Source organism: Paenibacillus guangzhouensis, from assembly GCF_009363075.1.
Classification (GTDB): domain Bacteria; phylum Bacillota; class Bacilli; order Paenibacillales; family Paenibacillaceae; genus Paenibacillus_K; species Paenibacillus_K guangzhouensis.
In genome coordinates, this window is record NZ_CP045293.1 from 1,153,426 (window position 1) to 1,211,096 (window position 57,671).

Annotated in this window: 56 protein-coding genes (3 of these 56 cut by a window edge); 55 read left to right on the top strand and 1 reads right to left on the bottom strand. The window is 46.0% G+C overall.

Going from position 1 to position 57,671, the window contains the following annotated elements; all coding sequences use genetic code 11:
* A protein-coding gene (locus tag GCU39_RS05085) for a L7Ae/L30e/S12e/Gadd45 family ribosomal protein (protein ID WP_152397094.1) crosses the window boundary here: on the top strand, positions 1 to 4 show its 3' portion. The gene continues 320 nt to the left of window position 1, outside the view; 4 of the gene's 324 nt are visible here — the last part of the coding sequence; its start codon lies off the left edge, out of view; its stop codon occupies positions 2 to 4.
* Positions 1 to 2,660, top strand: partial view of a translation initiation factor IF-2 gene (gene infB, locus GCU39_RS05090; protein ID WP_152392511.1) — the 3' portion only. The gene continues 4 nt to the left of window position 1, outside the view; the window shows 2,660 of its 2,664 coding nt (coding positions 5-2,664); the start codon falls outside the window, past its left edge; its stop codon occupies positions 2,658 to 2,660. Before GCU39_RS05085 ends, infB begins: the two co-directional genes overlap by 8 nt.
* Positions 2,661 to 2,675: 15 nt before the next feature.
* On the top strand, positions 2,676 to 3,023 hold the full coding sequence (rbfA, locus tag GCU39_RS05095; RefSeq protein WP_152392512.1) for a 30S ribosome-binding factor RbfA: 348 nt from the start codon (positions 2,676 to 2,678) through the stop codon (positions 3,021 to 3,023).
* A gap of 6 nt (positions 3,024 to 3,029) precedes the next feature.
* Positions 3,030 to 4,022 (top strand): DHH family phosphoesterase, encoded by a 993-nt coding sequence (locus tag GCU39_RS05100; RefSeq protein WP_152392513.1) that lies wholly within the window; start codon positions 3,030 to 3,032, stop codon positions 4,020 to 4,022.
* A complete protein-coding gene (gene truB / locus GCU39_RS05105) occupies positions 4,019 to 4,933 on the top strand; it encodes a tRNA pseudouridine(55) synthase TruB (RefSeq protein ID WP_152392514.1) in 915 nt (304 codons plus the stop codon). The genes GCU39_RS05100 and truB overlap by 4 nt, the downstream gene beginning before the upstream one ends.
* 53 nt (positions 4,934 to 4,986) lie before the next feature.
* Complete coding sequence (locus GCU39_RS05110; RefSeq protein ID WP_193726770.1) at positions 4,987 to 5,931, top strand: bifunctional riboflavin kinase/FAD synthetase; 945 nt, start codon at positions 4,987 to 4,989, stop codon at positions 5,929 to 5,931.
* A 140-nt stretch (positions 5,932 to 6,071) separates the two neighbouring features.
* On the top strand, positions 6,072 to 6,341 hold the full coding sequence (gene rpsO, locus GCU39_RS05115) for a 30S ribosomal protein S15 (protein ID WP_152392515.1): 270 nt from the start codon (positions 6,072 to 6,074) through the stop codon (positions 6,339 to 6,341).
* 137 nt (positions 6,342 to 6,478) lie between these two features.
* Positions 6,479 to 8,584: a polyribonucleotide nucleotidyltransferase gene (pnp, locus tag GCU39_RS05120; protein WP_152392516.1), complete on the top strand. Its 2,106-nt coding sequence runs from the start codon at positions 6,479 to 6,481 to the stop codon at positions 8,582 to 8,584.
* Between the two features lie 122 nt (positions 8,585 to 8,706).
* Positions 8,707 to 9,693 carry a polysaccharide deacetylase family protein gene (locus tag GCU39_RS05125; protein ID WP_152392517.1) on the top strand — a complete coding sequence of 329 codons (987 nt, stop codon included), beginning with the start codon at positions 8,707 to 8,709 and terminating at the stop codon, positions 9,691 to 9,693.
* 276 nt (positions 9,694 to 9,969) lie between these two features.
* Positions 9,970 to 11,220 (top strand): M16 family metallopeptidase, encoded by a 1,251-nt coding sequence (locus tag GCU39_RS05130; RefSeq protein WP_152392518.1) that lies wholly within the window; start codon positions 9,970 to 9,972, stop codon positions 11,218 to 11,220.
* Between the two features lie 32 nt (positions 11,221 to 11,252).
* Complete coding sequence (gene dut, locus GCU39_RS05135; protein ID WP_193726771.1) at positions 11,253 to 11,702, top strand: dUTP diphosphatase; 450 nt, start codon at positions 11,253 to 11,255, stop codon at positions 11,700 to 11,702.
* A gap of 186 nt (positions 11,703 to 11,888) precedes the next feature.
* A complete protein-coding gene (dpsA, locus tag GCU39_RS05140) occupies positions 11,889 to 12,788 on the top strand; it encodes a dipicolinate synthase subunit DpsA (protein WP_152392519.1) in 900 nt (299 codons plus the stop codon).
* Positions 12,785 to 13,381 carry a dipicolinate synthase subunit B gene (locus tag GCU39_RS05145; RefSeq protein ID WP_152392520.1) on the top strand — a complete coding sequence of 199 codons (597 nt, stop codon included), beginning with the start codon at positions 12,785 to 12,787 and terminating at the stop codon, positions 13,379 to 13,381. Before dpsA ends, GCU39_RS05145 begins: the two co-directional genes overlap by 4 nt.
* Positions 13,382 to 13,446: 65 nt before the next feature.
* The gene (locus GCU39_RS05150; RefSeq protein WP_152392521.1) at positions 13,447 to 14,484 is read left to right on the top strand and encodes an aspartate-semialdehyde dehydrogenase; all 1,038 of its coding nucleotides are present in this window, start codon (positions 13,447 to 13,449) and stop codon (positions 14,482 to 14,484) included.
* Between the two features lie 51 nt (positions 14,485 to 14,535).
* Positions 14,536 to 15,753 (top strand): aspartate kinase, encoded by a 1,218-nt coding sequence (gene dapG, locus GCU39_RS05155; RefSeq protein ID WP_152392522.1) that lies wholly within the window; start codon positions 14,536 to 14,538, stop codon positions 15,751 to 15,753.
* 89 nt (positions 15,754 to 15,842) lie between these two features.
* Positions 15,843 to 16,709, top strand: coding sequence for a 4-hydroxy-tetrahydrodipicolinate synthase (dapA, locus tag GCU39_RS05160; RefSeq protein WP_152392523.1), 867 nt, complete (start codon positions 15,843 to 15,845; stop codon positions 16,707 to 16,709).
* Between the two features lie 316 nt (positions 16,710 to 17,025).
* Positions 17,026 to 18,702, top strand: coding sequence for a ribonuclease J (locus GCU39_RS05165; RefSeq protein ID WP_152392524.1), 1,677 nt, complete (start codon positions 17,026 to 17,028; stop codon positions 18,700 to 18,702).
* A gap of 158 nt (positions 18,703 to 18,860) precedes the next feature.
* Positions 18,861 to 19,631 carry a ClpP family protease gene (locus GCU39_RS05170; RefSeq protein WP_152392525.1) on the top strand — a complete coding sequence of 257 codons (771 nt, stop codon included), beginning with the start codon at positions 18,861 to 18,863 and terminating at the stop codon, positions 19,629 to 19,631.
* 65 nt (positions 19,632 to 19,696) lie between these two features.
* Positions 19,697 to 19,876 carry a YlzJ-like family protein gene (locus GCU39_RS05175; RefSeq protein ID WP_321575642.1) on the top strand — a complete coding sequence of 60 codons (180 nt, stop codon included), beginning with the start codon at positions 19,697 to 19,699 and terminating at the stop codon, positions 19,874 to 19,876.
* A gap of 58 nt (positions 19,877 to 19,934) precedes the next feature.
* On the top strand, positions 19,935 to 22,646 hold the full coding sequence (locus GCU39_RS05180; protein ID WP_152392527.1) for an FtsK/SpoIIIE family DNA translocase: 2,712 nt from the start codon (positions 19,935 to 19,937) through the stop codon (positions 22,644 to 22,646).
* 89 nt (positions 22,647 to 22,735) lie between these two features.
* The gene (sleB, locus tag GCU39_RS05185; RefSeq protein ID WP_152392528.1) at positions 22,736 to 23,491 is read left to right on the top strand and encodes a spore cortex-lytic enzyme; all 756 of its coding nucleotides are present in this window, start codon (positions 22,736 to 22,738) and stop codon (positions 23,489 to 23,491) included.
* Between the two features lie 121 nt (positions 23,492 to 23,612).
* Positions 23,613 to 24,893: an EF-P 5-aminopentanol modification-associated protein YfmF gene (gene yfmF / locus GCU39_RS05190; RefSeq protein ID WP_193726772.1), complete on the top strand. Its 1,281-nt coding sequence runs from the start codon at positions 23,613 to 23,615 to the stop codon at positions 24,891 to 24,893.
* A gap of 3 nt (positions 24,894 to 24,896) precedes the next feature.
* Entirely contained in the window at positions 24,897 to 26,186 is a 1,290-nt protein-coding gene (gene yfmH / locus GCU39_RS05195) for an EF-P 5-aminopentanol modification-associated protein YfmH (RefSeq protein WP_152392530.1), read from the top strand.
* A gap of 40 nt (positions 26,187 to 26,226) precedes the next feature.
* Entirely contained in the window at positions 26,227 to 26,973 is a 747-nt protein-coding gene (ymfI, locus tag GCU39_RS05200) for an elongation factor P 5-aminopentanone reductase (protein WP_152392531.1), read from the top strand.
* 70 nt (positions 26,974 to 27,043) lie between these two features.
* Positions 27,044 to 27,292: a DUF3243 domain-containing protein gene (locus GCU39_RS05205; RefSeq protein ID WP_152392532.1), complete on the top strand. Its 249-nt coding sequence runs from the start codon at positions 27,044 to 27,046 to the stop codon at positions 27,290 to 27,292.
* 209 nt (positions 27,293 to 27,501) lie between these two features.
* The gene (locus GCU39_RS05210) at positions 27,502 to 28,266 is read left to right on the top strand and encodes a DUF3388 domain-containing protein (RefSeq protein WP_152392533.1); all 765 of its coding nucleotides are present in this window, start codon (positions 27,502 to 27,504) and stop codon (positions 28,264 to 28,266) included.
* A gap of 65 nt (positions 28,267 to 28,331) precedes the next feature.
* Positions 28,332 to 29,252 (top strand): helix-turn-helix domain-containing protein, encoded by a 921-nt coding sequence (locus GCU39_RS05215; protein ID WP_152392534.1) that lies wholly within the window; start codon positions 28,332 to 28,334, stop codon positions 29,250 to 29,252.
* A gap of 31 nt (positions 29,253 to 29,283) precedes the next feature.
* Entirely contained in the window at positions 29,284 to 29,775 is a 492-nt protein-coding gene (locus tag GCU39_RS05220) for a YajQ family cyclic di-GMP-binding protein (protein WP_152392535.1), read from the top strand.
* 136 nt (positions 29,776 to 29,911) lie between these two features.
* Positions 29,912 to 31,240: a 30S ribosomal protein S12 methylthiotransferase RimO gene (gene rimO / locus GCU39_RS05225; RefSeq protein ID WP_152392536.1), complete on the top strand. Its 1,329-nt coding sequence runs from the start codon at positions 29,912 to 29,914 to the stop codon at positions 31,238 to 31,240.
* Entirely contained in the window at positions 31,237 to 31,827 is a 591-nt protein-coding gene (gene pgsA / locus GCU39_RS05230) for a CDP-diacylglycerol--glycerol-3-phosphate 3-phosphatidyltransferase (RefSeq protein ID WP_152392537.1), read from the top strand. The genes rimO and pgsA overlap by 4 nt, the downstream gene beginning before the upstream one ends.
* A gap of 66 nt (positions 31,828 to 31,893) precedes the next feature.
* Entirely contained in the window at positions 31,894 to 33,141 is a 1,248-nt protein-coding gene (locus GCU39_RS05235) for a competence/damage-inducible protein A (RefSeq protein ID WP_152392538.1), read from the top strand.
* A gap of 248 nt (positions 33,142 to 33,389) precedes the next feature.
* Positions 33,390 to 34,439 (top strand): recombinase RecA, encoded by a 1,050-nt coding sequence (recA, locus tag GCU39_RS05240; protein ID WP_152392539.1) that lies wholly within the window; start codon positions 33,390 to 33,392, stop codon positions 34,437 to 34,439.
* A gap of 75 nt (positions 34,440 to 34,514) precedes the next feature.
* Entirely contained in the window at positions 34,515 to 35,264 is a 750-nt protein-coding gene (locus GCU39_RS05245; RefSeq protein WP_152392540.1) for a regulatory protein RecX, read from the top strand.
* A 365-nt stretch (positions 35,265 to 35,629) separates the two neighbouring features.
* Positions 35,630 to 37,171 (top strand): ribonuclease Y, encoded by a 1,542-nt coding sequence (rny, locus tag GCU39_RS05250; RefSeq protein WP_152392541.1) that lies wholly within the window; start codon positions 35,630 to 35,632, stop codon positions 37,169 to 37,171.
* Positions 37,172 to 37,250: 79 nt separating this feature from the next.
* Positions 37,251 to 38,042, top strand: coding sequence for a TIGR00282 family metallophosphoesterase (locus GCU39_RS05255; protein ID WP_152392542.1), 792 nt, complete (start codon positions 37,251 to 37,253; stop codon positions 38,040 to 38,042).
* A 117-nt stretch (positions 38,043 to 38,159) separates the two neighbouring features.
* Entirely contained in the window at positions 38,160 to 38,420 is a 261-nt protein-coding gene (locus tag GCU39_RS05260) for a stage V sporulation protein S (protein WP_006286829.1), read from the top strand.
* 108 nt (positions 38,421 to 38,528) lie between these two features.
* Complete coding sequence (locus tag GCU39_RS05265; protein ID WP_152392543.1) at positions 38,529 to 39,473, top strand: dipeptidase; 945 nt, start codon at positions 38,529 to 38,531, stop codon at positions 39,471 to 39,473.
* Positions 39,474 to 39,681: 208 nt separating this feature from the next.
* Complete coding sequence (locus GCU39_RS05270) at positions 39,682 to 41,415, top strand: 2-oxoacid:acceptor oxidoreductase subunit alpha (RefSeq protein ID WP_152392544.1); 1,734 nt, start codon at positions 39,682 to 39,684, stop codon at positions 41,413 to 41,415.
* A gap of 2 nt (positions 41,416 to 41,417) precedes the next feature.
* Complete coding sequence (locus GCU39_RS05275) at positions 41,418 to 42,284, top strand: 2-oxoacid:ferredoxin oxidoreductase subunit beta (RefSeq protein WP_152392545.1); 867 nt, start codon at positions 41,418 to 41,420, stop codon at positions 42,282 to 42,284.
* A 121-nt stretch (positions 42,285 to 42,405) separates the two neighbouring features.
* A complete protein-coding gene (gene pduL, locus GCU39_RS05280) occupies positions 42,406 to 42,978 on the top strand; it encodes a phosphate propanoyltransferase (RefSeq protein ID WP_152392546.1) in 573 nt (190 codons plus the stop codon).
* 138 nt (positions 42,979 to 43,116) lie between these two features.
* On the top strand, positions 43,117 to 43,728 hold the full coding sequence (locus GCU39_RS05285; RefSeq protein WP_227793447.1) for an undecaprenyl-diphosphatase: 612 nt from the start codon (positions 43,117 to 43,119) through the stop codon (positions 43,726 to 43,728).
* A gap of 27 nt (positions 43,729 to 43,755) precedes the next feature.
* The gene (locus GCU39_RS05290) at positions 43,756 to 44,433 is read left to right on the top strand and encodes a response regulator transcription factor (protein WP_152392547.1); all 678 of its coding nucleotides are present in this window, start codon (positions 43,756 to 43,758) and stop codon (positions 44,431 to 44,433) included.
* On the top strand, positions 44,430 to 45,833 hold the full coding sequence (locus tag GCU39_RS05295; protein ID WP_152392548.1) for a HAMP domain-containing sensor histidine kinase: 1,404 nt from the start codon (positions 44,430 to 44,432) through the stop codon (positions 45,831 to 45,833). Before GCU39_RS05290 ends, GCU39_RS05295 begins: the two co-directional genes overlap by 4 nt.
* A gap of 156 nt (positions 45,834 to 45,989) precedes the next feature.
* Positions 45,990 to 47,546: a tRNA (N6-isopentenyl adenosine(37)-C2)-methylthiotransferase MiaB gene (gene miaB, locus GCU39_RS05300; RefSeq protein ID WP_152392549.1), complete on the top strand. Its 1,557-nt coding sequence runs from the start codon at positions 45,990 to 45,992 to the stop codon at positions 47,544 to 47,546.
* Positions 47,547 to 47,592: 46 nt separating this feature from the next.
* Positions 47,593 to 48,051: a YlbF/YmcA family competence regulator gene (locus GCU39_RS05305; protein ID WP_152392550.1), complete on the top strand. Its 459-nt coding sequence runs from the start codon at positions 47,593 to 47,595 to the stop codon at positions 48,049 to 48,051.
* Between the two features lie 67 nt (positions 48,052 to 48,118).
* Here the strand turns inward: GCU39_RS05305 and GCU39_RS05310 are convergent, their stop codons facing one another.
* A complete protein-coding gene (locus tag GCU39_RS05310; RefSeq protein ID WP_152392551.1) occupies positions 48,119 to 49,093 on the bottom strand; it encodes a quinone oxidoreductase family protein in 975 nt (324 codons plus the stop codon).
* Positions 49,094 to 49,290: 197 nt separating this feature from the next.
* Here GCU39_RS05310 and GCU39_RS05315 point away from each other — a divergent pair, with 197 nt between their 5' ends.
* The 10 genes from GCU39_RS05315 to GCU39_RS05360 form a co-directional block, all read left to right on the top strand.
* The gene (locus GCU39_RS05315; protein WP_152392552.1) at positions 49,291 to 50,349 is read left to right on the top strand and encodes an ATP-binding cassette domain-containing protein; all 1,059 of its coding nucleotides are present in this window, start codon (positions 49,291 to 49,293) and stop codon (positions 50,347 to 50,349) included.
* An 11-nt stretch (positions 50,350 to 50,360) separates the two neighbouring features.
* Positions 50,361 to 52,079 (top strand): putative 2-aminoethylphosphonate ABC transporter permease subunit, encoded by a 1,719-nt coding sequence (locus GCU39_RS05320; protein ID WP_152392553.1) that lies wholly within the window; start codon positions 50,361 to 50,363, stop codon positions 52,077 to 52,079.
* Between the two features lie 162 nt (positions 52,080 to 52,241).
* Positions 52,242 to 52,679: an NfeD family protein gene (locus GCU39_RS05325; protein WP_152392554.1), complete on the top strand. Its 438-nt coding sequence runs from the start codon at positions 52,242 to 52,244 to the stop codon at positions 52,677 to 52,679.
* A 1-nt stretch (position 52,680) separates the two neighbouring features.
* A complete protein-coding gene (locus GCU39_RS05330; protein ID WP_152392555.1) occupies positions 52,681 to 53,613 on the top strand; it encodes an SPFH domain-containing protein in 933 nt (310 codons plus the stop codon).
* A gap of 144 nt (positions 53,614 to 53,757) precedes the next feature.
* A complete protein-coding gene (locus tag GCU39_RS05335; protein ID WP_152392556.1) occupies positions 53,758 to 54,528 on the top strand; it encodes an NUDIX domain-containing protein in 771 nt (256 codons plus the stop codon).
* Positions 54,529 to 54,549: 21 nt separating this feature from the next.
* Positions 54,550 to 55,083, top strand: a complete 534-nt coding sequence (locus GCU39_RS05340; RefSeq protein ID WP_152392557.1) for a cysteine hydrolase family protein — start codon at positions 54,550 to 54,552, stop codon at positions 55,081 to 55,083.
* A 30-nt stretch (positions 55,084 to 55,113) separates the two neighbouring features.
* The gene (locus GCU39_RS05345) at positions 55,114 to 56,565 is read left to right on the top strand and encodes a nicotinate phosphoribosyltransferase (RefSeq protein WP_152392558.1); all 1,452 of its coding nucleotides are present in this window, start codon (positions 55,114 to 55,116) and stop codon (positions 56,563 to 56,565) included.
* 179 nt (positions 56,566 to 56,744) lie between these two features.
* Complete coding sequence (locus tag GCU39_RS05350; RefSeq protein WP_152392559.1) at positions 56,745 to 56,924, top strand: hypothetical protein; 180 nt, start codon at positions 56,745 to 56,747, stop codon at positions 56,922 to 56,924.
* 38 nt (positions 56,925 to 56,962) lie between these two features.
* Positions 56,963 to 57,400 carry a hypothetical protein gene (locus tag GCU39_RS05355; RefSeq protein WP_193726773.1) on the top strand — a complete coding sequence of 146 codons (438 nt, stop codon included), beginning with the start codon at positions 56,963 to 56,965 and terminating at the stop codon, positions 57,398 to 57,400.
* Positions 57,397 to 57,671: the 5' portion of a GNAT family N-acetyltransferase gene (locus GCU39_RS05360; RefSeq protein ID WP_152392561.1), read on the top strand. The gene runs 232 nt beyond the window's last position; the window shows 275 of its 507 coding nt (coding positions 1-275); it begins with the start codon at positions 57,397 to 57,399; its stop codon lies beyond the right edge, outside the window. Before GCU39_RS05355 ends, GCU39_RS05360 begins: the two co-directional genes overlap by 4 nt.

Here is a 57,671-nt window from a genome sequence, read left to right on the forward strand (position 1 = left end):
GTAAACAAGACAACAAAGATAATAAAGATAAGCTAAGAGTATATGAGTATGCGAAGTCTTTAAATATGAGCAGTAAAGAAATTATTACGATCATGAAACGGCTCGATATCCCTGTGAATAACCATATGAGCGTGATGGAGAATGATACCGTCAGTCGTGTGGAACAATTCTTCCGGGATATTAAGGCGAATGCAGCAGCGAAGCGTTCGGGCTCTGACAAAGGTCAAGTGAGTAGCCCATCGAACCCTCCTGCTGCTGTGCAACAAGGGAATGGTTCAACTTCACAGACGTCTAAACCAAGCGAGATGGCTACTATCTCTGCGAAGCCAAGTCATGTGAAGCCCCAAGGTCAGCGGGAAGGTGGTAATACCGTTACCCAATCCAAGCCAGCTGGTCAACAGCAGCCGAACCGTCATGGTCAATCAACAAATCCATCGCGTGATGGACGTGATCAGCATAAACCTCGCCAACCTGAGAAGCAGGGGAATCATCAAATGAATAACAATTCAAAAAATCAGGATCAGCGCAGGACAATGGGGAACCCTAACGGAACAAGCAATGGAAAAGCAAATTCCGGGCAACGACCAGGCCAAGGTAGACCATTCCAAGGAAATACAAGTAATAATTCACAAGCTACGAGACCACAAAATCATGGGAATCAGGCACAAGCTCCCAATAAATTCAATGGAAACTCTGGCAAACAAGTGGATGAGGGAGAGGAATTCGTGTCAGTAACTAAACCAGCATCAGCACCAAAGAAAACGAAGCCAAATCAAAAGCGCTTCGATGATAACAAAGTCAGCAATTTCAAAGGAAATCAAGGCGGTGGCTATAACAACCGTGGCGGAAGAAATCAACGCGGTAGAGGCCAACAGCCTGTTCAAGAAAAACGTGAGAAAATCGATAACACGCCGAAGAAAATCATTGTACGCGGCAATATGACGGTTGGGGAAACCGCTAAATTGCTTCATAAGGATGCTTCTGAGGTGATCAAGAAATTAATTTTCTTGGGTGTTATGGCTACCATTAACCAGGAGCTTGACCTGGATACAATCCAATTGCTTGCCTCAGAGTTTAAGGTCGAAGTGGAGATCAAGATCCCAGTTGAAGAAGACCGTTTTGAAGATGTAGAAGAAGTCGATGATGAGGCGGATTTGAAAACTCGTCCTCCAGTTGTTACGATCATGGGTCACGTTGACCACGGTAAAACAACGTTGCTTGATGCGATTCGTTCGACGAACGTAACAAGTGGAGAAGCAGGCGGAATCACGCAGCATATCGGTGCATACCAAGTTGAAACCAACGGTAAGAAAATTACGTTCCTGGATACACCGGGTCACGAAGCGTTTACAACGATGCGTGCGCGTGGTGCTGAAGTAACGGATATTACAATTATCGTAGTTGCAGCGGATGACGGTGTGATGCCGCAGACGGTTGAAGCGATCAACCATGCGAAGGCAGCAAATGTTCCAATTATCGTTGCTGTAAACAAAATTGATAAGCCAAACGCAAATCCGGATAAAGTGAAGCAAGAGCTTACAGAATATGAATTGGTTCCAGAAGAGTGGGGCGGCGATACGATCTTTGTTAACTTGTCTGCGAAACAACGTATTAACTTGGATGGCTTGCTTGAGATGATTCTTCTTGTTGCGGAAGTCAACGAGTACAAAGCGAACCCAGACAAGCGTGCTCGCGGTACAGTTATTGAAGCTGAGCTTGACAAAGGCCGCGGTCCAGTCGCACGTATCCTTGTGCAACATGGTACACTTCGCGTTGGGGATGCCTTCGTTGCAGGGAACTGCTTCGGTCGTGTCCGTGCAATGGTCAACGACAAAGGTCGTCGTCTGAAAGAAGCGGGTCCTTCGACGCCTGTTGAGATTACAGGTCTTACGGAAGTTCCGCTAGCAGGCGATCCGTTCATGGGCTTCGAAGATGAGCGTAAGGCACGTGCTATCGCCGATCGTCGTGCAATCACGCAACGTCAGTCTGAGCTTAATGCGAATACACGTGTTACGCTAGATGATCTGTTCAAGCACATCAAAGACGGCGAGATCAAAGACCTGAACGTCATTATCAAAGGGGACGTGCAAGGTTCTGTTGAAGCATTGAAAGGCTCCTTGGCGAAAATCGAAGTTGAAGGCGTACGCGTTAAGATCATCCACAGCGGTGTTGGTGCGCTTACAGAATCCGATATCATCCTAGCAGCTGCTTCGAATGCAATCGTGATCGGATTTAACGTTCGTCCAGACAACCAAGCGAAGCTTACTGCGGAGCAAGAGAAAGTCGATGTTCGTCTGCACCGTGTTATTTATAGCGTGATCGAAGAAATCGAACAAGCGATGAAAGGGATGCTTGATCCTGAATATCGTGAGAACGTTATTGGTCATGCGGAAGTGCGTAACATTTTCAAAATCAACAAAATGTCGATCGCGGGTTGTATGGTTACATCCGGTAAAATTAGTCGTTCGGCAGAAGTTCGCGTCATTCGCGAAGGTATTGTAATATTTGAAGGCAAAATCGATTCCTTGAAACGCTTCAAAGACGATGCCAAAGAAGTAGCGCAAGGCTACGAGTGCGGTATTACCATTGAGCGCTTCAATGACATTAAAGAGGGAGATATTATCGAAGCCTTTGTCATGGAAACGGTAGAGCGTAAGTAGAGAGGTGATACACCCATGGCTAAAATTCGTGTAGGACGTGTTGGCGAGCAACTGAAAAAGGAGCTCAGCCAGCTCATCCAATCTGAACTGAAAGACCCTCGGATCGGTTTCGTAACCGTGACAGGGGTTGAAGTAACTAATGATTTGTCGCAAGCTCGCGTGTTCTTGAGCGTACTCGGGGATGAAGAGCAGAAGAATAATACATTAAAGGCGCTTGCAAAAGCAAACGGATTTCTACGGTCCGAATTAGGTAAAAGAATCCGCCTTCGTCATACCCCGGAGCTTCTCTTTAAATTCGACTCATCCATTGAATACGGAAGTCGGATTGAGAAGATTCTCGGTGAAATCCAAGATGGGGAATGAGGAATAATGTTGACTGTTAACGATACGTTATATGCGGAACAATTAGTGGCCGCATATAACTTCATTCATCAGCATGACGATTTCCTGGTAGTATCACACGTCCAACCGGACGGTGATGCTGCCAGTTCAACCGTCGCAATCGGTTGGTTATTGTCACAGCTAGGCAAGAAATTCACGATGATCAATGAAGGAGCTATTCCTGGCCGACTTGGCTTTTTATGGTCCTCGAATGAAATACATAATTATACACTTGAACCGTTAAACCGTACTTTTAGCACGGTTATTTGTGTAGATTGCGCTGATTTCTCAAGAACAGGTAAAGTGCAGCAACTCTTCACAGAAGACAGAGTGCTCCTCAATATTGATCATCATCCGACGAATGATCACTTCGGCACGGTCAATTTGATCAAGGTCGACGCTGCAGCAACGGCGGAGATTCTGTTCGATCTGATGAATCAATTTGCGATCACATGGCATGTTGACATCGCGACGGCACTCTATACCGGGATTCTTACCGATACAGGCGGTTTCCGTTATGCGAATACGACGCCTCGTGTTATGGAGATTATTTCTCAGCTGCTTACCTATGGTGTGAACGGGCATTGGCTTGCTGATCATTTGCTGGAAAAGATGTCTATGGCACAAATGCTTCTTTTAACGAAAGCATTGTCAAGATTGACCTTCACGGAAGATAATCGCGTTGGCTATATTTACGTAACGCCAGAAGATATGGCAGAGACAGGTGCGGTCAATGAAGATCTCGAAGGATTAGTGAATTATCCGCGCAACATTGAAGGTGTGGATGTAGGGATTCTATTCAAGCAAGTAAGCGATACAGCAGTCAAAATTAGCCTGCGTTCGAACGAGAACGTGAATGTAGCCAACATCGCGCAGTCTTTTGGCGGCGGCGGTCATGTTCGTGCTTCTGGCTGCAGAGTTGAAGGAACATTGCAAGATGTGATAAATCAAGTTGTAGAACGAGTGAGGCAGCAATTATGATTGAACTTGATGGAATTTTACCTGTATTGAAGCCGGCAGGCTGGACGTCACATGATGTCGTTGCCAAGGTGCGTGGTCTGATTCGTATGAAGCGAATTGGCCACACGGGCACCTTAGATCCTGCGGTAACCGGCGTATTGCCGCTTTGCCTAGGACGAGCTACGCGACTCGTGGAGTATTTGCAAGAACTTCCTAAGGAGTACGAAGCTGTTCTTCGTCTAGGCATTGCGACAGACACTGAAGATTTGACAGGAGAAGTTATAGAACGTATGGATCCGGTTCACGTAACAGAGGAACAAGTCCGGGAAGTTATTCAATCGTTCGTTGGCACCATTGAACAAGTTCCTCCGATGTATTCAGCAGTAAAAGTAGATGGGAAACGGCTATACGAGCTTGCGCGAGAAGGTAAAGTAGTCGAGCGTAAATCGAGAGAAGTCACGATCTATAAGATCGAGGTACTACAGCTGCAGCTTCAAGGACCAGAGCCGGAAATTCATTTTCGTGTCCTTTGCTCCAAAGGGACCTATATTCGAACACTCTGTGTTGATATAGGGAGAGCATTAGGCGTACCAGCGACAATGGCTTCGCTTGTTCGTACCATGTCTGCGAATATGACGAGAGAACATGGTCTGACACTCGAACAAATAGCGGAATACAAACAACAGGGGACTTTGCAAGAGCATCTCATTCCTATGGATGTATCGGTGTCGCATCTACCCGCCCACACGATTGCTCCCGACAAAGCGCACCAAGCGGTTCAAGGCCAGAAAATATCAGGCAGGGCAGTATCCCCAGCCGTGGATCAGTCCGGATGTATTCGGTTATACTCGCCAGAAGGACAATTTTATGGTATCTTCGAGAGAAAGCCGGAAGAGACGTTCATAAGACCAGTCAAAGTCTTCTTACCGTAAAATGCTTACTTTGCAGCTAATTCTGATAAATAGAATTGCAGGTGTTGATTAACGTGAAAAAAATTACAATATCTTATCCGCTCACACCGGATCAAATGGAACAATTCCGTAAACCGCAAGCGATGGCATTAGGTTATTTTGATGGCGTGCATCTTGGACATCAACAAGTGATTGGCGGAGCTGTTGCCTATGCAAGAGCGCAGGGGATTCCAGCTTCAGTCATGACCTTTCATCCGAAACCGCGCGAAGTGCTTCGCAAAGAAAAACATAGCAACTATATTACGCCGCTTAGCGAGAAGCTTGAAGTCATGGCTCGCTTAGGTGTAGACCAACTATTTGTCGTGCGTTTTGACGAAGCCTTCTCACATATTTCACCCGCAACATTTGTGGAAGAGTTCCTACTAGCGCTTGAAGTCCAACATGCTGTCGTTGGGTTTGATTATGCATTTGGCTATAAAGGCGAGGGGAATCCAGAGATGCTGCGGGTGCTTGGCCAAGGCAAGATGACGGTCGATGTCATTCAGCCATGGCTGCTGTCTGGATTGAAGGTGAGCAGTACACTCATTCGCAAACACTTAAGCGAAGGTAAAGTAGAAGAAGCCAATACGCTGCTTGGACGACCGTATACGGTTCATGGAACGGTTATTGCAGGTGAGGGACGAGGCAATACGATTGGCTATCCTACGGCTAATATCGACCCGACCGATGCGTACTTGATTCCGTGTAATGGCGTATATGCTGTTCAGGTCTCTCTGGGGGAGAAGAAGTATGGCGGTGTCATGAACGTTGGTGTCAAGCCAACCTTCCACAAAGACGGAATGAAGCAGACGCTTGAAGCGCATTTGTTCGATTTCAATGAGGATATTTATGGGGAACAGGTTCGGATTGAATTTATCGAATATATTCGCCCAGAGCAGCGCTTCAGCTCGGTTCAAGAGTTGATCGCGCAGATCCATCGTGACGCGGATACAGCAAGAGCGATTCTAGCTTCAAAGTAGACATTTACATTTCGATATGGAATGTGCTATACTGAGTAACGTTGTTGTCTTCATGGACAACATCATTAACCTTAGCTTGGTTATACGTCTCACCATCGTTGACGAGGCTAATGGCGATTATATTGAAGGAGGTGAATAGGATGGCATTAACTCAAGAGCGTAAAACGCAACTTATTGAGGAACACAAAAAACATGCAACTGATACAGGTAGCCCTGAGGTGCAAGTTGCTGTCCTAACTGAGAACATTAAGAACTTGACTGACCACTTGCGTACGCATAAGAAAGATCACCACTCACGTCGCGGTCTTTTGAAAATGGTAGGTCAACGCCGTAAGCTTCTTGCTTACTTGAAGAACAAAGATGTTCAACGTTACAGTGCTTTGATCGAAAAGCTAGGACTTCGTCGCTAATATACGACAAACTGCAGCCTGGTTGTTCACCGCATGCGCTTCGATGCCGTGCGGGAGCAACCGGGTTGCTTTTTATAAAAGCAGGAAATAATAATACATATGAAGAAAATTAAAGAAGAGCGATGAGGAGGGATTTCATGGAAAAGCGTATTGAAATGCAACTTGGCGGCAGAACGTTGATCTTAGAGACGGGTGTTCTTGCCAAACAAGCGAACGCAGCGGTTAAAGTCCAATATGGAGACACCGTTGTATTATGTACAGTTACTGCTTCGTCCGAACCGAAAGATTTGGACTTTTTCCCGTTGACGGTCAATTATGAAGAACGTCTGTATGCCGTTGGTAAAATTCCTGGTGGATTTATTAAACGTGAAGGTAGACCAAGCGAGAAGGCTATTCTTGCGAGCCGTCTAACAGACCGTCCGATTCGTCCGTTATTCCCGGATGGATTCCGTAACGATGTTCAGATCGTTAACCTAGTGATGAGCGTAGACCAAGATTGTTCGCCTGAAATTGCAGCGATGATCGGTACTTCGGCTTCCCTAAGTATCTCGGACGTGCCTTTCAACGGACCGATTGGCGGCGTTGTCGTTGGACGTATTGACGGTCAATTTGTGATCAATCCAACGGTTGCGCAGGAAGAGAAGAGCGATTTGTACCTTGTTGTAGCAGGTACGAAGGACGCAATCATGATGGTTGAAGCAGAAGCGAACGAAGTTCCTGAAGAAGTGATGCTCGAAGCGATTATGTTCGGACATGACGCGATCAGGGAAATCGTAGCCGTTATTGAACAATTTACAGAGCAAGCAGGCAAGCCGAAGATGGAAGTGAAGCTTCATGCGGTGAATACATCCGTGAATGAAGAGGTTCGTGCGTTCGCGCAAGCGCGCCTTGTTGAGGCTGTTAAGATTGCTGAGAAGCACGCGCGTCAAGATGCGATCGATTCCATTAGCGCGGAAGCTATTGCTCATTTCGAACAACAATATATTGAACAGGACGAGCTTCTAGATGATGTGAAAGAAATTTTGCATGACATCGTAAAAGAAGAAGTTCGCCGATTGATTACACATGATAAAGTAAGACCAGATGGCCGGAAACTTGATGAAATTCGTCCGATTTCCTGCGATATTAACTTGTTGCCTCGTACGCACGGTTCTGGTCTATTTACGCGTGGACAAACACAGGCATTAAGCATTTGTACATTAGGTGCGCTTGGCGATGTTCAGATTTTGGACGGCATCGGTCTTGAAGAAACGAAACGTTTCATGCATCATTACAATTTCCCGCCGTTCAGCGTAGGGGAAGCAAGACCGCTTCGTCCTCCAGGTCGTCGTGAGATTGGACATGGAGCACTTGGCGAGCGCGCATTAATGAAGGTTATCCCTTCGGAAGTCGATTTCCCATACACGATCCGTTTAGTATCTGAGGTACTTGAGTCGAATGGTTCAACGTCCCAAGCGAGTATCTGTGCAAGTACACTTGCAATGATGGATGCTGGTGTACCAATCAAGGCTCCGGTTGCAGGTATTGCTATGGGTCTTATTAAAGACGGGGAGCATGTATCTATCCTGTCCGATATTCAAGGGATGGAAGATCACCTCGGGGATATGGACTTCAAAGTTGCGGGTACTGCAGAAGGCGTAACGGCAATCCAAATGGATATCAAGATCGATGGTATTGATCGTCAGATTCTGGCGAATGCATTGACACAAGCCAAAGAAGGGCGCATGCACATTCTATCCAAGATGTTAGAAGTGATTAATCAGCCGAAGGAAAGCTTATCGCCATATGCACCGAAGATCTTGACGATGCAGATCAACCCGGATAAAATTCGTGATGTTATTGGTGCTGGCGGTAAGATCATCAATAAAATTATCGAAGAGACAGGGGTAAAAATCGATATCGAGCAAGATGGCCGCGTATTTATCGCATCTTCCAACCAAGAGATGAATGAGAAAGCACGCTCCATTATTGAAGGTATCGTAAGAGAAGTGGTTGTTGGTGAAATTTACCTTGGTACGGTGAAACGTGTTGAGAAATTTGGCGCATTCGTTGAAATTCTACCAGGTAAAGAAGGACTTGTTCATATCTCACAACTATCTACTGAGCGTGTAGCGAAAGTGGAGGATGTTGTTGCTGTTGGCGATTCGATCACGGTGAAAGTGACTGAAATCGATCAGCAAGGTCGTGTGAACTTGTCACGCAAAGCCGTTTTGGTTGCACAACAAGCACCTGCACAATCTTAATCCAAATTTAGGATACATCGAAGAGACAGAGCTCATCTGTTTCTTTTTTTGTCTTTGTGGACATATTCCCCCTCACGTTCTCATATAGATTAGGACAAATTAGTCGAGGGGACGAATTGTCGATGATGCGCAAGAAACTATTTATGATCATTAGCAGCTTCATCATTTTTCTTTTACTTGCAGAGTGGACGGGGTATCGGGAGACGATCGCGGTATGGAGAGGCACACAGCCTACGACGAACGCTTTTGAATGGTTCAGAGCCGATGCTTCCGATGCACTCATGAAAAGGATCATGCAGGAAGCCGACCAACGGCGGATAGCACCAATTGAGCCTCGCATTGATCGCGTATGGAAGCTGATTCCCGGATATAATGGGATTGAAGTTGATGTCGAGAAGACCTATCAGTTGAATCATGCCTCTGCCGATGGGGACCCAATCAAGTACGTCTACAAGGAAGTATCGCCAACGAAGAGCTTGGATGATTTGCCTGTGAATCCGATGTATCGGGGAAATCCCGAGAAGCCCATGGTGTCGTTAATGATCAATGTCGCTTGGGGCGATGAGTTTATCGTTCCGATGCTGGATACGCTTGATGCGGAAAAGGTGAAAGCGACTTTTTTCTTCGATGGAAAGTGGCTCGCTTCACATGTCGATATGGCGAAGGAAATCCAGCGGCGAGGACACCAACTTGAGAATCATGCTTATTCGCATAAAGATATGAGTAAATTAGGTGAGTATGAGGCAACGCAAGAAATTGCCAAGACGCAGAACTTGCTGAAGGAGAAACTTGGCGTCGAGAACAAGTGGTTTGCCCCGCCGTCAGGAGATTTTAATGCCGAAACCGTAAGAATCGCACATCGCTTAAATTTAAAAACGGTGTTATGGACGCTGGATACGGTTGATTGGAAGAAGCCGACACCAAGCTCTATCGTTGACAAAATTAGCCGTAAAGTGGAAGCGGGGTCGCTCATTCTCATGCATCCAACGTCTTCGTCGAGCGGCGCGCTCAAAGGGATGATCCGGGTTATCAAGCAGCGCGGCTACACGCTAGGGACGATTGATGAGATGGTATCGACCAAGCGCGTGGAGAAAGCGAAGGTTGAGTGAGCGTCAACTTTTTGGTACGATTAGGGGAGTCAGTTTTGCTCGGTGCATTGTTGAAATGAATAAAGACATAGGACATGATGCTTGGATTTTTATGAGGGATTAACTCACTCCAGCCGCTCTTGTCCGCCCTTTTCTTATGAAATGGGTTGTAGGTAGAAAAGGGCTCCCAAAGGCGGACGTAAACTCTTCCGTGATTTATTCCCTCACTATTCTCAGCTTCACGATGGCTTTATTAACTTCAAAGATTCACCGGACAAAACGTTGAGGAGGATTTACATGATCAAAACAACTTTAAGCAACGGCCTCCGCGTCGTCATGGAGCAAATTCCTACCTTCCGTTCGGTCTCCTTCGGCATCTGGGTTCGCACAGGCTCCCGGAACGAGCACGAAGAGAACAATGGAATTTCGCACTTTATAGAACATATGCTCTTCAAAGGGACGGATCGTTACACCGCGAAGGAGATTGCAGAGACATTCGATGCGATTGGCGGCAATGTTAATGCGTTTACGTCGAAGGAATATACATGCTATTACGCGAAGGTGCTGGATGAGCATTTACCGATTGCGGTTGATGTTCTGGCAGATATGTTCTTTGCCTCGAAATTCGATAGCGAAGACATGGATAAAGAGAAGAATGTCATTCTTGAAGAGATTGCGATGTACGAAGATACACCAGATGATATGGTGCATGATTCGGTATCGCGCGCAGCGCTGGGTAATCATCCACTATCCTATTCCATACTCGGAATAGAAGAGCGGCTCAAAGCTATGACTTCCGATGATCTTCGCCAGTATATGCAAGAGCATTATACAATCGAGAATACGGTGATCAGTGTCGCGGGGAACATTAATGATCAGACGCTTGCCCTTTTAGAGAAGCATTTTGGAAAATTCAATATCCATGGGAAGGCACAGCAGCTTGCTGCGCCGGATTTTGACGGGCAAGTGATCTATCATAAGAAGAAAACAGAACAGAACCATATCTGTATCTCGATGCCAGGCTGTTCCAGCTCCGATCCGCGATTATACGGGATGGTCATTCTGAACAATGCGATCGGTGGCGGCATGAGCTCGCGTCTTTTCCAAGAGATCCGGGAGAAGCGGGGCCTCGCTTATTCGGTTTACTCCTATCATAGCTCTTACGTTGACACAGGTTTGTTCACGATCTATGCTGGTACAGCTCCGAAGCAAACGAAGGAAGTTCTAGATCTAACGATGGAAGTCATGAACGAAGTTGTGGCGAATGGATTGACAGAATCTGAATTTTCCAAAGGCAAGGAACAGTTGAAAGGAAGCCTGATTCTGAGCTTGGAGAGTACGTCGAGTCGTATGAATCGCCTAGGCAAAAATGAATTGATGTTAGGCAGACACTTTACATTAGATGAAATGATTGAACGTATTGAAGCGGTTACGATGCAGGATATGGAGTCGCTGCTTCAGCAAATGGTCGCTGTGCCTTTCGCTGTTGCGATGGTAGGCAGCTCGGATAAGGCGCTGAACCAAATCGAACGTCAATTGAAGAATTAATAGGCTTGATGATGTAACGGAGGGGAAAAGAATTGATTTATGATGTAGAAATTAAACAGCTTCCAGGTAATGAAGATGTATCCTTGCCTGCGAAAATGTCGGAGTTAGCAGCGGGATTTGACTTATATGCAGCGGTTACGGAACCTCTTGTGATTGCACCAGGACAGCGTGTACTTGTTCCAACAGGCTTTGCTATGGCGATGTCTGCACAGCTCGAAGCGCAAATCAGGCCGCGCAGTGGTCTGGCGTTCAAGCATGGCATCACATGCCTTAATACACCGGGAACGATCGATGCGGATTACCGCGGCGAGGTGAAGGTCCTGCTTGTTAATCTGGGTCAGGAACCTTTTACGATTGAACGGCATGAACGAATTGCGCAAATGGTTATTCAAGAAGTACCGCAGGTTCGCTTGGTTCAGGTGGAATCACTCTCCGAGACAGTTCGGGGCGCGGGTGGATTTGGCCATACAGGAACGAAGTAAGATTCAAATGCCGATTTCTCGATAATGGAGAGATCGGCTTTTTTTAGCGATTAGAGCCCCATCCATCGGAACTGACATAACTTGAATGGCATGCGTCACATTGTCGAGTCATTTCATGTGCACCCTTTCTAGGCACAGGCATACTATATTTTATACATCAGTGGTGTCTAAGGAGTGAACAGCAAAATGCTTACAGGCGTTCAAGTTGTCTTTATTGGCGGAGATGCGCGGCAATTGGAAATCATCCGCCAGCTGGCAGAGCTCGACGCTTCCGTCACAATCGTTGGTTTTGATCAATTACAGAACTCTTTTCACGGTGTGGTAAGGTCAGGGCTTAACGACTCATTGTTTGAGACGACAGATGCGCTAATACTGCCTGCTGTTGGTACAGATGATCAAGGAATGATCAATGCGATATTTACTTCGGAAGAACTGAAGCTTACGGAACAACAAGTAGCGCTGCTGCCCAAATCAAGCTGTGTCTATACGGGGATGGCAAAGCCTTACTTGCGAGAAATCTGCGCAAAACATCAGATTAAGCTCGTTGAATTATTCGATCGCGATGATGTTGCCATTTATAACTCGATTCCTACAGCGGAAGGTGCGCTGATGATGGCGATCCAGAATACGGATATTACGATTCATGGGTCGCAATGCGTCGTGCTCGGACTTGGTAGAACAGGGTTTACGATGGCACGTTCGCTTCAGGCATTAGGGGCCAAAGTAAAGATGGGGGTAAGGCGGAGCGAGCACTTCGCAAGAGCGTTCGAGCTAGGCTTCGAGCCCTTCTATATCAAGGATTTGGCGGCTCAGGTTGCCAACATCGACTTGCTTTTTAATACGATTCCGACTATGATAGTCACAGCACAAATTATTGCGAATATTCCCAATCGGGCGGTTATTATTGACCTTGCTTCAAGCCCTGGCGGCACCGATTTTCGCTTCGCTGAGAAGCGTGGTGTCAAGGCGTTGTTAGCACCCGGTTTACCCGGTATTGTAGCTCCTAAGACTGCTGGACGTATTATGGCGGGCATTCTGAATCAGTTGATTGCAGAACAGGTGCAAGAACGGGGGAATGGGGCATGAATTGGCAAGGGAAAACGGTAGGCTATGCTTTAAGTGGATCACATTGTACGTTTGCAGAAGTGATGCCGCAAATTCAGAGATTTATAGACTTGGGTGCGAGCGTTGTTCCGATTGTGACGAATACAATTATGACGACAGACACCCGTTTTGGCACATCGGACAATTGGCAGAAACAATTGAAAGACATTACGGGGAATGATATTATTTCTACAATTGTTGAGGCTGAACCGCTTGGACCGTCGAAACTGCTTGATGTTGTTGTGATTGCGCCATGTACAGGGAATACGACAAGCAAACTAGCAAATGCTCAGACGGACAGCGCGGTATTGATGGCAGCCAAAGCTCAGATGCGGAATCAGAAGCCAGTTGTCCTCGCGATTTCAACGAATGATGGTCTCGGATTGAATGCGGCGAATATTGCAAAGCTGATCAATGCGAAGAACATCTATTTCGTGCCGTTTGGTCAAGACAATCCACAGCAGAAGCCGAATTCTCTCGTTGCTAGAATGGATTTGATTGTGGAAGCTTGTGAAGCTGCGATCGAAGGTAGACAACTGCAACCGATGATTATTGAACGCTTTAACTATGTATAAGTTAGCAGATACGGTCAATCAAACCGTAATAAGTTAATAGATGTTGCTAAGGGGAGAGCTGCCAGATGTCGAATCAGAAGTTATTTAACGTTGCCGTCGTTGGCGCAACAGGAGCTGTAGGGGAACAAATACTTGGACTGCTTGAAAAGAGAAACTTCCCCATTAATCAATTAAAATTGTTATCTTCTGCTCGTTCAGCGGGTACGAAGATTACATTTAAAGGGCAAGACATTACGGTAGAAGAAGCAAAACCTGAAAGTTTCGAAGGCGTAGAAATCGCACTATTTAGTGCGGGTGGTGATGTAAGTAAGGCACTTGCTCCTGCAGCGGCAGAGCGCGGAGCGATCTGTATCGATAATACGAATGCATTCCGTATGGATCCAGATACACCGCTGGTTGTGCCTGAAGTGAATATCGAGGCGATTAATGATCATAGAGGCATTATTGCCAATCCGAACTGTTCAACCATCCAAATGGTTGCTGCACTTAAGCCGCTTCAAGATCGTTATGGCATTGCTCGGATTATCGTATCGACGTATCAAGCAGTATCTGGAGCGGGCGCTCGAGCAATTGATGAGATGATTCGTCAATCGAGTGAAATCCTTGCTGGTCGTGAAGTCGAACCACAGATCTTGCCAGTTGGCGCATTGCCGGTGAAGCATCAAATCGCATTCAATGCGATTCCGCAAATCGATAAATTCCAAGACAATGGTTATACACTGGAAGAAATGAAGATGGTTCGCGAGACGAAGAAAATTATGGGTGACGAATCGATCGAAGTAACGGCTACTTGTGTTCGTATCCCAGTCGTATATGGGCATTCCGAATCTATTTATGTCGAGCTTAAGAATGATTATGAATTGGAAGACGTAAAAAAATTATTGGAGAATGCACCGGGGATTACACTTGTGGATGACCCTGCGAATCAACAATATCCGTTAGCAACTGAAGCAGCAGGTAAACCGGACGTGTTCGTTGGCCGCTTGCGTCGTGATCTTGGTCATACACGTGGATTAAACATGTGGGTTGTGTCTGACAACCTGATGAAGGGCGCGGCGTGGAATGCAGTGCAAATCGCTGAGTATATCGCCATCGAACAATAATCCGCATATACTGTGTTATCAACTGTCTTAAATGGATTTGGGGGAATTGCAATGCGCATCTTAGTACAAAAATTCGGGGGCACTTCCTTATCATCGTCCCTTGCGAGGGAACATGTTATAGGTCATATACGTCGTGAACTGGCACAGGGGTATCACCTGGTTGTCGTTGTATCGGCGATGGGTAGAAAAGGGGATCCGTATGCAACGGATACCCTTTTAGACTGGATACATCAAAATGGAAACAAGCTGCCGGCTCGGGAGAAGGACCTTCTCATGTGCTGTGGAGAGATCATTTCTGCAGCAACGCTATGCAGTATACTTAACGAACAAGAGATTCCTGCTGTAGCCTTAACAGGATCTCAAGCTGGATTCGTCACGGATTCGCAATTCGGGAATGCTCGTATTCTTGAAGTACGTCCGAATCGGGTCCTTGAGCTGTTGAAGGAGAATAAGGTCGTGATCGTGACTGGCTTCCAAGGACAGACGGAATCGGGTGACTTTACGACGCTTGGACGCGGTGGCAGTGATACCTCGGCTACAGCACTCGGGGCAGCTCTGCATGCTGAAATGGTTGATATTTATACCGATGTGAACGGGATTCTGACGGCAGACCCGCGTCTAGTGGAAGATGCCAAACCTCTAACCGTCGTTAGCTATGCTGAAATTTGCAACATGGCTCATCATGGCGCGAAAGTGATTCATCCGCGTGCGGTTGAAATTGCGATGCAAGCACAAGTGCCTGTGCGAGTACGCTCGACTTTCTCGGAAGAAGAGGGGACCCTAGTTACACACCCTGATAGCTTTAACGACCATTCACAAGGCATCGTGGATCGCTTTGTGACAGGTATTGCATATGTGGCGAATGTCACTCAAATTACAGTGGAGTCGCACGGGGGACCGATCGATCTTCAACTTCAAGTATTTAAAGCGATGGCGCAGCACCATATTAGCGTAGATTTCATTAACGTCACGCCATCTGGCGCCGTATATACGGTATTTGATGATGCCGCAGAACGCGCGATTTCCGTACTATATGAAATGGGCTTCGAACCGAAGACATTAAAGGGTTGTGCCAAAGTATCGGTTATTGGCGGCGGTATGAACGGTGTACCGGGAATCATGGCACATATCGTTGAGGCGCTTACGGAGCAAGAAATTCAAATTCTGCAATCTGCGGACTCCAACACGACGATTTGGGTGCTCGTCCGTAATGAAGATATGGTTCGAGCTTTAAGAGCATTGCACACGAAATTCGAACTGCATCTATAGACCGGTTATCAATAATCCCTTACAATGATGTTTACTATAAGTGTGTGATTTTTTGAGCAACCTCGATAACTGGTTAAGGAGGGGACAACGTGGATTTTGGCAGACTTATTACAGCGATGGTAACCCCGTTCGATGAACAGCAGGAAATTGACTGGGGTCAGACCGCTAAATTAATCGATTATTTGATTGAAGAACAACGCAGTGACAGTCTCGTGGTGTGTGGTACAACGGGGGAATCTCCAACGTTATCCGACGATGAGAAGCTTGCGTTATTTCGATTTGCAGTGAAGCAAGCAAACGGACGTGCGAAGATCATTGCTGGCACAGGCAGTAATGATACCCGTCATTCGGTGCACTTGACAAAACTTGCTGAAGAAGCAGGAGTAGATGGTATTCTTGCCGTGACACCTTATTACAACAAGCCAAGTCAAGAAGGTTTATACCAGCATTTTAAGGCGATGGCGGAAGCGACCAATCTGCCTGTATTACTCTATAACATTCCAGGACGCAGTGTGATTAATCTGAGTGTCGAGACAACTTTAAGACTCGCACAAATCCCGAATATTGTGGGTACCAAGGATTGCGCGAATCTTGAACAATTGACGGTCATTGCGACAGCAGCACCGGCTCATTTTAAGGTCTATTCCGGTGATGATTCGATGACGCTGGCGACGCTTGCCATTGGTGGGTACGGGATTGTAAGTGTATCCAGTCATATCATTGGTTCGACGATGAAATCGATGATCGACGCTTTTTTGCAAGGGGATGTGAAGCGGGCAGCTGAGCTGCATCAACAGAGCTTCCCGATCTTTAAGGGACTTTTTGAATGCCCGAATCCTGTTGCAGTGAAATATGCGTTAGGACTTCGTGGACTTTCTGTTGGTGGTGTTCGCTTACCGCTCGTGGTTCCTTCAGAATCTGAGGCATTATTTATACGAAATTTATTGAGTCTTTAACATCATAAAGTGCACAACCAAGCCGATGCGAGCCATATCGCATCGGTTTTTTTGTTTGAGGGAAAATACGCGTAACAATGTGTGACTTGTGTTTTCCTAAATTAATCATGTATAATGATAAAAAGTGACTGGGTGCGGTATTTTTTAGAAAACGCTTATTGTCTTCAGTGACACGGAATCGTTTTCTTTTGGTAAGTTTTACTTTTGGATTTTGTCCGGATAAGAGAATATGTTATCGGATGATCTTCGGATGATTATGGAAAGTTGTTCCGAAGGGTTAATTTCCTGCGGATAATTATAGGAGGGTTAGATTCACTTGTCGAAAAAGAACAACACGGATAAAATAACGATTTTTGCGCTTGGGGGCGTTGGTGAAATTGGCAAGAACATGTACGTCGTACAATATGGTAATGATATTGTTGTCGTAGATGCTGGCTTAAAGTTCCCTGAGGAAGATATGCTCGGAATTGATATTGTCATTCCAGATATCTCTTATTTAACAGAGAATCGCGATAAGGTACGCGGGATTCTTGTAACTCACGGTCATGAAGACCACATTGGTGGATTGCCGTACGTATTGAAGCATTTGAATGTACCGATCTACGGTACCAAACTCACACTTGGATTGATTGAGAGCAAACTGAAAGAAGCGAACTTGTTAGGTGAAACGAAACGAATTCTGATCAATGCAGATTCGGTCGTCCAAATGGGCAGCATTCAAGCAACCTTCTTCCGTACGAATCATAGTATTCCGGATTCCGTTGGTGTATGCCTCGAGACACCAGAAGGCACAGTAGTACATACAGGTGACTTCAAATTTGATCATACCCCAGTCAATGGTCAATATGCAGATCTACATCGTATGGCAGAAATCGGACGTAAGGGCGTTATTGCCCTATTATCGGATAGTACCAACGCAGAACGTCCAGGATTCACTCCTTCAGAGAGTAATGTAGGGAAGAATCTGGAAGATATTTTCCGCAAAGCTGAGCAACGTGTCGTTGTTGCTACATTTGCATCGAATATTCATCGCGTGCAGCAAGTCATTGATGCAGCGGTTGCGACGAATCGTAAATTAACGGTTATTGGTCGCAGTATGGTTAACGTTGTGACCATCGCTTCGGAATTAGGGTATTTGCATATTCCAGACGGCATGCTGATTGAGCCGGAAGAAGTGAACAAGATGGCAGCCGATCGCGTTGTTATCCTCTCTACGGGTAGCCAAGGTGAGCCGATGTCTGCGTTAACGCGTATGGCTCGCAATACACATCGGAAGATCGATATTCTGCCTGGGGATACCGTGATTATCGCAGCAACACCAATTCCAGGTAATGAGAAATATGTTGGACGAACTGTGGATGAATTGTTCCGATTAGGCGCTCATGTTATCTATGGCGGTTCGACGACAGGCGTTCACGTATCTGGTCATGGTAGCCAGGAAGAATTGAAATTAATGCTGAATTTGATTAAACCGAAATTCTTCATTCCAATTCACGGTGAATATCGTATGCTTCGCCAACATGCATTACTTGGAGAGCAAGTGGGTATCGAGAGCGAGAACATTTTCATTGTTGATATTGGTGAGACGATTGAGATTCAGAACGGTACTGCTCGCAAAGCGGGTAAAGTACCTTCGGGTAACGTTCTGATCGACGGCTTAGGCGTCGGTGATGTAGGTAACATCGTATTGAGAGATCGTAAGTTGCTCTCCCAAGATGGTATCTTGGTTGTTGTCGTTACGTTAAGCAAACAAGATGGAACGATCTTGTCTGGTCCAGATATCATCTCAAGAGGATTCGTCTATGTCCGTGAATCCGAAGGACTTTTGGATGAAGCGAATCGGATCGTAACGAATACACTTCACAAATTAATGAATGAGAATGTTAACGAATGGGCGTCACTCAAGACGAATGTCAAAGATGCGCTTGGACGTTTCCTATATGAGCAAACACGTCGTAGACCGATGATTTTGCCGATTATCATGGAAGTTTAATACGAGATGAATGGAGAAGAGTCGCAACTGCGGCTCTTTTTTGACGTGAAATTCGCTTTTAGGATCTCCACAATTGAATCATATTGTTGGTATTGAATGATGGATACTGCACCATACTATGGGATGCGATGACAGACTAGGAAGGATGGATGCAGATCATGACATATAGGAACGATTTAGGGTACTCTAATGAACAAGAGCCGGGACAACCTGCGGAGACGCCGAACACGAATAACCAAGCACCCCCTGCTGTACAGACAATTAATCAATTGGGGCAAATGACAACGCCAAGCGGAGAATCGAATATTTTCTGCATGTCGATCATTGGTCAGATTGAAGGACATTTGGTCTTGCCGCCGCAGAATAAAACAACGAAGTATGAACATGTGATCCCACAAATCGTCGCTGCGGAGCAGAGTCGTTCCATTGAAGGCGTACTTATCGTATTGAATACGGTTGGCGGAGACGTAGAGGCAGGGCTTGCGATTGCTGAGATGATCGCATCGCTATCGAAACCTACGGTGACTGTTGTCTTAGGCGGCGGTCATAGTATTGGTGTTCCGATTGCGGTATCCTCCAATTATTCCATTATTGCTGAATCGGCAACGATGACCATTCATCCGATTCGGTTGAATGGACTTGTCATTGGGGTACCGCAGACCTTCGAGTATTTAGATAAGATGCAAGAAAGAGTGGTTCGATTCGTAACTTCCCATTCAAGAATTAAGGAAGAGAAGTTCAAGGAATTGATGTTCAAGACAGGGGAACTCAATCGAGATATTGGGACGTCCGTTGTGGGGCCGGATGCCGTCAAGTATGGACTTATTGATGCGATTGGCGGTGTGGGTGAAGCCATTCAGAAGCTGAATCAACTGATTGATGCGAAGCGTCAAGCAATGACCAGCGAAGGGAGCGCGCGGGTGCAATGACCATTTATACGAATATGCCTATTGAGCTTGTTCTTAGTGGAGTTGATCAACCACGTCAAGCTGAGATGGAGATCGAAATTAATGGCGTTCTTATGCAGGTAGCGCCTTTGAATGCCACGTCAGGCACCATCGTTCGGCTGTTAAATTGCCCCCTACAAACATACTTGAATCCAGCCTATGCCCCTGGACAACTCATCCAGTATCATCCAGTAATTCCTCCAAGAACTAATTTGGACACCCGATAGGAACAGGATAGGAACATCCCCAGATTTATGCTATAATGAAATTCTGGGGGTGACCGGTTTGGCGCGAAGAAAAAAGAAGAAAAACTTGTTTAGTTCGAGCCTGAAATACGAAATTTACGGCATCATTTGGATAACGCTTTCGGTCATTGCATTAGCAGGGGAAGCAACGGTCGGCCGCTCATTAACGAAGATGTTTGGACTCGTTCTAGGCAAGTTTTATTTTGTACTCCCTCTCGTCGGGGTGTATGTTGGCCTCTATGTGATGGTCAAACGAAAATGGCCGCTTGGGTGGTCAGCGAGAAGATCAGGGTTGCTCATCATCGTGATCGCGATGGCGTTAATGAGTACGATATGGACCATTGATCATAAGCTTACGCCAACGGTAGATGTTACTGCGAGCCGAATTATAGCGCAAATACATAGTGATATGAAGACGGAGTTATTAAGTCCGGGACTGACACAGAATGGGTCGATTTATCAGAAGCAGATTAGCGGAGGATATGTCGGCGCTTTTAGTTATGCGGTGCTCTTTTGGTTATTTGGTGCACTCGGTGCCAAGCTGTTAATGATCGTATTATTCGGAATTGGAATCATGCTTACAGCGAACATGTCTTATGTCGATTTGATGAAGCTCATTCGGAGCCGAGTTATGCGATTCCAGGAGCTCATCCGGGCGAAGATCAGAACAGCGAGACGCAACAAGAAGAAGTCAGTCAAGTCAGCGATGCAGCTTCGTTCGAAGAAAGCGCCTTTGCATGATTTGAATGATGATGACGAAGAAGATGATTACGTGTATGAAGATTCTGACCAAGAGGAAGAGTCTTCCGCTCCAACCAAACGTCGTACAATGCCGCTATTCTTTCAATTGTTCGGAGGAAAGACGGGACCATCGGGATCGCGGCACAAAGAAGATTTGGACGAAGATGAAGATGAGTTCATGGATCGAGGCATTCTTGTATCCTCTCCTTCTAAGGTTGTGCGTCTAGATGAGTTCGAAGAGAAGGATGATGGAGCTTCTTGGGAGGATCAGAAGCAGGCGATGCCTGAATCATCATCACCACAAGGGCCTATCTTCCGTGATTTTCAAGAGTCATCCATACCAATACAGGATGAAGACGAAGAACAAGATCTGGGTATTCAATCGGTGACGACGTCACAAGCTCATGTACATACGATGGATCACGACATGGATATAGAAGAATCGTCCGGCAGCGAAGATCAAGGACCACACGACGATTCGAGCCACGTAAACACTGATGATAGCAATAATATGGTTAACCAATCAGGTTCAGGTGATCAACCAGATGCTGAATCTATAACTCCTGTAGTTGTTGCACCACCACCTAAGCCTTATCAATTGCCGTCATTCCGATTGCTTAGCAAACCACATGGAAGCGGTAAGAATGGCGATCAACCTGACTTTATGCAGACGGCGAGAAAGCTTGAAGCTACACTCGAGAGCTTCGGCGTACGTGCAAAAGTACTAGAAGTAGTTCGTGGACCGGCTGTTACGCGGTATGAGATTCAACCTGATATTGGTGTGAAGGTAAGCCGAATTGTTAGTCTCACGGATGATATTGCGTTAGCGCTCGCCGCCAAAGATATTCGAATGGAAGCACCGATTCCAGGGAAATCAGCGATTGGGATTGAAGTGCCGAACTCGGAAGTCTCTATTGTAACGATGCGCGAAGTGATGGAGACGCAAATATTCACGGATGCAGCTGCGAAGTTATCCATTGCCTTCGGACGTGATATTTCGGGGCAGACCATTATCGGCAACCTTGCCCGCATGCCGCATCTCCTTGTTGCAGGTGCAACTGGGTCAGGGAAGTCGGTTTGTATTAATGGGATTATTACAAGTATCCTCTACAAGGCAAAGCCAGATGAAGTGAAATTTCTTATGATAGACCCGAAGATGGTTGAATTGAATGTGTATAATGGCATTCCGCATCTCCTAGCTCCGGTCGTTACCGATCCCAAACGAGCATCGCTTGCACTGAAGAAGATCGTCGTCGAGATGGAGAAACGTTATGAATTATTCTCCAAGTCGGGCACAAGAAACATTGAAGGATACAATAAGCTGATGGAGAGCAATCCAGCTGCTGTCTTGCCTTTCATCGTTGTTATCGTCGACGAGCTTGCGGACTTGATGATGGTTGCGGCCAATGACGTAGAAGACGCGATCTGTCGACTCGCTCAGATGGCTCGTGCTGCGGGAATTCACTTAATCATTGCAACACAGCGTCCATCCGTTGATGTTATTACAGGTGTGATTAAGGCGAATATTCCATCGCGTATCGCCTTTGGTGTCTCTTCACAAGTGGATTCTCGAACCATCTTGGATATGGTGGGAGCCGAGAAGCTGTTAGGAAGAGGGGATATGCTCTTCCTGCCAATGGGTTCGTCTAAGCCTGTACGTGTGCAAGGGGCTTTCTTATCGGATGATGAAGTCGAAGCTGTCGTTGAGTACTGCCGTAATCAAGGACAAGCTGAGTACAATGAAGATCTTGTTCCTGAAGTTGAGGAGTCGACGGACCAGCCGGATGAAATGTTAGATGAACTCTACGATCAAGCCGTCCAGATAATCCTTGAAGCGAAGCAAGCTTCTGTATCACTATTGCAGCGTCGGATGCGTATTGGGTATACTCGAGCAGCAAGGCTCATCGATTCGATGGAGGCTAGAGGTGTGGTTGGACCTTATGAAGGCAGTAAGCCAAGAGAGGTCCTCCTGACGATGGAAGCCTGGGAGCAGAATCGAATTAGTTCGTAATATAATGCTGTGAATAATCAAACGCTACTTTTCTCATACTAAGTTTACCATTCCTGTACAACTAACATGAGAAAGGTAGAGCTTATTCGATGAAAAGACGCATTGTTTGGATTACAGCAGGGATCTTGCTGCTACTATTCGGTACATATCATTTGCAAACCTCGTTATTCACGACAAAGGAGACTTTTAGCAGTGCCATCCTTAAGGTCGGATCAACGGGCGCCGATGTGAACGAATTGCAAGGACGACTCAAGTTCCTAGGGTTTTATTATGGCAAGATTGATGGTCACTTTGGCAATACGACATTGAAGTCTGTCAAGTGGTTCCAATCGGAATTCGGGATGACGGTAGACGGTATTGTCGGCGGTAAGACGAAAGTAAAGTTGTGGAATGCTACGAAGAGCTGGGTTCCATCCGCAGCTGATAATACACAATCAGCTGCGAAGCCGCCGAAGAAAGATAACACGACTTCCAATAATAATTTAGGCTTCTCGAGTAATGACCTCAAATTAATGGCGAATGCCGTGTTTGGAGAATCCCGCGGAGAGCCTTATGAAGGACAAGTTGCCGTTGCTGCGGTTATTCTCAATCGTGTGAAGTCACCGAGCTTTCCGAACACCGTATCCGGTGTCATCTTCCAGCCAGGCGCATTCACTGCGGTAGCTGACGGTCAAATCTGGCTCGAGCCGAATGAAAAAGCGCGTAAAGCGGTTCAGGATGCGATTAACGGTTGGGATCCAAGCGGTGGATGTCTGTATTACTTCAATCCGGAGACAGCAACCTCCAAATGGATCTGGACTCGCCCACAAGTGAAGACGATTGGGAAGCATATATTCTGTATGTAATGGCGAATGAAGAAGTAACCTTGCACCTGTGAGGTTGCTTCTTTATTTTCGATTGGTATAGAATGGAATTGATTTGAATAGATTGACTTTAAAAATAGGGTTGATGAAAAGGAGACATGCTTTGATCATGACAAGTTTTGAGCAGGGTCGTGTGCACCAAATGCGCATTCATGTACTTCCCACCAAACGATTTAAGACATTCGCGATTTCACTTTATATTGGTGTTCCACTCGAAGAATCTTCCGTGACAAAGGTTGCTCTCACGCCATTTGTGATGCGTCGGGGGACAGAATCGTATCCAGAAACATTGCAATTCCGCGAGCATCTCGACGATATGTACGGAGCAGGATTTGGCTTTGATGTGTTCAAGCGTGGAGATTATCAAATTGTACAATTCCGGATGGACGTCATTAATGATGCCTTTGTCGCATCGGAAGATTCGCTTCTGCAGCAATCCTTCGCCTTCCTAGGCGAGGTCTTGACGAAGCCAGCTTTGAAGAAGCCGGAGTACCGCAATCGCTATATCGACGCGGAGAAAGAGACACTCCGTAAACGGCTTGAAGCTATCGTGAACGATAAAATCCGATATGCCGCTGAACGTTGTATCGAAGAAATGTGCAAAAACGAGCCTTATCGACTGCACCCATTAGGGGAGCGCAAGGACATCGAAGGGATCTCTTCGGAAGAATTGCTGACACATTACGAACATTGGCTGCAATCAGCTAGTATGGATCTCTATGTCGTTGGAGATACGTCCTTAGACGAAGTCCAGAAGCTCGTAGAGCAGCATTTCCAGCTTCAACGCACGGAAGAGACTTCTTATCATATGAAGCCATCTGCACGCGAATCTCGCGAGGTACAGACGATCGTAGAGAAATTAGATGTCGGACAAGGGAAACTAAATATGGGTCTTCGTACGTCCATTACGTATGGGGATGATCAATACGCTGCCGCGCTTATGTACAACGGTATTTTGGGCGGATATCCGCATTCGAAACTATTCGTCAACGTTCGGGAGAAAGAGAGCCTTGCGTATTATGCTTCCTCTCGATTTGATGGCCATAAAGGAATCTGTACGATTCAATCGGGTATCGAAATCGAGAATTATGAGAAAGCGGTTGAAATCATTAAAAAGCAGCTCGATAGTATGCAGGCTGGCCATATTAGCGACCTAGAGCTATCGCAGACCAAAGCAATGATCTCGAACCATGTTCGGGAGCTTGGCGATTCTGCTTTTGAAATGATCGGGTATGACTTTAACCGTCAATTATCCGGTAAGAGCCGCACTGCGGCTGAACTGCTGAAGCAAGTAGAACAAGTGACCATCGAAGATATCAAGCGCGCAGCGCAGACATTCCAATTAGATACGATCTATTATCTTCGCGATCGGAAGGGGGAATAATCGATGCAAACCATTCAACACCCAGAGCTTCAAGAGACGTTGTATTATGAGAAAATGCCGAACGGCCTCGATGTCTATGTTCTGCCGAAGGAAGGGTTCCAGAAGACGTATGCGACGTTCTCGACCCGTTATGGCTCGATCGATAATCACTTCCGCGTCGTCGGGGAAGAAGATCATCAAGTGCCAGACGGCGTAGCTCACTTCCTGGAGCACAAAATGTTCGAAGAGCCGACAGGGGATATCTTCGCAACTTTTGCGACGCAAGGGGCTTCGGCCAATGCGTTTACGAGCTTTGATCGCACGGTATACCTGTTCTCTGCGACCGAGCAGATTGAGGCGAATATTGAGACCCTCGTGAACTTCGTGCAGAATCCTTATTTTACAGATGAGAATGTGGAGAAAGAAAAAGGGATCATCGGGCAAGAAATTAAAATGTACCAGGATAATCCAGATTGGCGTGTGTACTTTGGGGTGATCGAGGCCATGTATGGTGTGCATCCAGTTCATATCGATATCGCGGGAACCGTGGAGTCCATTAGTACAATTACGAAGGAAACGTTATACACCTGCTACAATACCTTCTACCATCCATCGAATATGCTGCTCTTCGTCGTGGGCGGCGTGGACGCTGAGAAGGTTATGTCCTTAATTCGAGAGAACCAAGCGAAGAAAAATTATGGTACCCAAGGGGAGATCGATCGACTGTTCGCCGAAGAGCCTTCAGCGGTATATCAGCAACGGAAGACTTCGCAATTGCCTGTATCATTGCCTAAATGTTTGTTTGGTCTGAAAGAGAAGAAAATTCTCGAGTTAGGTGAAGAGCAATTGCGCCGTGACCTCGTGACCAAACTGATGCTCGATATTATGCTTGGCTCTAGTACACCGTTGTACCAGAAGCTTTATGATGATGACTTGATTTCAGATGGGTTCGGGTTTGAGTTCAACTCGGGCAAGAACTATGCGTTCTCGATCATTGGTGGGGATACGCGTGATCCTGACCAGCTCATTGATCGCATTCGAAGCGCTGTGGAAGAAATGAAGAAAACTGGTTTTGATGCAGCACATTTCGAGCGGGCGCGGAAGAAGAAGGTCGGTAATTACTTACGAATGCTGAATTCACCTGAATCGATCGCGAACGAGTTCACGAATTATAAATTCCGCGAAAGTGATTTATTTGCCGTACTGCCGGTGTATGAGTCAATTACGCTGGACGAGGTGAATGCAAGACTGCGGGATCACTTCGATTGGGAACAGCTTGCCATATCGATTGTAGAGAGTCCGTCGCAAACCTAAGTATAACGCGTTAAATCTGGGATGAGAGTGAGACTAGGAAATGAAATCATTTGGGGAAACAAACGTGCTCATTACCGGCGGCAGCCGAGGGATCGGTGCAGCGATTGCAGAGCGGTTTGCTTCTGTGGGAATGAATGTGGTCATTCATTATCTGCAGGCGCATGAGCAAGCGAATGAAGTTGCGCGGAGTTGTATGAAGTATGGTGGCAAAGTGATGACGGTTACGGCGGACTTGCGTTCCAAAGAGCAGCTTCAACGTATGATGGAGAAACTCGAGAGTCATGGACTCGTCCCGGACATTCTCGTGAATAATGCAGGCATTGCACATTATGGATTGTTGTCTGATGTGACCGAGGATCAGTGGGATGAGATGATGTCCATTAACTTAAAAGGGATGTTCCTCTGCACGCAGCTCTGTATGCCGCATATGATCGCGCAGAAATATGGCCGAATTATCAACGTATCTTCCATCTGGGGTTTGTCTGGCGCTTCCTGTGAAGTGGTCTACTCGACGACGAAGGGCGGCATGAATGCTTTCACTAAAGCTCTTGCCAAAGAACTTGCCCCATCGGGAGTAACTGTAAATGCGGTCGCACCGGGGGCCGTCGATACGATGATGCTGAGTAATCTGGACGATGAAGAGAAACTCATGTTGGAAGACGAGATTCCGGTTGGTCGGCTGGGACAACCAGAAGAGATCGCATCGCTTGTCTATTTTCTAGCACTGCCTGAGTCAAGTTATATCACGGGGCAAGTCATCAGCCCGAATGGTGGATGGCATACGTAAATCGAAGAATATTTATCAGCCGAATTGTGCACATTAACATCTGTAGAATGACCAATAAGGAGTGAAACAGATGTCAGTGCTCGGCAATTACGATAATTGGAAAAAATTCCTTGGAGATCGTGTTTCTCAAGCGAAAGCCGTCGGATTAAGTGAAGATACGATTGCAAAGCTTGCTTATGAAATCGGTGATTTCCTGGATGAGAAAGTGGATCCGAAGAATGGTCCGGAACGCGCTTTGAAGGAATTATGGGCTGTTGGATCTGATGATGAGCGTAAAACCATCGCGCGTCTGATGGTGAAACTTGTCGAAAAAGGTTAATGCCCAATATAGGCCAAAAGTTGGAAGTCCCCACTCGTGGGGGCTTTCTTCTAATGTTTTGACGTGTTGCGCTTGCCTTTCCATCTAATTTTATATATGATAAAATTTGATTGTGAAAAATCGCGGTAATCATACAAATTTTGATAATTACTTACATTTGACAATCCAAATATTTATGACATATCTTAGGCATGGGGAGTGTGTCGGGCGTGGAATACCAACAATGGTACATGGAGTACAAAATACATAAAAATAGGCCTGGCCTCCTAGGCGATATCGCGTCATTACTCGGTATGCTCGAGGTCAATATATTAACGATTAATGGTGTGGAAGGAAAGACTCGCGGGATGCTCCTCCAGACCAATGACAATGAGAAGATTAACTTGATGGGCCAAATGCTCAAAAAAGTTGACAATATTACAGTGACTGCGCTTCGCACGCCGAAGTTGGTTGATATTCTTGCCGTTCGTCACGGCAGATACATTGAGAGAGATTCAGATGATCATAAGACATTTCGTTTTACACGGGATGAGCTTGGATTATTAGTAGATTTCTTAGGTGAGATCTTCAAACGTGAAGGTCATCAGGTGATTGGGCTTAGAGGTATGCCGCGCGTTGGGAAGACAGAGTCCATTATCGCAGGGAGTGTGTGTGCGATGAAGCATTGGACATTCGTATCTTCGACGCTGCTTCGCCAGACTGTTCGCAGTCAATTATCCGAGGAAGAGATGAACCCGAACAATGTATTCATCATCGATGGAATCGTGAGTACAATTCGTTCGAATGAGAAGCATTACCACTTACTTGAGAACATTATGAAGATGCCTAGCACCAAAGTCATCGAACATCCAGATATATTCATGCGTGAGACGAACTACGGTCCGCAAGACTTTGACTATATTATTGAGCTGCGGAATACGCCGGAAGAAGAAATCACGTATGAGACGTTTACAGTGAATTATAATGATTTTTAATTACTTATAATTAATGCATTCATCCATACATGATGATATAACATTACAATTGCGGAGGTGAGGATGTGTCGAATTTAGGAGACCTACTAAGAAACGCACGACTCGAGAAAGGCATGTCGCTAGATGACATTCAAGAGTTGACCAAAATTCGTAAGCGTTACTTAGAGGCCATCGAAGACGGTGATTACAAAGTATTGCCTGGGAGTTTCTATGTGCGAGCTTTTGTCAAAACATATGCCGAAACCCTTGGCCTTGATTCTGAGGAGATTGTCCAATTGTACAAAAGTGATATCCCTGAGCCGGTATCTGAGTCGGCGTCTGTGGAGCCTATTATACAGAAACGCCGTCGCTCAGAGCGTCAGCGCCAAGATCGCGCAGGCAAATGGATTTCAGCGGTGCTCATGTGGCTGTTCTTAATTCTGATCGCCGTGGTCATTTACTTCTTCTATATTCATAAGGCAAGTCCGAATACAGATAAAGTAGACAGCGGCACACAGATTACCAATGAGCAGAAGCCACCAGTCAAAGAAGAGAACCCAGGAACGGGAACAGAGACAACTCCTCCGACAACACCAGAGACACCGCCAGTTACGCCTGAGGTGCCTGAGCATGTCGCTCCAACGCTTGTACCAAGCGGCAAAATCGGGAAAGCGAACCGAATTAAAGTACAGACGACATCGACAGAGCCAATTCAAGTTGAAATCACCGCTTCGGGTGCTAACAGCTGGCTGAATGTGTACAAGAAAGTGTACAAAGGCGAAGAGTTGTTCAACGCTAATATGCTTGATGGCACAACACAGACCTTCGAACTTGGTGAAGGATTGTATATTCGTCTGGGCAATGCGAGTCATCTGGAGATTAAGGTCGGCGGCGTTCCGATTGATGACGGAAATGTTGCAAGAGCAGAACGTTTTGTATTGCAGCCGGAAGTGAAAACGCCGGATACAACAACGACTACTGATGGCTCTGCAACAACCGGAGAATAGGGAGTCTGAATGACGTAAAGGGAGTGATTCGATGAGTTCAGAGAATTCATTTGATATTGTGTCGAAGTTCGATATGCAGGAAATGAGCAATGCGCTCAATCAAGCGGAGAAGGAAATTGCGACGCGTTTTGATTTCAAAGGCAGCAAGAGCAGTTTGAAGCTTGAGAAAGAAGAGCTCGTGATCATCTCCGATGATGACTTTAAGCTTGAGAATGTCATCGACATTCTGAAATCGAAAATGACCAAACGTGGACTCGCATTGAAGAATCTCGAATACGGCAAGATTGAGCCGGCATCGGCTGGTACGGTCAAACAGCGCATTAAGCTGAAGTCTGGAATCGATCAAGATAATGCCAAGAAGATTAATATCTTAATCCGTGATTCCAAGCTCAAAGTAAAAAGCCAAATTCAGGGTGATCAAGTACGGGTGACAGGCAAGAGCAAGGACGACCTGCAAGCGGTCATGCAATTGCTCCGTAAAGCTGATCTGCCAATTGATTTGCAATTCACGAATTTCAAATAATGTTGATGAACAACCTCGATCATAAGATTATCTAATGATCGAGGTTGTTACAATTTTGACACCGAATTGGGGTTGTATTATACTAAGTTAGATATAAACAGACTTATTGGACATAGGTATGGGGGATGCATAACAAATGACTGAGAAGATTAAGATCGTAACCCTAGGCTGTGAGAAGAATCTCGTGGACTCCGAGATTATGTCAGGTCTTATTCATGAACGGGGCTATTCGTTGGTCGAAGATAAAGAGGATGCGACCGTTATTATTGTGAATACATGCGGGTTTATTGATGCAGCCAAGGAGGAATCGGTGAATACGATTCTGGATTTGGCCGAGCTCAAAGAGACGGCGAACCTGAAGGCGCTCATCGTATCGGGCTGCTTAACACAACGTTATAAAGAGCAATTGATGGATGAAATGCCTGAGATTGACGGGATCGTAGGTACGGGAGATTTTGATAAAATTAATGATATCGTAGATGAGGCGCTTCGTGGAAGTAAACCGATTCTTGTCGGCAACCCGGTATTTAACTATGAGCAGAGACTTCCGCGTAAAGTATCGACACCGCGCTTTACAACCTATGTGAAGATTGCGGAAGGATGCGACAATGCGTGTACATTCTGCAGTATTCCAATCATGCGCGGGAAGTTCCGCAGCCGTTCGATGGAATCCATCATTGCTGAAGTGGAAGAGCTAGCAGCACAAGGCGTTAAGGAAGTCAGCTTGATTGCACAGGATTCGACGAATTATGGAACGGATTTGTACGATCAATTCATGCTGCCAACCTTGATGAACCGGATTAGTGAAGTGTCCGGGATTGAATGGGTACGTCTACACTATGCTTACCCAGGCTTCTTCACGGATGAGCTCATTGACGCGATTGCGGACAACCCGAAAATTTGTAAATATATTGATATGCCATTGCAGCACAGTGAAGATGCTGTGTTGAAGCGGATGCGCAGACCAGGAAGACAGCGTGATACGAGAGAATTAGTAGCGAAGATTCGTGCGCGCATTCCGAATGTGTCACTTCGGACGTCATTGATTGTTGGGTTCCCAGGAGAAACCGCACAAGATTTCGAGAATCTGTGTGAGTTCGTCAAAGAAATTAAATTCGATCGTCTGGGTGTATTTACTTACTCCAGTGAAGAAGGTACCCCTGCAACGCGTCTACCGGATCATGTGGATGAAGATGTGAAGGAGTTCCGTGCGAACACGCTGATGGAGATCCAACGCCAAATTTCGAATGAAGTCAGCGGCAAGCATATCGGACAAGTTCTAGAAGTGCTCGTAGAACGTTATGAAGGACGTAATGATGTCTATGTAGGCCGTTCACAATTCGATGCACCAGAGATCGACGGTGAAGTGTTCATTACAAATTGTAAAGTAAGCATTGGCGAAATCGCCAAAGTACGTATTACACATGCATTTGAGTTTGACCTGTCTGGGGAGGGTGTCTCTTGAATCTCGCCAATCGTATTACCTTAATTCGTATTTTTCTCGTACCGATCATGATGTTTTTCTTGCTGGTGAAGACGGATTATTTCCCGGCTATTCATGTCGAGAGTTTCCAGATTACCTATAACCAGATCATCGCTGCCTTAATCTTTATTATTGCGGCGAGTACAGATGGTCTGGACGGCTATATTGCCCGCAGCAGAAAGATGGTAACAAACTTAGGCAAACTTCTTGATCCGCTTGCGGACAAGCTGCTCGTTGCTGCCGTACTTATCTCTCTTGTTGATATGGGAAAATGCGATGCATGGATTGCGATTGTCATCATTAGCCGTGAATTCGCTGTAACGGGTTTGCGTCAGATTGCACTTCTTGAAGGGGCAGTCGTGGCTGCGAGCAAATGGGGGAAAATTAAGACAGCAGCGCAGATTACTGCCATTATTTTGATGCTGCTTAACAACTTCCCATTTGAGTTCATCGGATTCCGATTTGATGAGGTTATGCTATGGGTAGCAGCACTCGTAACGGTGTATTCGGGAATTGATTATTTTGTGAAAAATAAAAATGTGCTTCATTTTGCAGACAAAAAACAATAGGCTCCGCCTATTGTTTTTTGCTCTTACCACAGAAAGTGAAATATTGGGTGAAAGGGAGAATGTTATATGAAAGCAGAGATTATTGCCGTTGGTACAGAGTTATTGCTAGGCCAGATTGTGAATACAAATGCACAGTACTTATCGCAGGAATTAGCGGCACTTGGTATTGATACATACTATCAGACCGTTGTTGGCGACAATTTCGGTCGATTGCAGCGTGCGATTGAAATTGCGCGTGAGCGGGCGGATCTGGTCTTGTTCACAGGGGGGATTGGCCCGACGCAGGATGACCTGACGAAGGATGCCCTTGCAGGTCTACTCGGCCGAACGTTATCTATTCATCAGCCATCCATGGATGTGATCGAACAGTTCTTTAGCAGTCGAGGCGCTCATATGGTAGAGAGCAACCGCAGACAGGCTCTGATGATAGAGGGAAGCACGCCGCTGGCGAATGCGACAGGGCTTGCTGTCGGGAATGCAATGAAACATGAGGGAACGTTCTATATTCTTCTTCCTGGGCCGCCCAAGGAGATGAAGCCTATGTTCGAGCATGAAGCCAAGCGCTGGCTGCTTGAGCATGCTTTAACCAGTGAGCAGCCGCTGTATTCTCGCATGCTGAAATTCGCCGGGATTGGCGAATCCTCACTGGAAGCACAACTGCTTGATTTAATCGAGAAGCAGCAGGATACGACGATTGCGCCTTATGCCAAGGAAGGCGAAGTAACGATTCGTGTATCTACCAAAGCTGAATCCGCGGAAGCAGCCGATGTGAAATTGCAGGAAGTGGAGTCTGAGATTCGCCTTCGATTATCGGAGCACCTCTATGCTACGGAAGATGTGCCGATTGAGAAGATTATTGTACAGCGTATGCAGGAACTTGGTCTTACGCTTGGCACAGCCGAGAGTTGTACGGGTGGTCTGTTATCCGAGATGATCACGGCGATCCCTGGAAGCTCACAGATGTTCAACGGAGGCGTCGTATGTTACTCCAATGCGATGAAGCAGCAGTTGTTACATGTACCGGTGACATTATTAGAAGGACCTGAAGCCCCAGGAGCAGTGAGTCATGAAGTCGCAGAGATTCTCGCAGATCAAGTTCGACAATTGACGAATTCTGATTTCGGCATTGGAATTACAGGCGTAGCGGGGCCAGGGATGTCAGAGCGGAAGCCGGCTGGACTTGTTTATGTGTCCATTGCACAGAAGGGCAGACCCACGGAGGTCATGAAGCTTCAGCTGCATGGCGGACGTGAGATTATTCGCCTACGCTCCGTGAAGACTGTGTTGTACCATTTGTGGCGTAGACTCCAATAGTCGATTGCGCTTGGAATAGGATAAAACTGTTATAATTCTTGATTTTTACAATTCATCCTTGTATAATGAGGGTAATGTTAACGGAAGAACCGTAGCGAAGTGTAACTTTGCTGCGGTTTTTCGCGCTATTCTCCCGATCGTCTACCCTTGCGAGACGAAAAAAACGAATGTATGTTCGAAAAAATGCTTGGCAAAGGAACAAAAACAAGTTATCATGATACTATAATCGAAAAAGGGAAGTGAGTTCATTGTCAGATCGTCGCGCAGCGTTAGAAATGGCTTTACGGAATATTGAGAAACAATTTGGTAAAGGTTCGATCATGAAACTTGGTGAATCCACACACATGCAAGTGGAGGTTGTGCCGAGCGGATCTTTGGCATTAGATATTGCACTAGGAATTGGCGGATACCCGCGCGGAAGAATTATCGAAGTATACGGACCGGAATCTTCAGGTAAGACGACAGTCGCATTGCATGCGATTGCTGAAGTTCAGAAACAAGGCGGACAAGCTGCCTTTATTGATGCAGAGCATGCGCTAGACCCGTTATACGCGAGCAAATTAGGTATTAACATTGATGAATTGCTCTTGTCTCAGCCGGATACAGGGGAGCAAGCGCTTGAAATTGCTGAAGCGCTCGTACGAAGCGGTGCAGTGGATATCATCGTTATTGACTCCGTTGCTGCCCTTGTACCGAAGGCCGAGATCGAAGGCGATATGGGTGACTCTCACGTGGGCTTGCAGGCTCGCTTGATGTCCCAAGCACTTCGTAAATTGTCGGGTGCGATCAATAAATCGAAGACGATTGCAATCTTCATTAACCAATTGCGTGAGAAAGTCGGCGTCATGTTCGGAAATCCTGAGACGACGCCAGGTGGACGCGCTCTGAAGTTCTACTCTTCCGTTCGTCTGGATGTTAGACGTGTTGAGACGATCAAGCAAGGCAATGACATGGTTGGTAACCGTACACGCATTAAGGTCGTGAAGAATAAGGTTGCGCCTCCGTTCAAACAAGCGGATATTGATATCATGTACGGTGAAGGAATCTCACGTGAAGGCAGCATTATCGATATCGGAACGGAAATGGATATCGTGAATAAGAGCGGCGCTTGGTATTCATACGAGAATGAGCGTCTAGGACAAGGCCGTGAGAACGCGAAGCAATATCTGAAGGAAAACCAAGAAATTTCAAAAGTGATTGAGAATAAAATCCGTGAAGCAAGTCAGCTCTCGGCAGTTGTTCCAACGACATCGCAAGATGACGAGGATGAAGAAGATTTCGAACTCGAGCTTGAATAAGAATTTGCCCCCTTCGTGAAGGGGGCATCTTTTATAATGAGCGGAAAGTGCAGGGATGAAGGGAGGCGATGACACATGCCAAGAGAGAAAGAAAATGATGATCAGGTGAAGGAACAGAAGTGGGCGCCAGCACCAGGTGTTGAGCTGATGATAACGGCAGTAGAGCTTGTCCCTCGGAAGAAGCGTCGATATCAAATCTTTGTGAATGGAGAACCAGCATTTACGGTACATGAGGATATCATGGTGAAGTATCGACTACTCAAAGGATCAACCATCGACCATGAAGAACTCCTTCCGATTATGGTGGCAGACGAGCTGCAGCAAGCTTATGTGCAGTCGATTCGATATTTAGGTCGTAAACCACGTACAAGCCACGAAATCCAGCAGCAATTGACACAGAAGGGTTTTGAAGCCGAATTGATCGAGCGCGTTATTCAGCGTCTCCGAGATGAGCGACTGATTGATGATAACCTCTATGCGAAGCAGTGGACGGATCAACGTGTTCGCAATCATAAGAAAGGAAGACTTATGATTAAGCACGAGCTGCAGCAGAAGGGAATCGATAAATCCGATATTGCGCAAGCTATGGAGGAACTGAATGTCGAAGATGAGCAAGAGAGCGCTTATCGTGTAGGCCTTCGGAAGTGGCAGAGCACAAAAGGGGAGCGTTATGAGCGCAAGAGGAAGGTTGCTGCTTTTCTCATGCGTCGTGGATTTCCGTCACATGTCGTAAGGAATGCTGTTCAACGAATCATGGAGCAGCAGGAAGATGATGACGGATATGATGGTATGGAAGAAGCTTATGAGGAAGAATTCTATGATTAATACCATTGAATGGGGTTAAATCGTGTAAATTTCGATTGGAAGTTGATGCTAATTTTACAATTTGTATGCGTAAGTTCGAGGATTCATGTCAATTGCTTGACAACTTCTTTTTACAAATACTAAAATGAAAATGTATTATACGATTTCTGAATCAATTTTTCCTTCCAAAAAGTTGATTCAAACTGATTAATTTCGCCAATCATTGACTCGCTTATCTGATTCCTTGGGAAGAAGATAAGGCTTGTATAGCACATGACTTCATGTGTTATACAGATGAAACCGATGAATATGTAAGTGAAACGGATTGAAAACCGAATAAGCCCAGGCGTTACCCCTGGAGAAACAACGAGGAGGTGAAATAGATCATGAACCCTATTCTCGCAATCGTTCTCGTTGTTGCCGCTTTGGTCATTGGTTTTGGGGTTGGATATTTTATTCGCAAATCTCTTGCTGAAGCTAAAATTTCAAGCGCTGAACACGCTGCTGAGCAGATTATTGAGAATGCGAAGAAAGACGCAGAGGCGCTTAAGAAAGAGACAGTGCTGGAGGCTAAAGACGAAGTCTTTAAAGTCCGTGCTGAAGCTGATAAAGACATTCGTGAACGCAGAAATGAAATTCAACGTCTAGAACGTCGAGTGCTGCAAAAAGAAGAGTCGCTGGATAAAAAATTAGAATCACTAGAACGCAAAGAAGAACAAGTGGCAAGCAAAGAGAAACGAATTGATGAAACGCAAGAGCAGATTAATGTGATCTATAAAAATCAAATGGCTGAACTTGAGCGCATTTCCAACCTAACGATGGAAGATGCACGTCAAATCATCCTAACGAACGTTGAACAAGAAGTTCGCCATGAGTCAGCACAGATGATTAAAGAGATTGAACAACAAGCCAAAGAGGAAGCAGATAAGAAAGCACGTGAGATTATTACGCTTGCGGTCCAACGTTGTGCTGCAGATCATGTAGCAGAGACGACGGTATCTGTTGTTACCTTGCCTAACGAAGAGATGAAGGGCCGTATTATTGGTCGTGAAGGCCGTAATATTCGTGCACTTGAGACACTGACTGGTATCGACTTGATTATTGACGATACGCCAGAAGCGGTCATTCTGTCAGGATTCGATCCTATTCGCCGCGAAATCGCTCGTACATCGCTTGAGAAGCTGGTTGCGGATGGACGTATCCATCCAGCTCGCATCGAAGAGATGGTCGAGAAATCGCGCAAAGAAGTCGACGAGCGTATCCGTGAATACGGTGAGCAGGCGACATTCGAAGTGGGCGTACACGGATTGCATCCAGATTTGATCAAGATTCTGGGTCGTTTGAAATTCCGGACGAGCTATGGCCAGAATGTGCTCAAGCACTCGATGGAAGTGGCTTATCTCACAGGTCTGATGGCAGGCGAACTCGGCGAAGATATCACGTTGGCGAAACGTGCTGGATTGCTGCATGATATTGGTAAAGCGCTAGATCATGAAGTGGAAGGATCTCATGTTGAAATCGGCGTGGAATTAGCGAAGAAATACAAAGAACATCCTGTGGTAATTAACAGTATCGCATCCCACCATGGCGATTGCGAAGCAACGTCGGTTATTGCAATGTTAGTCGGTGCTGCAGACGCATTGTCGGCTGCTCGTCCAGGAGCGCGTAGAGAGACGCTTGAGACTTACATCAAACGACTTGAGAAACTCGAAGAGATTTCCGAATCGTTCGAAGGTGTTGAGAAGTCCTATGCGATCCAGGCAGGTCGTGAGGTCCGTGTCATGGTTGCACCGGATAAGATTGACGATACGGAAGCTTTCCGCTTAGCACGTGATATTACGAAGACGATCGAGAGCGAACTCGATTATCCGGGACATATTAAGGTCACGGTTATTCGCGAGACACGCGCGGTTGAATACGCTAAATAATGACCATAATGAAAAGTGGCTGATTTACTAAGCCACTTTTCGTTTTCTTTTAAGGCGAGGTTATGAGGAGGAGAATGACATCAAAGTATTATTCATTGGAGACATCGTTGGGAATACAGGTAGAAAAGCATTGAAATACATGCTTCCGCAGCTAAAAGATAAATATAACCCGCATATTATTATAGCCAATGGCGAAAATGCAGCAGGCGGTAAAGGCATCACGGGCGCAATCGCAAGAGAATTCTACGATATGGGCATTCATGGCCTTACGATGGGGAACCACACGTGGGACAACAAGGAAATCTTCGAATTTATAGATGATGATCAGCGTATCATTCGCCCGGCGAACTACCCAGAGGGCACGCCAGGCAGAGGCTGGATGACCGTGAAGGCAAACGGTAAAGAGTTAACTGTCATTAACATGCAGGGAAGAACCTTCTTGCCGCCAATTGATTGCCCGTTCAAGAAAGCCGATGAGATCCTTGATCAAGTGAAGAAGAAATCATGCATCTTTTTTGATTTTCATGCGGAGACGACATCGGAGAAAATTGCAATGGGATGGCACCTTGATGGACGCGTTTCCGTCATGGTAGGAACCCATACGCATGTACAGACGAATGATGATACCATTCTTCCAGAGGGAACAGCGTATATTACGGATGTGGGTATGGTTGGCTCAAAGGAAGGCGTCCTCGGCGTGAATCGCGAGGCTGTGCTCTACAAGTTCAAAACACAGCTTCCTGTACGTTTTACAGTCGATGAAGGGAAATGGATGTTCCATGCCGTTTACGTCGAAATTGACGAGTCTACGGGTCGTGCAACACGGATTGAGAAGATCCGCAGATCTGAAGATGAATGGGTGATGAACTAGCCGCTCGTCCCGTTTGATAAGAGGAACTTCTTTATGGAAAAAGGAGGAATTTATTCCGCTGTTCACGAATATGTGTAATAGTGGAATCCATTCATCATTCCCGAGGAGGTACTTATCATGGAAGTATTAAAAGTTTCAGCAAAATCCAATCCAAACTCCGTAGCAGGTGCACTGGCAGGCGTCCTACGTGAGCGTGGAGCGGCCGAATTGCAAGCGATTGGTGCTGGTGCATTGAATCAAGCGATTAAAGCTGTAGCGATTGCCAGAGGATTTGTAGCGCCTAGCGGAGTGGACTTGATTTGTATTCCTGCATTTACCGACATTGTGATCGATGGTGAAGATCGGACGGCAATCAAATTGATTGTCGAGCCTAGATAAATATAACATCATGAATGGAGCCTGTTTACGTTGTAGACAGGTTTTTTTGCGTTTATACCGCTTGCCAAGCTGTAGTTAGGATGTATGTGAGGGAGAGGATGTGTTCGAATGAGACAATACCAAATCGTGGATATGCATTGTGATGTGATTAGTAAAATGCTGCAGGACCCTGCGATCTCTTTTGCGGAGAATAAGTCACTCGATGCGAATCTTGCACGTCTGATACAAGGACAAGTGAAGGCGCAATGCTTTGCAATTTATTTGTCAGAAAATCTTGGAAAGCCTCGATTCGAGCATATTCTGCATAGTATCGATGTCTTTCGGCGTCGTATCTTAAATCATCGCGAGATGAGATGGATTCGATGCCAAGAAGATTGGAATCAGCTCGAACGGACGAATCACATTGGAGCGCTCTTGTCTCTCGAAGGTGTTGATGGGTTAGAAGGGGATCTGACGTATCTCGATCTATGCTTTCAACTCGGCGTACGTCTCGTCGGTTTCACATGGAACTATGCGAATTGGGCTGCGGATGGCATCTTGGAGCCGCGAAACGGCGGGTTCACATTGAAGGGCAGAAAGCTGATTGAACGGTGCGATGAGCTAGGTCTCATTATGGACGTCTCCCATTTGTCGGAGGCAGGATTCTGGGAGCTCCAAGCGCGAACCGCAAGTAAGTATATTGCCTCTCATTCCAATGCTAGAGCGGTATGCGGCCATGTGAGGAACCTGACGGACGAGCAGATTAAATGCATCATCTCGCGGGGGGGAAGGATCGGAATGAATTTCTTTCCGCCATTTGTACGAGCCAATACGCCGGTCATGATTCAAGATCTCTTGAACCATATTGAGCATATCTGCAGTTTAGGGGGTAGCGAGAACATTATGCTCGGATCAGACTTCGATGGCATTGATCGATATATTACCAATTTAGAACATTCAGGAAAATATGAAAATCTGCGGAATGCCTTGCTGTTGCGCTACCCAGAGCATATGGTGCAAGGATTCCTCTATAAAAACGCTTCCATTTTTTTGAGCGACGCTTTGCCTAAGTGAAAGAAAGCCCGACTCTATCATCTATTATTGATATGATTTCGATCGAAAAGTGCTATCTAAGTTTCCGCCGAAAACGCTTGCTTTTTACTAGCTCTAGCCATAAAATTTAGTTGACTCATTGAAAAGAAAAAATTTTCTATGTCATATTTTAGGGAATTTTGGCACTTATCATTCTAATTGCGAGTCACAACTAAAGGAGTGGGCGAGCTTGATTAGTCAATTGTCTTGGAAAATCGGGGGACAACAAGGGGAAGGCGTAGAGAGTACAGACCGTATTTTCTCCACAGCATTAAATCGATTAGGATATTACTTATATGGATACCGTCATTTTTCTTCCCGGATTAAAGGTGGACACACGAACAATAAGATTAGAATCAGTACGAAACCGATTCGTGCAATTTCGGATGACCTGGATATACTCGTTGCTTTTGACCAAGAAAGTATTGACTTAAATGCACATGAATTGAGACCTGGTGGCGTCGTTGTTGCCGATGCGAAATTCAATCCAACGCTTCCTGAAGGTATTAACGCTAAATTATTCCCTGTACCGATCACGGCAATCGCTGATGAACTAGGTACATCTCTAATGAAGAACATGGTTGCTTCTGGCGCGTCTTGGGCTCTGCTCGGACTTCCGTTAGAAGTATTTAATAAAGCAGTAGAAGAAGAATTCGGCCGTAAAGGCGCAGCAGTCGTTGAGAAGAACGTTGAAGCGGTTCGTCGCGGTTCTGAATTCGTATTAGAGCTTGCAGGTGGCCCACTTGAAGAGTTCAAGCTTCAACCAGCAGATGGCGAACAGAAGCTGTTCATGATCGGTAACGATGCGATGGCACTTGGTGCACTCGCTGCAGGATGCCGATTCATGCCGGCCTACCCGATCACACCAGCTTCGGAAGTCATGGAATATTTGATCAAGAAGCTTCCTAAATTCGGCGGTACCGTAATTCAGACGGAAGATGAAATCGCAGCGATTACGATGGCGATTGGTGCGAACTTCGCTGGAGCGCGTTCGATGACAGCTTCTGCAGGTCCTGGACTTTCTTTGATGATGGAAGCGATCGGCCTAGCAGGGATGACGGAGACACCTGTAGTTATCGTGGATACGCAGCGCGGCGGTCCAAGTACGGGTCTTCCAACGAAGCAGGAGCAAAGTGATATCAATGCGATGATTTACGGTACACATGGTGAGATTCCGAAGATCGTGCTTGCACCTAGCTCGATTGAAGAATGCTTCTACGATATGATTGAAGCGTTCAACTTGGCTGAGAAATATCAATGCCCAGTTATCGTATTGACGGACTTGCAGCTATCGCTTGGTAAACAATCCTGCGAAGAGCTTGATTACAACAAGATCGTAATTGATCGTGGTAATTTGGTTCGCAACGCACCTGAACTTGAACCGAACCAACTGTTCAAACGTTACGAGTTCACGGAAGACGGCATTTCACCTCGGGTACTGCCAGGTGAGAAGTATGGTATTCACCACGTAACAGGCGTTGAGCATGACGAGACTGGTCGTCCATCGGAGAGCGCGGTTAACCGTAAGAAGATGATGGATAAGCGTCTTGGCAAAATGGACAATATTAAAGTAACGAACCCAATTCATGTGGATGCGCCGCATGAAGAACCAGACTTGTTGATCGTAAGCATGAGCTCAACAGGTGGCACAGTAGATGAAGCAAGAGCACGACTGGAAGCGCAAGGTTTGACAACGAACCATATTACTGTTCGCTTGTTATATCCATTCCCTACAGAACAATTCGCTCCTTATGCGGAGAAAGCGAAGAAAATTATCGTTCTAGAGAACAATGCTACAGCACAGCTTGCTTCGCAGATTAAATTGAATGTTGGTCATGCGGACAAAATCGAAAGTGTCTTGAAATACGACGGTAATCCATTCCTGCCTTCGATTGTCTACAATGCATGTAAGGAGTTGGTATAACGATGGCAACTTTTAAAGAGTTTCGTAACAATGTTAAACCGAACTGGTGCCCAGGATGCGGCGACTTCTCGATCCAAGCGGCGATTCAAAGAGCGGCAGCCAATGTTGGTCTTGAACCAGAGAACTTAGCTGTAATTTCCGGTATCGGATGTTCGGGCCGGATTTCAGGATATATTAACGCATATGGTCTTCACGGGATTCATGGTCGCGCATTGCCAATCGCCCAAGGTGTGAAGATGGCCAATCGTGAACTTACAGTTATTGCTTCCGGCGGTGACGGTGACGGATTTGCAATCGGTATGGGTCACACGGTCCACGCGATTCGTCGTAACATTAACATGACTTACATCGTTATGGACAATCAAATTTATGGACTAACGAAAGGGCAGACATCTCCTCGTAGTGCGGAAGGTTTCAAGACAAAGAGTACACCAGATGGTTCGATCGAATCAACGCTGTCTCCGCTTGAAATTGCTCTCTCTGCTGGAGCTACATTCGTCGCTCAATCGTTCTCGAGTGATTTGAAGCAATTGACGACATTGATCGAAGAAGGCATCAAGCATGAAGGCTTCTCGTTAATTAACGTATTCAGCCCATGCGTAACCTTCAACAAAATCAATACGTATGACTGGTTCAAAGAGAATATCGTAAATCTAGAGACCATTCCAGATTACGATTCATCGAACCGCATTCAAGCGATGACCAAATTGATGGAGACTGGCGGAATGTTAACGGGCTTGATCTATCAAGACAAATCAAGAAAATCTTATGAAGACATGGTTGTTGGATTCCACCAAGAAGGTATCGCGAACCAAGATATCCAAATTTCGGAAGCGGATTTCAGCAAACTTGTGGCAGAATTCAAATAATTCCACGAAAGACGTACGGAATGTGCCGTACGTCTTTTGATTTTTTGAGACAAGGGTGTATAATAGGTATGCTTCTGAAATAGGTTTACAACTTAGAGAGAAAACTAAAGAGGTGGAGAACATGAAAAAAGAAGTACCTGTCGGTGTATCAGCACGTCATATTCACTTATCCCAAGAACATATCGAGCAATTGTTCGGTAAGGGCTATCAATTAACAGAATTCAAGCCATTGTCTCAACCAGGTCAGTTCGCAGCGAACGAGACGGTTGAAGTCGTTGGACCAAAAGGCTCCTTCGGCAAGGTCCGTATTCTAGGTCCTGCACGCAAAGCTACACAATTAGAAATTTCTCGTACGGATTCATTTGCGATTGGTATTAAAGCGCCTGTACGTGAATCTGGCGACACAGAAGGCACGCCTGGCATGATTATTAAAGGGCCAGCGGGCGAAGTGGAGACAAGCGATGGTGTCATCGTTGCAGCGCGTCACATTCACTTCCATACTTCGGATGCTGAGAAATGGGGCATTCAAGATAAGCAGCAATTAAAAGTTCGTCTTGGTGGAGAGCGTGGACTTGTCCTTGAGCATGTCATTGCACGTGTATCCGATCAATTTGCATTAGATATGCACATCGATACGGATGAAGCGAATGCAGCGGGTGCCAAAACTGGCGATTCTGCTGAAATTATTGATTAATATAAATGAACATAGATGAAGAGAGTGCGTTGCACTCTCTTTTTTCATGCATTGGAAATGGATAATTTTTCTTGGTGTTTTCTCATCTCATTTTCATCTTTCTCTTTTACAATAACTTAACAGAAAGGATGGAATGAAATGACGGAAATGATTGCTAATCTTGATTATCAAGTGTTTCAATGGTTAAATGATTTTGCAGGGAGAGATACTTTTCTAAATGAAGTTATGCGTTTTTTTGCTGAACGTGCAGAATATATTATGATTGCTGGCATTATTCTGTATTGGTTCACGCGTACCCGAGATAATCGGATGATGGCTATACAATCATTGATTGCAACGGCTGTCGGATTTGGGACGAGCGCGCTAATCGCTCACTTCTTCTACAGAGATCGACCATTTGTGGACCATGTTGTCTATCAATTGGTCCCGCATGCCGCCAATGCGTCATTCCCAAGTGATCATGCAACAGCTGCGTTTGCGATAGCAATGACGTTCTATATCGTTCGCAAGAGGGAAGGGAACGTGTGGCTTGTATTCGCAGCGCTAATCGCGATATCGCGTGTATGGACAGGCGTACATTATCCTATCGATATTCTGGCAGGAGCATGCTTAGGGATGGTCACAGCATGGGTGGTGCATCGGGTATGCCAGAACTGGACATTCGCCAACCGCGTATTACAAGCTTGCATAGAGATGTACGAGAGAGTGGAGTGCAAGATTCTCCCGAAGAAGCAGACGCGTGAAATGTAATGAGTGAACAGGAGAGGAATGGATTCGATGCGAAAGGTACTCGTGATCGAAGATGAACGTCATTTGGCGCGTTTTATCGAGCTGGAGCTTAACCATGAGTCCTTCGACGTCCACATCAGCTACGATGGGAGAACAGGATTAGAGGAAGCGCTAAGCAAGGAATGGGACGTTATTTTACTCGATGTCATGCTTCCAGGGCTGAATGGGATGGAGGTGTGCCGTCAAATACGGCAGGTGAAATCTACACCTATTATCATGATTACGGCAAGAGACGGCGTTACAGATCGCGTAAGCGGTCTAGATCTTGGTGCGGATGATTATATTCCCAAACCGTTCGCAATTGAAGAATTACTAGCGAGGATTCGTTCTCTTCTAAGACGAGTTGAAGATCACAGAGGAGCTTCAAGTTCGATTCTGACGTTTCATAATCTGCAGGTGGATTTAGACGGGCGTGAAGTTCAGATCGATGGAAGACTCCTAGAACTAACCAAGCGAGAATATGATTTGTTGGTCATTTTCATGCAAAATATTAACCGCGTACTGACGCGCGAAGTGCTGCTCGATTCGGTCTGGGGCTATGATACGGAAGTGGAGACGAATGTGGTTGATGTCTATGTGCGCTACTTGCGCTTGAAATTAAAAAGTCTGGGTGAAGAAAATGTCATTCATACGGTCCGCGGCAGTGGATATGTGATGCGTGCATGAGAGAGTGGAGACAGTATCTATCCCGATTGCCACTGCGATGGAAGCTAACGATTTGGTCGGCGGTTGTATTATTTAGCTTGTTCATCATCTATGCTGGGGTCCATTATTTTGTCATGAATCAATGGCTTGTTCGGCAATCGGAGCAGAGCATCCGCAAAGATATGAGTCAACTTCGGATGTATCTGGAGGAGAAGCGGGTATCGACGCCGGCTGATTTTCTCGACAGTCGCCGATTTATGGAGCAATTAAGCGAGACAGATCAGCTTATTCGTATTGTAAATGAGCAGGGCAAATCCATTGTTGTCGTATCTGATGGCGTGAATGAGAATTGGATCATTCCTCAGATGGTCGAAGCAACGGAACTTAAATATGTCACGCAAGGCGATGATCATTTCATCATCTTACGCAGTCCCTATATCACGAGTCAATTTCGTGGCACGATCGAAATTATTAATAGCCTGGAAGCCTTCGATGAGCTAGGCCGGCAAATTATGATTACCGCGTTTATTGGGGTGATCGTCGCCATTCTGATGAGCGTGCTAGGTGGCTGGATCCTCTCCCGTCAATTGTTGAAGCCCGTACAATCCATGGCGAAGACGATGCGGAGAATCAAGCGGAATGGGATGCAGGAACGAGTCGCAACGACGGAGTCGAAGGATGAAATATCAGACTTGTCCATGATGTTCAACGCGATGATGGATGATCTCGAAGCTTCTTTCTTGCAGCAGAAACAATTCGTCGAGGATGCTTCTCATGAATTGAAGACACCGATTGCCATTCTGGAAGGGCATCTCTCTCTCTTAAATCGTTGGGGCAAGTCGGATCCCGATATTTTGAATGAATCGCTGCAGGTCTCGCTGCAAGAAGTTGTACGTCTGAAGGGGATCGTACAGGAATTGATTGACCTGACTCGCGCCGATGCGATGAAGCTTCATACGGTGGAACCGATTGAGGTCATGGAGCATATCCAGAATATCGTTCATCGCGTCTCCGTGATCCATCATGATTTCCGCTTTGTTCAGAATCTGGAGAAACTACATGACATTGAAATTGAAATCGCTCCATTTCACTTTGAGCAGATTCTGTTGATTCTATTGGATAATGCCATGAAATACTCGGAACAGTTCAAGGAGATTCACATCATTGGAGAAATTCAATACAATTGGGCCAAAATCCAAGTCATCGATCAGGGGATCGGGATTCCAGCAGAGGACATTCCTCATGTCTTCGACCGCTTCTATCGGGTTGACAAAGCAAGGTCAAGAGAGAGCGGCGGTGTAGGTCTGGGTCTATCGATTGCGCGTCGCCTCGTTGATGCATACCATGGGGAAATAACGATAGAACCTGGTGGAGAGCGGGGCATATGCGTAACATTGCAATTCCCAATCTTGACCAAATGATAGCGGATGTTCCCGGAAGACAATCGCATGACCATCTATCTCATCACCTGTATCGATCGCGATGCAGGTGATTTTTCTATCCTTGCATGATATAATTAAAAATTGGATTCATGAGATGACAATGATGATTTCTGTATAGAGGGAAGTGGATCAATTTTGACTGAGCAGAATAACAAATCCAAAGACTATGCGAAATATTTTGACTTTACAACAGCCAAAGTGGTTAAACAAGAAGAAGGAAAAACGACGTACCGCATCAACGGCCGTGAAATATCCGTCAATTCTGCACCGAATCATCGTGAAGAGAAACAAAGAGGGAAAGAGGATATTCAAGTTCACTATGATGCAGGCATTCCAGATGAACTGAAAACCCTCGGCAAAGGAAAACATTATATTATTTATACATTCGGCTGCCAGATGAACGAACATGACACAGAGACGATGAAAGGTATGCTGGAAGAAATGGGCTACCAGAGCACCGAAGATCGCAAGCTCGCCGATATTATTCTCCTGAATACCTGTGCCATTCGCGAGAATGCTGAAGATAAAGTATTCGGTGAATTAGGCCATCTGAAGCACCTGAAGACCGAGAGACCGGGATTGCTGCTCGGTGTATGCGGTTGCATGTCGCAGGAGGAATCTGTCGTTCATCGCATTATGGCGAAGCATGGCTTCGTTGATATGATTTTCGGAACCCATAACATTCATCGCTTGCCTTACTTGATTCAGGATGCGCTCTTTAGTAAGGAAATGGTCGTTGAGGTATGGTCCAAAGAAGGCGACATCATCGAGAACTTGCCGAAGAAGCGCGAAGGCATGCGTGCATGGGTGAACATTATGTATGGGTGCGATAAATTCTGTACATATTGTATCGTACCGTTTACGCGCGGAAAGGAACGTAGCCGCCGTCCTGAGGACGTGATCGCAGAAGTGCGGGATCTGGCCAGACAAGGTTTTAAAGAGATTACGCTGCTCGGTCAGAATGTTAACGCCTATGGCAAAGATTTTACAGATATGACGTATACCTTCGCCAACTTGATGGATGATATGAACAAAATCGATATTCCACGCATTCGGTTCATGACGTCCCATCCGCGTGACTTTGATGATCATTTGATTGAGGTGTTAGCGAAACGCGGCAACTTGGTAGAGCATATCCACCTTCCTGTTCAATCAGGAAGTACGCAAATGCTTAAAATCATGAGTCGCAAATATACGAGAGAACAGTACTTGGAGTTGGTTCGTAAAATCAAGCAAGCAATTCCGGATGTCGTGCTCACGACGGATATTATCGTCGGGTTCCCAGGGGAGACGGACGAGCAGTTCGAAGACACGTTATCTCTTGTGCAAGAAGTGGGTTATGACTCAGCCTATACCTTCATCTATTCTCCGCGCGTAGGAACGCCAGCGGCCTCAATGGATGATAATGTGCCGATGGACGTGAAGAAGGAGCGCTTGCAGCGCTTGAATGACTCGATTAAGCAGTCGAGCCGTCAAATTCATGACCAGATGGTGGGTCAGGTTGTTGAGGTGTTAGTCGAGGGCGAGAGCAAGAACAACGCTAACATGTTATCGGGACGTACACGTACGAATAAGTTGATTCATTTTGAAGGGCCTAGAGAGCTCATCGAGACCTTTGTACATGTAAAAGTTACCGATTCGTTCACATGGTTTATGAAAGGAGAACTTGTCACCGAGCAAGTCCCTATGTAAAATAGTCTCATGTCCAGATTTATTGGCAAAGAATGGAGAGATAACGATGAGCCATGATCATCATGATCATTCGCATGAAGAGAATCAGATTCCTAAATTTGAAGTACGAGATCTCATCGTACGTGAAGATATTATGTCCAAAGCGAAAGAACTTGCAGACTTGATCTACACCTCCGAAGAAGTGAAGATGTATCAACAAGCGGAGAAGACGATTAACACGAATGAACGTATTCAAACGTTGATCGCATCCATGAAGAAGAAACAGAAAGAAATCGTAGCATTCGAGAGATTTCAGAATGCATCCATGGTCAGCAAGATTGAGCAAGAAATCGATGATCTTCAAGAAGAGCTCGATAACATTCCTATCGTGTCCGAGTTTCAGCAGAGTCAGAGTGATCTGAACTATTTGCTGCAGATGATCATGACTGCGATCCGTGACACGGTATCGGAGAAGCTGATTGTTGAAGAAGGCAAAGATGTACCCGCATCCAAATGCGGTGAATAATAGCGAAGAGCTGCTTCCTACGCTTCCATGCGTATGTGCAGCTCTTTTTTATGTAGGGCATCCATAATTATGGGATTAAGAGAATCTTCCCCGTTGTCTGACGGCTTTCCATTCGTTGGTGTGCGAGAGGAGCTTCTTCAAGTGAATACCGTTCTCCAATTTGAATCTTCAATTGTCCGTTCTCGAATAGCCGGAAGACTTGTGCTGCCGTTTCTTGCAGCAGTTCGGGGCGTTCCTTTCTTGTGGTTCCGAAGCTGAATCCAAGCACGGACCGGCAGCTGGCATGAAGATTTCCGGTATCGACAGTACTGTATTGACCACTCGCGTTCCCGCAGATGACAAGACGTCCATAGAGAGCGAGACAAGCAGCACTCTTCGCTGTAACGTCGCCCCCAATCGAATCGATGACGATATCTACCCCTCTGCTATTGGTCAACGAGTTCACCTGTTCAGCAAAGTCAGGGTCATCGTGTAAAATAACGTCATTCGCACCGGCTTGAATAGCAGCTGGAATTTTCTCGGGATGACCGACTGTGCCGATAATCCGCCCCGCACCTAACGCTTTTGCAATTTGAATAACGGTTGTTCCTACGCCGCCTGTGGCTGCATGAACGAGAACAGATTCACCGCCCTGCAGTCGCGCCACGTGAGCAAGGAGCTGATACGCTAAAAAGGATACGATGCCAAAGGCTCCCGCTGTCTCTAGCGTCATTCTATCTGGAATCGCGAATACTAATTTCTCATCCGCCACGACAAATTCCGCGTAAGAGCCGTCATGTGGAAATGCGATGACACGCTGCCCGATATGGAACCCATGAACATCTTCCCCGATTTGTTCCACAATGCCCGCTGCCTCAAGACCAAGCAGGCGAGGGAGTTTTCCTTGATTTTTCTTGCCGTTTCTTGCTTTGATATCTGCAAAATTGACACATGTTGCGGATACACGGATGAGTAGTTGATTCGCCCGAATTGACGGTACTTCCACATCGACATATTTCATATGCTCAGTGGATCCGAATTGCTCGAGTAATACGGCTTTCATGAAATTCTCCCCTTTATAAGTTTCATTATATGCAACACAGTTTCATTAGTTTCTATTTTACAATGATTTGTGCCAATAATAAATCGTTATTTTACAAGAAATTGCATCTACAAAATCTTAATAATCCATTGACATGATGTTAACAATCGTTGCCTATAGTTAAGTGGCTAACATATTGAAGTTATGGAGGATACACGATGCAACCTTATTTACAACTCGCACAAATCCATAAAAAATTTGGATCATTTACTTCGCTGAAAGGCATTGATTTGCATATTAATAGTCATGAATTTGTATGTCTGCTTGGACCTAGCGGATGCGGTAAGACGACGCTGCTGCGGATTATTGCAGGGCTCGAGACTGCGACGAGAGGGTCCATTACACTCGCAGGAAAAGATATTACCCGGATGCCGGCAGGACAGCGCAATTTTGCGATGATGTTCCAATCCTATGCGCTGTTCCCGAACCTAACCGCTTATGAGAATATCGCTTATGGCTTGTACACGAAGAAGTTATCACGGGCAGAAGTTAAGAAGCGGGTAGAGGAAGTTCTTGACCTCGTGAATCTAACTGCGCTCGCGGGTCATTATCCGGGACAATGCTCCGGCGGTCAACAGCAGCGGATTGCACTTGCACGTGCGCTTGCAATGGCTCCGGATGTGCTGCTGCTGGATGAACCGTTATCAGCACTCGATGCGAAGGTGCGCGATAAGCTCCGTCGGGAGATCCGTAATCTGCACGAGAAATGCGGCATGACAACGATCATGGTTACACACGATCAAGAAGAAGCGCTCACGATGGCAGACAAGATTGTAGTCATGAACAATGCGGAGATTGTGCAGATCGGAACGCCGCAGGAAGTATACGAGCGGCCGAATAGTCCGTTTGTTGCTGATTTTATCGGTGCAATCAACTTCATGGGGGATGATTTGAAACGCGATCTTCACTCGCAAGATCAACAATCCTCAGCGATACGTCCGGAACATATTCACCTTGGTGCATTCGCGCACGATGAAGGCGGAGACATGCAATATGGCAAAATTCATAATATCGAATTTCGTGGATCGTTCTACCGTGTCACGTTGCAATGGATGGATGATCAAAGACATGCTAACCCACGCTTTGTGATGATCGATATCTCTACAGAACAGTCTAAGGGTCTTCAATTAACCAAAGAGCAGATTATTCCTTTTAGTCTTCCAAAAGAGCGCATCATAACGTTCCAGCCTGAGAGCCCGTTATTGGCGCATGTGTAGGAGGATTCAACGTGAAGTGGAATGAGAATTTACAACGACTGTTATTACTTCTAATCGCGATTATACTTGGATGTAGTATTCTGCTTCCGCTAGGCAGTTTATTTGAGAAAGCTTTTATGAACGAGCAAGGGCAATGGATTGGTGTCTCGAACCTGCTCAATTATATGAAATCTCCCGCACTGCTTGAATCGCTTGGGCATACGATGTATGTCTCTATCATCAGTACTGTGATTTCGGTTGGGCTGGCGTTTATTTATGCGTATGGCATTGTGCGTACACCGATGAGGGGGAAGACATTTTTCCGGTATGCTGCGATGCTGCCGTTATTTGCCCCTTCGATGTTCTTCGGACTCGCGCTCACCTTTATGTTCGGGAATCAAGGGTTTATCACAACAGGATTTTTCGGGCATTTGCCTTTTGGCATCGATATTCATCTCTATGGATCGGTCGGAATCATCATCTCGGAAGTGGTATATACGTTCCCACAAACCTTTTTGATTCTTGTCGTTGCCTTATCGATGTCAGATTATCGTCTATATGAAGCGGCGGAAATGCTCGGCGCGAACCCAATGCGTAAGTTCTGGACGGTCACGTTGCCGGGAACGAAGTACGGACTCATCAGTGCCTTTTTCGTGTGCTTCACACTTGCCTTTACCGATTTCGGCGCACCGAAGATTGTAGGCGGACAATATAATGTGCTTGCGACGGATATGTACAAGTATGTCATTGGTCAACAGAACATGACCATGGGTGCGACGGTCGGACTTGTCCTCATCGTGCCGGCATGTTTAGCGTTTATTGTCGATCGGTACTTAGATCGTAAGCAGAAGAATGCAGTTAGCGCGAAGTCCGTTCCTTATCGGTTGGAGTCTCGTGTATGGAGAGATCGGTTCTACACTATTTATTGCGCGGTCATCTCAGGCGCGATACTTGTCTTATTGCTTACAGTAATATTTGGCGCTTTTGCGAAGCTCTGGCCTTATAACCTATCGCTCACATTAGACCATTTTGATTTTACGAAAGTTGCAGGAGGAACCGGGTTGGAACCATTCTGGAACAGTATCAAAGTGGCGATTTTGACAGCGGTAATCGGAACATTTGTTACGTATATCACGGCTTATGCGGTAGAGAAAATTAATCACTGGAAATTTGTCCGTCAGATCAGTTATTTTCTCGCGATACTTCCATTAGCCCTTCCAGGGTTAGTGTTGGGTCTTGCATACATCTTCTTCTTTAATGACCGAGCGAACCCATTGCACGGCATGTATGGGACCATCTGGATTCTTGTGCTCGTCAACATTGTCCATTTCTTCTCCGTTTCCTTTATTACGGCGACAACAGCGCTCAAGAAACTGGATTCCGAGTTTGAGAAGGCATCGGATTCGATGGGTGTTCCATTCTATCGCACCTTATTCCGGGTCACGATTCCAATTACGCTGCCAGCCATGATGGAAATGGGCATTTATTTCTTTATCAACTCCATGGTGACGATTTCGGCTGTTGTCTTCCTGTATGCGCCGGATCTCAAGCTAGCTTCTGTGATGATTGTCAATATGGATGATGCGGGCGATATTGCTCCAGCCTCTGCCATGTCCATTTTGCTCGTCGCAACAAGTGTACTCGTCCGCATTCTCTATGAATGGGCAACATCAGCGATGCGCAAGCGTGCTGCGAAGTGGCAATCCAGAACGAATGATAAGCAAGATCTTGGTGCAATGAAGCTTCAATAACAACAAGGATTCATTTTTGAGAAAAGGCATTCAGACCGAAAGGGGTTTGAATGTCTTTTTTGCGTTTATTAGCAAATTTCTCTAAGTATCTTTTGTGAATCATGATATTTTGCCATGCAGCGACGTATATATTGAAGAATGACAGAAGGGAGTGGACAGGAGATGGATGTGTGGGTTGTCTGGTTGATCATCGCAGGGATATTGCTTATTGCTGAAATGATGTCTTTCACGTTTTACATGTTATGGCTCGCGATCGGTGCGCTGGCTGGTCTGGTTGTTGCATTGGTCGTGCCAGAATCATCGCTATTATTTCAAGTCATTGTTGCTGCTGCGGTCGCTGTTCTACTTACAATCTTCACGAAGCCTCTGACCCACAAACTTCGCAAATCTCGTGGTTTTCAAGATGCTGTGGATCAATTGATAGGGAAGAAAGGAATCGTGACGGAGCCAATTGAGCACGGTCAGATGGGGATTGTCAGAGTGGATAGTGAATACTGGAGCGCAACCGCGAGCGCGACGCTGAAGCGGGATGCAGAAGTTAGAGTGCTGCGCCGAAGCAGTACTATTCTAGAAGTTGAACCTTGGGGAGGCGATTCGTAATATGGAGTGGATCATTACCGTTGTTATCCTGGTGGTCGTCGTTGTCTTTATCGCACTTACAGTAAAGATTGTGCCGCAGCAGCGTGTGGGTGTCGTGGAACGACTTGGTAAATTCAACCGATTACTAACACCAGGGATCAATATCCTCATTCCGATTATCGATCATGTTCGGACGTATCACGATTTACGTATTCAACAAGCGAATGTTCCGCCGCAGACGGTCATCACGAAGGACAATGTGCAGGTGCAGATCGACACCATTATTTTCTACCAAGTGGTTGGACCTGAGCATGCGACATACGGTATTTCTGATTATGTCTATGGTGTACGCAATATTACAACAGCGACCATGCGTCAAATTATAGGGAAGCTGGAGCTCGATGAGACGTTATCAGGCCGGGAGAAAATATCGACAGAAATCCGTATTGCGCTTGATGAAGCGACGGAAAAGTGGGGCGTCCGCATTGAACGTGTTGAAGTGATTGACATTAAGCCGCCGCTCGATATTCAAGAGTCAATGGATAAGCAGATGAAGGCGGAGCGGAATAAACGCGCGATCGTGCTAGAGGCTGAAGCTGCGAAGCAGGATATGATTCTTCGTGCTGAAGGGGATAAGCAGAGTAAGATCTTAAAGGCCGAAGGGGATAAAGAAGCGCGCATACGCGAAGCAGAAGGCTTAAGACAGGCGCAAGAACTCGAAGCACAGGGTCGTGCCAAAGCGATCCAAGCCGTGGCGGAAGCGGAAAAGACAAGGATTGAGCTGATTGCTTCATCGGGCCTGAATGAGAACATCCTTGCCTACCGCTCGTTCGAAGCGCTCACAGACGTTGCGAATGGAACGGCGAATAAAGTGTTCATCCCAACAAGTGCTGTGGAGAGTCTCGGCAGTATCGGTGCAATCGGTGAGGTGTTCCGAGCGAAGAAATCCGAATAGAAGCTGGAAATCGAAGAAAGATAAGCTAAGCGAATATGCGAGGCTTATTTTTTTTGTGATACAATAGAACGAATGATTGACAAATGATTTTAATATGTCATAATAATAATATCAAAAATACAATAATAAATCGGGGCGAGATCGATGGATTCGACACAGAACCAGCCATATAATGTGGGGAAATATCGGACACCAGATGGTGCTCCGGCAGATATCGTGATATTTACGATTACACGGACAGAGAAGCAGACAGCCAAGAAGTCATTGCCCTATCGAGAATTGATGGTATTACTTATCCGGCGCAAGCGTTGGCCATTTGCAGGAAGCTGGGCTTTACCCGGCGGCTTTGGCCGCGAATCCGAGACTTTATTTGACACGGCACGGCGCGAATTGATGGAAGAGACCGGCGTAGCGGACGTCCATTTGGATTACTTAAATGTCTACAGTAAGCCAGGGCGCGATCCACGGGGATGGATGATCTCCCATGCGTTCTTCGCACTCGTCAATGAGAAGTGGCTTGAGAAGCGTAAAGCTGAGGACGACGCCGAAGATGTGAAATTATTCACGGTATCGGAAGCGTTGAACGAGTTGGAGTTAGCTTTTGACCACCGTGAAATTATAGCAGATGCGTACCGCAAAATTCAACAACAGATGCTCGTAACGACGATCGCGAAGGAATTTTTGCCTGAATTGTTTACATTGAGCGAGCTGTATCAAGTGATTCAGACTGTTGTACCGGATTTCAAGGAGACGAATTTTATTCGCAAAATAACTTCCACGCAGAGTCGCAAAGGAATTATTCAAGTCGCATGTGATGAATCAGGCGAAAAGCTGTATTCGAATCAATATTCTCAGCGGCCTGCACAGTTATATCGATTCACAGATTATGTACCGGAAGTGTCGATCTATACATAATGCCAAGAGGAGTGATGAAGTATGGAAGCACTGATTGTCATTGATTATACGATTGATTTTGTGAATGGACAATTACCCGTAGGGGAGCCTGCCGTCGCGATTGAACCTCGAATTCTATCCCTCACCGAAGAGTTCGCTGATCGAGGAGATTTCGTCGTGATGGCCGTAGATTTACATGATGAACAGGATGTGAACCATCCGGAACACAAACTGTTCCCGCCCCATAACATACGGGGCACGGAAGGTCGTCATTTATACGGCGGTCTGCAAGCTTTGTATCAATCGCGGCAAGATGAGATCTATTGGATGGATAAAACGCGCTATAGCGCCTTCTGCGGTACGGATTTAGAGCTTCAATTACGTACAAGAGGCATCGAAGAGCTCCATCTGGTCGGTGTATGTACAGATATTTGCGTCTTGCATACCGCAGTTGATGCTTACAATAAAGGATTTCGAATCATCGTCCATCAAGACGCCGTTGCGAGCTTTAATGCACAAGGTCATGAATGGGCGTTAGGACATTTTGCTAACACTTTAGGAGCACAGGTCGTATGAGCAACGTGCACATGAGGAGATGAACAGAATATGAACGCTGAAGCGATGGCTCTGCATACCGATAAATACCAAATTAATATGATGTACGCCCATTGGGTGAACGGCACACATAACCAAATGGCCGTATTCGATGCATACTTCCGTAAGCTTCCTTTTGGCAATGGTTTTGCCGTATTTGCAGGACTGGAACGAATCGTTGATTATATTAAACAACTTCACTTCGATGAAGATGCGATTCAATACTTGGCTGAACAAGAAGAGCAGTATGACCCGCGATTCTTGGAGGAACTTCGTCAGCTGCGGTTCACAGGCAACTTGCATGCTGTCAAAGAAGGGACGCTCGTATTTCCGAATGAACCGCTTATTCGCGTCGAAGCTCGATTGTTCGAAGCACAATTAATCGAGACGGCAATGCTGAATTTCATGAACTTCCAGACGTTGATTGCGACGAAGGCCGCAAGAATTCGACAAGTCGTCGGCAAAGACATCTTGCTGGAATTCGGAACGCGGAGAGCGCAAGAAGCAGACGCTGCCGTATGGGGGGCGCGCGCAGCATTTATTGGCGGATTCGACGCAACTTCGAACATGCTCGCAGGGCAACAATTCGGCATTCCCACCAAAGGAACGCATGCCCACGCGTGGGTTCAGAGCTTCGATACCGAAGAAGAAGCGTTCGAGAAATTTGCGCAGGCGCTGCCAAATCAAGTCAGTCTGCTCGTGGATACGTATGATACGCTGAAAAGCGGCGTTCCACATGCGATCGAACTCGGGAAGAAATTAGCGCAAAAGGGAAAACGACTGCAATCCATTCGACTGGATAGCGGCGATATTGCCTATCTTTCGATTCATGCACGGGAGATGCTCGATGAAGCGGGATTAACCGAGGTTAAAATCGTCGCGTCGAATGATCTGGATGAGAACACGATTTCGGATCTGAAAGCGCAAGGCGCGAAAGTCGACATTTGGGGAGTCGGGACACAGCTGATTACAGCAGCTGACCAGCCGGCGCTCGGTGGCGTATACAAAATTGTAGCGCTAGAGCGTGATGGTGAATACCATCCGACAATCAAAATTTCCGGGAATCCGGAGAAAGTGACAACCCCGGGTAAAAAGGATGTCTATCGCATCATTGACCCGAATCGCGGCAAAGCGCTTGCAGATTACATCTGTTTAAGTGAAGAAGATGAAGTACAACAAGGGGCGCGGATTAAGCTATTTGATCCATTGCATCCTTATCTGCATCGTCATGTTCAGGATTATGAGACGCAGGTGATGTTAACGCCAATCTTCGTGGCAGGTGAACAGGTTTATGAGTTGCCGAGTCTGGGAGAGATTCGTGCATATCATAAAGATCAGCTTCAGCTATTCTGGCCTCAGTATCTACGGAAGATGAACCCGCATGTCTATCATGTAGATTTAAGTCTAGCCACGTGGGAGATGAAACGGAAGCTGCTTGAGGAGCATATGCAGGAATTGAATTAATTCGGTGTCACCAAAATACCACCTACTCGTTGTGACGACGAGAGGGTGGTATTTTTCATAATAAATATAGGGAACCCTTTTCTATTTTTCTATGGACCAATATTTCCCATTCAGATAAAATTGAGAGCGTATTACATTTCTGAAGGTAGAAAGGATCGTTCTCGTGAATTGTTTTTATCATGCTGAAAGTGAGGCATCGGTTCAATGTCATCAATGTCATCTTCATCTCTGTGACAAATGCCATGATGCAGAATATCCGGGCCGCTGCTATTCCTGTGCATTACAATATCGCAATGGTTCGATTCAACTTGAGGGTGAGGCGCGTCATGAAAATAGGGCAGGAATCTTTCGGAAAATAATAGGTTGGTATGAAATGGTTGGCGGGATCGTTGGGATCATGATAACATTTGGGCTTTTGTTGCGTATAAACTTGCTCAATAATCTCGTCCTGACGATGATTTTCTCGATCTTTGTTGCGTTATTTCTTATGTCGTGTCTCGCTGGATACCTGCTCTTACAAGATAAGAAGAGCGGCTATTACTTATCTTTAATCGTTCAAGCGATTCAATTTCCTCAGTTTGTAGTTCAAGGGGTTGCCTATACTTTTATCGCTGGATCTCAATTCACAATCCAATGGATGCATGGTTTAAATACAGCGTTTAATGCAAAGTTTGGCTTATTTAGTGAGTTTAACTTCTTTATTCAATCTGGTTATCCGATTACGCTTATAGGGATTAACTTCGTGCCAATCGTAATCATTTATGTTCTCATCAAGCAAATGAAGCAGCGAACGAAAAATGTCAGAAGTGATGTAACCTCTGAGGTGACGTTATGATTCCCAAGATGAATCTCGAGATTCGCAAGGCCACAATCGATGAGTGTGAGACCATCTTTGATCTATGGATCGGCTCTGCGAGATGGCTTCAATCCAAAGGCATCGACCAATGGAATCCGAGTCATTTCAAAATCGATCAAGTGCGGGACTGCTTTGAGCAGGGATACGAGTTGTTTCTCGCAAGGTGGAGGGATGAAGTAGTAGGCACCTGCATGATCTGTTGGTCGGATGCGTTCATTTGGAAGGAGCTGGACCATGATGATGCAGGTTA

Bases quoted from the DNA above. Each gene is read 5' to 3' on its own strand.
- rbfA (WP_152392512.1), top strand. From the start codon at position 2,676: ATGGCTAAAATTCGTGTAGGACGTGTTGGCGAGCAACTGAAAAAGGAG.
- GCU39_RS05100 (WP_152392513.1), top strand. From the start codon at position 3,030: ATGTTGACTGTTAACGATACGTTATATGCGGAACAATTAGTGGCCGCA.
- truB (WP_152392514.1), top strand. From the start codon at position 4,019: ATGATTGAACTTGATGGAATTTTACCTGTATTGAAGCCGGCAGGCTGG.
- rpsO (WP_152392515.1), top strand. From the start codon at position 6,072: ATGGCATTAACTCAAGAGCGTAAAACGCAACTTATTGAGGAACACAAA.
- pnp (WP_152392516.1), top strand. From the start codon at position 6,479: ATGGAAAAGCGTATTGAAATGCAACTTGGCGGCAGAACGTTGATCTTA.
- GCU39_RS05125 (WP_152392517.1), top strand. From the start codon at position 8,707: ATGATGCGCAAGAAACTATTTATGATCATTAGCAGCTTCATCATTTTT.
- GCU39_RS05130 (WP_152392518.1), top strand. From the start codon at position 9,970: ATGATCAAAACAACTTTAAGCAACGGCCTCCGCGTCGTCATGGAGCAA.
- dpsA (WP_152392519.1), top strand. From the start codon at position 11,889: ATGCTTACAGGCGTTCAAGTTGTCTTTATTGGCGGAGATGCGCGGCAA.
- GCU39_RS05145 (WP_152392520.1), top strand. From the start codon at position 12,785: ATGAATTGGCAAGGGAAAACGGTAGGCTATGCTTTAAGTGGATCACAT.
- GCU39_RS05150 (WP_152392521.1), top strand. From the start codon at position 13,447: ATGTCGAATCAGAAGTTATTTAACGTTGCCGTCGTTGGCGCAACAGGA.
- dapG (WP_152392522.1), top strand. From the start codon at position 14,536: ATGCGCATCTTAGTACAAAAATTCGGGGGCACTTCCTTATCATCGTCC.
- GCU39_RS05170 (WP_152392525.1), top strand. From the start codon at position 18,861: ATGACATATAGGAACGATTTAGGGTACTCTAATGAACAAGAGCCGGGA.
- GCU39_RS05175 (WP_321575642.1), top strand. From the start codon at position 19,697: ATGGAGATCGAAATTAATGGCGTTCTTATGCAGGTAGCGCCTTTGAAT.
- sleB (WP_152392528.1), top strand. From the start codon at position 22,736: ATGAAAAGACGCATTGTTTGGATTACAGCAGGGATCTTGCTGCTACTA.
- yfmH (WP_152392530.1), top strand. From the start codon at position 24,897: ATGCAAACCATTCAACACCCAGAGCTTCAAGAGACGTTGTATTATGAG.
- ymfI (WP_152392531.1), top strand. From the start codon at position 26,227: ATGAAATCATTTGGGGAAACAAACGTGCTCATTACCGGCGGCAGCCGA.
- GCU39_RS05205 (WP_152392532.1), top strand. From the start codon at position 27,044: ATGTCAGTGCTCGGCAATTACGATAATTGGAAAAAATTCCTTGGAGAT.
- GCU39_RS05220 (WP_152392535.1), top strand. From the start codon at position 29,284: ATGAGTTCAGAGAATTCATTTGATATTGTGTCGAAGTTCGATATGCAG.
- rimO (WP_152392536.1), top strand. From the start codon at position 29,912: ATGACTGAGAAGATTAAGATCGTAACCCTAGGCTGTGAGAAGAATCTC.
- GCU39_RS05235 (WP_152392538.1), top strand. From the start codon at position 31,894: ATGAAAGCAGAGATTATTGCCGTTGGTACAGAGTTATTGCTAGGCCAG.
- GCU39_RS05245 (WP_152392540.1), top strand. From the start codon at position 34,515: ATGCCAAGAGAGAAAGAAAATGATGATCAGGTGAAGGAACAGAAGTGG.
- rny (WP_152392541.1), top strand. From the start codon at position 35,630: ATGAACCCTATTCTCGCAATCGTTCTCGTTGTTGCCGCTTTGGTCATT.
- GCU39_RS05260 (WP_006286829.1), top strand. From the start codon at position 38,160: ATGGAAGTATTAAAAGTTTCAGCAAAATCCAATCCAAACTCCGTAGCA.
- GCU39_RS05265 (WP_152392543.1), top strand. From the start codon at position 38,529: ATGAGACAATACCAAATCGTGGATATGCATTGTGATGTGATTAGTAAA.
- GCU39_RS05275 (WP_152392545.1), top strand. From the start codon at position 41,418: ATGGCAACTTTTAAAGAGTTTCGTAACAATGTTAAACCGAACTGGTGC.
- pduL (WP_152392546.1), top strand. From the start codon at position 42,406: ATGAAAAAAGAAGTACCTGTCGGTGTATCAGCACGTCATATTCACTTA.
- GCU39_RS05285 (WP_227793447.1), top strand. From the start codon at position 43,117: ATGACGGAAATGATTGCTAATCTTGATTATCAAGTGTTTCAATGGTTA.
- GCU39_RS05290 (WP_152392547.1), top strand. From the start codon at position 43,756: ATGCGAAAGGTACTCGTGATCGAAGATGAACGTCATTTGGCGCGTTTT.
- GCU39_RS05295 (WP_152392548.1), top strand. From the start codon at position 44,430: ATGAGAGAGTGGAGACAGTATCTATCCCGATTGCCACTGCGATGGAAG.
- GCU39_RS05305 (WP_152392550.1), top strand. From the start codon at position 47,593: ATGAGCCATGATCATCATGATCATTCGCATGAAGAGAATCAGATTCCT.
- GCU39_RS05310 (WP_152392551.1), bottom strand. From the start codon at position 49,093: ATGAAAGCCGTATTACTCGAGCAATTCGGATCCACTGAGCATATGAAA.
- GCU39_RS05315 (WP_152392552.1), top strand. From the start codon at position 49,291: ATGCAACCTTATTTACAACTCGCACAAATCCATAAAAAATTTGGATCA.
- GCU39_RS05325 (WP_152392554.1), top strand. From the start codon at position 52,242: ATGGATGTGTGGGTTGTCTGGTTGATCATCGCAGGGATATTGCTTATT.
- GCU39_RS05330 (WP_152392555.1), top strand. From the start codon at position 52,681: ATGGAGTGGATCATTACCGTTGTTATCCTGGTGGTCGTCGTTGTCTTT.
- GCU39_RS05335 (WP_152392556.1), top strand. From the start codon at position 53,758: ATGGATTCGACACAGAACCAGCCATATAATGTGGGGAAATATCGGACA.
- GCU39_RS05340 (WP_152392557.1), top strand. From the start codon at position 54,550: ATGGAAGCACTGATTGTCATTGATTATACGATTGATTTTGTGAATGGA.
- GCU39_RS05345 (WP_152392558.1), top strand. From the start codon at position 55,114: ATGAACGCTGAAGCGATGGCTCTGCATACCGATAAATACCAAATTAAT.
- GCU39_RS05350 (WP_152392559.1), top strand. From the start codon at position 56,745: ATGCTGAAAGTGAGGCATCGGTTCAATGTCATCAATGTCATCTTCATC.
- GCU39_RS05355 (WP_193726773.1), top strand. From the start codon at position 56,963: ATGATAACATTTGGGCTTTTGTTGCGTATAAACTTGCTCAATAATCTC.